At 57.4% G+C, this 55932-nt stretch carries 60 protein-coding genes, 1 other RNA gene and 1 pseudogene (2 of these 62 cut by a window edge); 23 read left to right on the top strand and 39 right to left on the bottom strand.

The features are described from left to right. From M5D89_RS08855 to M5D89_RS08875, 5 genes are all read left to right on the top strand, one after another. Positions 1-300, top strand: partial view of a hypothetical protein gene (locus tag M5D89_RS08855; protein WP_248885456.1) — the 3' portion only. It extends 228 nt beyond the left edge of the window; 300 of the gene's 528 nt are visible here — the last part of the coding sequence; its start codon lies beyond the left edge, outside the window; the stop codon is at positions 298-300. Next, positions 297-1652 (top strand): sigma-54 interaction domain-containing protein, encoded by a 1356-nt coding sequence (locus M5D89_RS08860; RefSeq protein ID WP_248885457.1) that lies wholly within the window; start codon positions 297-299, stop codon positions 1650-1652. Before M5D89_RS08855 ends, M5D89_RS08860 begins: the two co-directional genes overlap by 4 nt. 77 nt (positions 1653-1729) lie before the next feature. Beyond that, on the top strand, positions 1730-2071 hold the full coding sequence (locus M5D89_RS08865; protein WP_248885458.1) for a hypothetical protein: 342 nt from the start codon (positions 1730-1732) through the stop codon (positions 2069-2071). An 8-nt stretch (positions 2072-2079) separates the two neighbouring features. Beyond that, complete coding sequence (locus M5D89_RS08870; RefSeq protein WP_248885459.1) at positions 2080-2889, top strand: MbnB/TglH/ChrH family RiPP precursor modification enzyme; 810 nt, start codon at positions 2080-2082, stop codon at positions 2887-2889. Next, the gene (locus tag M5D89_RS08875; protein WP_248885460.1) at positions 2873-3631 is read left to right on the top strand and encodes an HvfC/BufC family peptide modification chaperone; all 759 of its coding nucleotides are present in this window, start codon (positions 2873-2875) and stop codon (positions 3629-3631) included. The genes M5D89_RS08870 and M5D89_RS08875 overlap by 17 nt, the downstream gene beginning before the upstream one ends. On the opposite strand, the gene M5D89_RS08880 is transcribed toward M5D89_RS08875, so the two are convergent. From M5D89_RS08880 to M5D89_RS08895, 4 genes are read right to left on the bottom strand one after another with little or no spacing between them, the layout of a single operon-like run. Beyond that, positions 3588-4307 carry a PspA/IM30 family protein gene (locus tag M5D89_RS08880; protein WP_248885461.1) on the bottom strand — a complete coding sequence of 240 codons (720 nt, stop codon included), beginning with the start codon at positions 4305-4307 and terminating at the stop codon, positions 3588-3590. The genes M5D89_RS08875 and M5D89_RS08880 overlap by 44 nt on opposite strands. Before the next feature lie 18 nt (positions 4308-4325). After that, entirely contained in the window at positions 4326-5144 is an 819-nt protein-coding gene (locus M5D89_RS08885) for a heavy metal-binding domain-containing protein (protein WP_248885462.1), read from the bottom strand. After that, positions 5141-6109: a heavy metal-binding domain-containing protein gene (locus tag M5D89_RS08890; RefSeq protein ID WP_248885463.1), complete on the bottom strand. Its 969-nt coding sequence runs from the start codon at positions 6107-6109 to the stop codon at positions 5141-5143. Before M5D89_RS08890 ends, M5D89_RS08885 begins: the two co-directional genes overlap by 4 nt. 14 nt (positions 6110-6123) lie before the next feature. Beyond that, positions 6124-6504: a hypothetical protein gene (locus tag M5D89_RS08895; RefSeq protein WP_248885464.1), complete on the bottom strand. Its 381-nt coding sequence runs from the start codon at positions 6502-6504 to the stop codon at positions 6124-6126. A 137-nt stretch (positions 6505-6641) separates the two neighbouring features. On the opposite strand from M5D89_RS08895, the gene gad reads away from it, so the two are divergent. After that, positions 6642-8015, top strand: a complete 1374-nt coding sequence (gad, locus tag M5D89_RS08900; RefSeq protein ID WP_248885465.1) for a glutamate decarboxylase — start codon at positions 6642-6644, stop codon at positions 8013-8015. 32 nt (positions 8016-8047) lie between these two features. On the opposite strand, the gene M5D89_RS08905 is transcribed toward gad, so the two are convergent. The 3 genes from M5D89_RS08905 to M5D89_RS08915 all read right to left on the bottom strand — a co-directional run bounded on the left by M5D89_RS08905 (position 8048) and on the right by M5D89_RS08915 (position 10786). Next, positions 8048-9031: a lysylphosphatidylglycerol synthase transmembrane domain-containing protein gene (locus M5D89_RS08905; RefSeq protein WP_248885466.1), complete on the bottom strand. Its 984-nt coding sequence runs from the start codon at positions 9029-9031 to the stop codon at positions 8048-8050. 18 nt (positions 9032-9049) lie between these two features. Then, positions 9050-10417, bottom strand: a complete 1368-nt coding sequence (gene pabB / locus M5D89_RS08910; protein ID WP_248885467.1) for an aminodeoxychorismate synthase component I — start codon at positions 10415-10417, stop codon at positions 9050-9052. 84 nt (positions 10418-10501) lie between these two features. After that, on the bottom strand, positions 10502-10786 hold the full coding sequence (locus M5D89_RS08915) for a YrhK family protein (RefSeq protein ID WP_248885468.1): 285 nt from the start codon (positions 10784-10786) through the stop codon (positions 10502-10504). A gap of 254 nt (positions 10787-11040) precedes the next feature. On the opposite strand from M5D89_RS08915, the gene M5D89_RS08920 reads away from it, so the two are divergent. The 3 genes from M5D89_RS08920 to M5D89_RS08930 all read left to right on the top strand — a co-directional run bounded on the left by M5D89_RS08920 (position 11041) and on the right by M5D89_RS08930 (position 13651). Beyond that, positions 11041-11484 carry a GNAT family N-acetyltransferase gene (locus tag M5D89_RS08920; protein ID WP_248885469.1) on the top strand — a complete coding sequence of 148 codons (444 nt, stop codon included), beginning with the start codon at positions 11041-11043 and terminating at the stop codon, positions 11482-11484. Positions 11485-11532: 48 nt separating this feature from the next. Continuing rightward, entirely contained in the window at positions 11533-12846 is a 1314-nt protein-coding gene (locus tag M5D89_RS08925; RefSeq protein WP_248885470.1) for a TolC family outer membrane protein, read from the top strand. A 70-nt stretch (positions 12847-12916) separates the two neighbouring features. Then, a complete protein-coding gene (locus tag M5D89_RS08930) occupies positions 12917-13651 on the top strand; it encodes a DUF2249 domain-containing protein (protein ID WP_248885471.1) in 735 nt (244 codons plus the stop codon). Between the two features lie 11 nt (positions 13652-13662). Here M5D89_RS08930 and hslO read toward each other — a convergent pair whose 3' ends face one another. The 21 genes from hslO to M5D89_RS09035 all read right to left on the bottom strand — a co-directional run bounded on the left by hslO (position 13663) and on the right by M5D89_RS09035 (position 32025). Beyond that, complete coding sequence (gene hslO, locus M5D89_RS08935; protein WP_248885472.1) at positions 13663-14520, bottom strand: Hsp33 family molecular chaperone HslO; 858 nt, start codon at positions 14518-14520, stop codon at positions 13663-13665. Continuing rightward, complete coding sequence (locus tag M5D89_RS08940; RefSeq protein WP_248885473.1) at positions 14517-15290, bottom strand: tRNA 2-thiocytidine biosynthesis TtcA family protein; 774 nt, start codon at positions 15288-15290, stop codon at positions 14517-14519. Before M5D89_RS08940 ends, hslO begins: the two co-directional genes overlap by 4 nt. Further along, complete coding sequence (gene rfaE1 / locus M5D89_RS08945; protein ID WP_248885474.1) at positions 15280-16245, bottom strand: D-glycero-beta-D-manno-heptose-7-phosphate kinase; 966 nt, start codon at positions 16243-16245, stop codon at positions 15280-15282. The genes M5D89_RS08940 and rfaE1 overlap by 11 nt, the downstream gene beginning before the upstream one ends. After that, positions 16226-17548, bottom strand: a complete 1323-nt coding sequence (locus M5D89_RS08950; RefSeq protein ID WP_248885475.1) for a UDP-glucose dehydrogenase family protein — start codon at positions 17546-17548, stop codon at positions 16226-16228. Before M5D89_RS08950 ends, rfaE1 begins: the two co-directional genes overlap by 20 nt. Before the next feature lie 2 nt (positions 17549-17550). Further along, positions 17551-17952: a holo-ACP synthase gene (acpS, locus tag M5D89_RS08955; RefSeq protein WP_248885476.1), complete on the bottom strand. Its 402-nt coding sequence runs from the start codon at positions 17950-17952 to the stop codon at positions 17551-17553. Beyond that, a complete protein-coding gene (gene pdxJ, locus M5D89_RS08960; protein WP_248885477.1) occupies positions 17949-18674 on the bottom strand; it encodes a pyridoxine 5'-phosphate synthase in 726 nt (241 codons plus the stop codon). Before pdxJ ends, acpS begins: the two co-directional genes overlap by 4 nt. Next, on the bottom strand, positions 18671-19402 hold the full coding sequence (gene recO / locus M5D89_RS08965; protein ID WP_248885478.1) for a DNA repair protein RecO: 732 nt from the start codon (positions 19400-19402) through the stop codon (positions 18671-18673). Before recO ends, pdxJ begins: the two co-directional genes overlap by 4 nt. After that, on the bottom strand, positions 19392-20321 hold the full coding sequence (gene era, locus M5D89_RS08970) for a GTPase Era (RefSeq protein WP_248885479.1): 930 nt from the start codon (positions 20319-20321) through the stop codon (positions 19392-19394). The genes recO and era overlap by 11 nt, the downstream gene beginning before the upstream one ends. Beyond that, on the bottom strand, positions 20287-20982 hold the full coding sequence (gene rnc / locus M5D89_RS08975; RefSeq protein ID WP_248885480.1) for a ribonuclease III: 696 nt from the start codon (positions 20980-20982) through the stop codon (positions 20287-20289). Before rnc ends, era begins: the two co-directional genes overlap by 35 nt. A 52-nt stretch (positions 20983-21034) precedes the next feature. Beyond that, positions 21035-21973, bottom strand: a complete 939-nt coding sequence (gene miaA / locus M5D89_RS08980) for a tRNA (adenosine(37)-N6)-dimethylallyltransferase MiaA (protein ID WP_248885481.1) — start codon at positions 21971-21973, stop codon at positions 21035-21037. Between the two features lie 14 nt (positions 21974-21987). Next, positions 21988-23802, bottom strand: coding sequence for a DNA mismatch repair endonuclease MutL (mutL, locus tag M5D89_RS08985; RefSeq protein WP_248885482.1), 1815 nt, complete (start codon positions 23800-23802; stop codon positions 21988-21990). After that, a complete protein-coding gene (tsaE, locus tag M5D89_RS08990) occupies positions 23795-24277 on the bottom strand; it encodes a tRNA (adenosine(37)-N6)-threonylcarbamoyltransferase complex ATPase subunit type 1 TsaE (RefSeq protein WP_248885483.1) in 483 nt (160 codons plus the stop codon). The genes mutL and tsaE overlap by 8 nt, the downstream gene beginning before the upstream one ends. Then, complete coding sequence (locus M5D89_RS08995) at positions 24274-24735, bottom strand: CBS domain-containing protein (protein ID WP_248885484.1); 462 nt, start codon at positions 24733-24735, stop codon at positions 24274-24276. The genes tsaE and M5D89_RS08995 overlap by 4 nt, the downstream gene beginning before the upstream one ends. Beyond that, positions 24732-26081 carry an adenosylmethionine--8-amino-7-oxononanoate transaminase gene (gene bioA / locus M5D89_RS09000; RefSeq protein WP_248885485.1) on the bottom strand — a complete coding sequence of 450 codons (1350 nt, stop codon included), beginning with the start codon at positions 26079-26081 and terminating at the stop codon, positions 24732-24734. Before bioA ends, M5D89_RS08995 begins: the two co-directional genes overlap by 4 nt. After that, entirely contained in the window at positions 26078-26917 is an 840-nt protein-coding gene (locus M5D89_RS09005) for an NAD(P)H-hydrate dehydratase (RefSeq protein WP_248885486.1), read from the bottom strand. The genes bioA and M5D89_RS09005 overlap by 4 nt, the downstream gene beginning before the upstream one ends. 5 nt (positions 26918-26922) lie before the next feature. Beyond that, positions 26923-28140: an ammonium transporter gene (locus M5D89_RS09010; RefSeq protein ID WP_248885487.1), complete on the bottom strand. Its 1218-nt coding sequence runs from the start codon at positions 28138-28140 to the stop codon at positions 26923-26925. A 44-nt stretch (positions 28141-28184) separates the two neighbouring features. Continuing rightward, a complete protein-coding gene (gene recR, locus M5D89_RS09015; RefSeq protein ID WP_248885488.1) occupies positions 28185-28787 on the bottom strand; it encodes a recombination mediator RecR in 603 nt (200 codons plus the stop codon). Between the two features lie 3 nt (positions 28788-28790). Then, positions 28791-29117 (bottom strand): YbaB/EbfC family nucleoid-associated protein, encoded by a 327-nt coding sequence (locus tag M5D89_RS09020; RefSeq protein WP_248885489.1) that lies wholly within the window; start codon positions 29115-29117, stop codon positions 28791-28793. Positions 29118-29131: 14 nt separating this feature from the next. Next, complete coding sequence (dnaX, locus tag M5D89_RS09025) at positions 29132-30742, bottom strand: DNA polymerase III subunit gamma/tau (protein ID WP_248885490.1); 1611 nt, start codon at positions 30740-30742, stop codon at positions 29132-29134. 23 nt (positions 30743-30765) lie between these two features. Then, positions 30766-30862: signal recognition particle sRNA small type (gene ffs / locus M5D89_RS09030), an RNA gene on the bottom strand. A 479-nt stretch (positions 30863-31341) separates the two neighbouring features. After that, entirely contained in the window at positions 31342-32025 is a 684-nt protein-coding gene (locus tag M5D89_RS09035) for a Crp/Fnr family transcriptional regulator (RefSeq protein WP_248885491.1), read from the bottom strand. A gap of 158 nt (positions 32026-32183) precedes the next feature. Here M5D89_RS09035 and M5D89_RS09040 point away from each other — a divergent pair, with 158 nt between their 5' ends. Both M5D89_RS09040 and M5D89_RS09045 read left to right on the top strand, forming a co-directional pair. Then, the gene (locus tag M5D89_RS09040) at positions 32184-32648 is read left to right on the top strand and encodes a globin domain-containing protein (protein WP_248885492.1); all 465 of its coding nucleotides are present in this window, start codon (positions 32184-32186) and stop codon (positions 32646-32648) included. A gap of 64 nt (positions 32649-32712) precedes the next feature. Then, positions 32713-33699 carry a 2Fe-2S iron-sulfur cluster-binding protein gene (locus M5D89_RS09045; RefSeq protein WP_248885493.1) on the top strand — a complete coding sequence of 329 codons (987 nt, stop codon included), beginning with the start codon at positions 32713-32715 and terminating at the stop codon, positions 33697-33699. Between the two features lie 31 nt (positions 33700-33730). Here the strand turns inward: M5D89_RS09045 and M5D89_RS09050 are convergent, their stop codons facing one another. Beyond that, complete coding sequence (locus tag M5D89_RS09050; RefSeq protein ID WP_248885494.1) at positions 33731-33973, bottom strand: thioredoxin family protein; 243 nt, start codon at positions 33971-33973, stop codon at positions 33731-33733. A gap of 94 nt (positions 33974-34067) precedes the next feature. Here M5D89_RS09050 and M5D89_RS09055 point away from each other — a divergent pair, with 94 nt between their 5' ends. From M5D89_RS09055 to M5D89_RS09075, 5 genes and pseudogenes are all read left to right on the top strand, one after another. Continuing rightward, positions 34068-34517, top strand: coding sequence for a hemerythrin domain-containing protein (locus M5D89_RS09055; protein ID WP_248885495.1), 450 nt, complete (start codon positions 34068-34070; stop codon positions 34515-34517). Positions 34518-34522: 5 nt separating this feature from the next. Further along, on the top strand, positions 34523-34969 hold the full coding sequence (locus tag M5D89_RS09060; protein WP_248885496.1) for a biotin/lipoyl attachment domain-containing protein: 447 nt from the start codon (positions 34523-34525) through the stop codon (positions 34967-34969). Between the two features lie 2 nt (positions 34970-34971). Further along, the gene (locus tag M5D89_RS09065; RefSeq protein WP_248885497.1) at positions 34972-35889 is read left to right on the top strand and encodes a DNA-3-methyladenine glycosylase 2; all 918 of its coding nucleotides are present in this window, start codon (positions 34972-34974) and stop codon (positions 35887-35889) included. A gap of 85 nt (positions 35890-35974) precedes the next feature. After that, the gene (locus M5D89_RS09070) at positions 35975-36217 is read left to right on the top strand and encodes a hypervirulence associated TUDOR domain-containing protein (RefSeq protein WP_255789893.1); all 243 of its coding nucleotides are present in this window, start codon (positions 35975-35977) and stop codon (positions 36215-36217) included. Positions 36218-36282: 65 nt separating this feature from the next. Beyond that, positions 36283-37262, top strand: a pseudogene (locus M5D89_RS09075) (tellurite resistance/C4-dicarboxylate transporter family protein). A gap of 93 nt (positions 37263-37355) precedes the next feature. Here the strand turns inward: M5D89_RS09075 and M5D89_RS09080 are convergent. The 4 genes from M5D89_RS09080 to M5D89_RS09100 form a co-directional block, all read right to left on the bottom strand. Next, entirely contained in the window at positions 37356-38006 is a 651-nt protein-coding gene (locus M5D89_RS09080; RefSeq protein ID WP_248885498.1) for a glutathione S-transferase family protein, read from the bottom strand. A gap of 38 nt (positions 38007-38044) precedes the next feature. Continuing rightward, positions 38045-38665, bottom strand: coding sequence for a ferredoxin FdxA (gene fdxA / locus M5D89_RS14440; protein ID WP_431307153.1), 621 nt, complete (start codon positions 38663-38665; stop codon positions 38045-38047). A 333-nt stretch (positions 38666-38998) separates the two neighbouring features. Next, the gene (locus tag M5D89_RS09095; RefSeq protein ID WP_248885499.1) at positions 38999-39175 is read right to left on the bottom strand and encodes a hypothetical protein; all 177 of its coding nucleotides are present in this window, start codon (positions 39173-39175) and stop codon (positions 38999-39001) included. After that, entirely contained in the window at positions 39172-39702 is a 531-nt protein-coding gene (locus M5D89_RS09100; RefSeq protein WP_248885500.1) for a hemerythrin domain-containing protein, read from the bottom strand. Before M5D89_RS09100 ends, M5D89_RS09095 begins: the two co-directional genes overlap by 4 nt. A gap of 316 nt (positions 39703-40018) precedes the next feature. Between M5D89_RS09100 and M5D89_RS09105 the strand changes: the two genes are divergently transcribed. From M5D89_RS09105 to M5D89_RS09130, 6 genes are read left to right on the top strand one after another with little or no spacing between them, the layout of a single operon-like run. Further along, entirely contained in the window at positions 40019-43801 is a 3783-nt protein-coding gene (locus tag M5D89_RS09105) for a nitrate reductase subunit alpha (RefSeq protein WP_248885501.1), read from the top strand. Then, complete coding sequence (narH, locus tag M5D89_RS09110; RefSeq protein ID WP_248885502.1) at positions 43798-45351, top strand: nitrate reductase subunit beta; 1554 nt, start codon at positions 43798-43800, stop codon at positions 45349-45351. Before M5D89_RS09105 ends, narH begins: the two co-directional genes overlap by 4 nt. Positions 45352-45359: 8 nt before the next feature. After that, a complete protein-coding gene (narJ, locus tag M5D89_RS09115) occupies positions 45360-45905 on the top strand; it encodes a nitrate reductase molybdenum cofactor assembly chaperone (protein ID WP_248885503.1) in 546 nt (181 codons plus the stop codon). Further along, a complete protein-coding gene (gene narI / locus M5D89_RS09120) occupies positions 45902-46600 on the top strand; it encodes a respiratory nitrate reductase subunit gamma (protein ID WP_248885504.1) in 699 nt (232 codons plus the stop codon). Before narJ ends, narI begins: the two co-directional genes overlap by 4 nt. 9 nt (positions 46601-46609) lie before the next feature. Beyond that, positions 46610-47029, top strand: coding sequence for a DUF302 domain-containing protein (locus M5D89_RS09125; protein ID WP_248885505.1), 420 nt, complete (start codon positions 46610-46612; stop codon positions 47027-47029). A gap of 59 nt (positions 47030-47088) precedes the next feature. Next, positions 47089-48387 (top strand): MFS transporter, encoded by a 1299-nt coding sequence (locus M5D89_RS09130; protein WP_248886458.1) that lies wholly within the window; start codon positions 47089-47091, stop codon positions 48385-48387. A 2-nt stretch (positions 48388-48389) separates the two neighbouring features. Here M5D89_RS09130 and M5D89_RS09135 read toward each other — a convergent pair whose 3' ends face one another. The 5 genes from M5D89_RS09135 to M5D89_RS09155 form a co-directional block, all read right to left on the bottom strand. Further along, entirely contained in the window at positions 48390-48833 is a 444-nt protein-coding gene (locus M5D89_RS09135) for a DUF488 domain-containing protein (protein ID WP_248885506.1), read from the bottom strand. Between the two features lie 87 nt (positions 48834-48920). After that, positions 48921-50138, bottom strand: a complete 1218-nt coding sequence (locus M5D89_RS09140; protein WP_248885507.1) for an NAD(P)/FAD-dependent oxidoreductase — start codon at positions 50136-50138, stop codon at positions 48921-48923. Positions 50139-50277: 139 nt separating this feature from the next. Further along, complete coding sequence (locus M5D89_RS09145; protein ID WP_431307154.1) at positions 50278-51432, bottom strand: efflux RND transporter periplasmic adaptor subunit; 1155 nt, start codon at positions 51430-51432, stop codon at positions 50278-50280. A 1-nt stretch (position 51433) separates the two neighbouring features. Continuing rightward, positions 51434-52858, bottom strand: a complete 1425-nt coding sequence (locus M5D89_RS09150; RefSeq protein WP_248885509.1) for an efflux transporter outer membrane subunit — start codon at positions 52856-52858, stop codon at positions 51434-51436. Beyond that, on the bottom strand, positions 52855-54420 hold the full coding sequence (locus M5D89_RS09155) for an MFS transporter (protein WP_248885510.1): 1566 nt from the start codon (positions 54418-54420) through the stop codon (positions 52855-52857). Before M5D89_RS09155 ends, M5D89_RS09150 begins: the two co-directional genes overlap by 4 nt. Positions 54421-54504: 84 nt before the next feature. On the opposite strand from M5D89_RS09155, the gene M5D89_RS09160 reads away from it, so the two are divergent. Beyond that, on the top strand, positions 54505-55401 hold the full coding sequence (locus M5D89_RS09160) for a LysR family transcriptional regulator (RefSeq protein WP_248885511.1): 897 nt from the start codon (positions 54505-54507) through the stop codon (positions 55399-55401). Positions 55402-55609: 208 nt separating this feature from the next. Here M5D89_RS09160 and M5D89_RS09165 read toward each other — a convergent pair whose 3' ends face one another. Continuing rightward, on the bottom strand, positions 55610-55932 hold the 3' end of the coding sequence (locus M5D89_RS09165) for a hypothetical protein (protein WP_248885512.1). 709 nt of this gene lie beyond the right edge of the window; only the last 323 of its 1032 coding nucleotides appear in the window; the start codon falls outside the window, past its right edge; its stop codon occupies positions 55610-55612.

Genomic DNA, 55932 nt, shown 5'->3' on the forward strand with positions numbered 1-55932 from the left:
ATGCAGCAAATGACGGCTTCGACCAACTATATGGCACAGGCTACCGGGCAAATGCAGGCGGATTTCTGGAGCCTGAACAAGAATGTTTCTCCGCCCTTCTCCTTTTTCGCAGGCATGGTGCCGTGGGCAAATCAGCACAGCCCCTATTCCGGACCTGATCGTCCTTTGCCATTACCAGCACCATCGGGCTATTCTCAACCATATGTGCCGCCACAAGGCTACACTCCTCCCCAGGCGTATGGTGGTCCCTATGACCCTTACGCAATGGACCGTCCGGCACCCATGCAGGAGGACAGATGACCAACCTAGACAGCAAGGCGCTGGAAGTAATCTGCGCCGTCATGCCGCAGATCATGGAGACCATGACGTTTGGCATGATGGTTGCCGATTCACAAGGCAAGCTTTTGTACCATAATCCCGTCGCCGATCGTTTCTTGGGTATCCGCGCCGCAGAGCAGTTGCGTGACATACCAAACCTACAGCTGCAGAAAGAACTGGTGCGTGCCGCCATCTCTGCCGGTCATGACGATGCCGTCAGTCGGCCAGCCGAATCGTGCATTTCTTGGGATCGCGTCGTCACGGTCAACAACGAAACCCGCATTCTGGCCCTGCGTACGCGCATGATCCGGCAGCGTGACCAAAAGTATCGCGTCTTTTTCATCGAGGACGTGACCACCTTGCGTCAAGCAGAGCGTAGTCTCTCAGGGGAGGCACGTGCGGGTATTCACACCCGGGATCCGCAGATGCTGCGGGCCATCGAATTGATCGAGCAGGTAGCCAAGAGTGATGCGAGCGTCCTGATCCAGGGCGAGTCGGGCACGGGTAAAGGGATGCTGGCTCGCCTTCTACATGACAGTAGCCCCCGCTCGCATAAGCCGTTAGTGGAGGTAAATTGTGCTGCGATTCCCGAAAATTTATGGGAGGCCGAGTTTTTTGGCGCCGTAAAGGGCGCGTATACCGGCGCCTTCGGTGATCGTATTGGCCGCTTCGCCGCAGCAGATGGGGGCACGCTCTTCCTCGATGAAATCAGCGAATTATCGAAACTACATCAGGCGAAACTGCTCAAGGTCCTGGAAGAGCAGGCCTTTGAACCCATTGGTTCGATGAAGACCCGCAAGGTAGATGTGCGGGTCGTGGCCGCGACCAATCAGGGGCTGAAAGAGGCAGTAGAGCGCGGAGATTTTCGAGCGGACCTGTTCTATCGGCTCAACGTCATTCCAGTCACCGTGCCCCCCTTGCGGGAACGTCGTTCGGACATTGTGCATCTTGCGGATTACTTCCTCGCCAAATTCGGTGGTCGGGCGGCGCGCAAACTGGGTTCCCCGGTAAAGCATTTACTGCTCGATTATGCCTGGCCCGGCAACGTGCGCGAGCTGCGCAACATCATGGAATATGCCAGCATTTGCGCCAGCGAAAACGAAATTGAATTGACCGACCTACCACAAGATTTTGTCGAACGGGTGCAGAATAGAGGCGAGTCTCCGCCCAGAAACGGGGCTGAATCTGGTGAGCAGGAGCGGGATCTACTCGTCAACCTGTTGCAGAAACATGGCAATAATCGCAGTGCTGTCGCGCGTGAGCTGGGGATTGACCGGGTAACCTTGTGGCGGCGCATGACGCGCTTGGGCCTGAGTAACGTGAGCGAGGTGTGAGCCAAGCGCGCAGTCTTCTTGGTTTATGCTGATCATTGTATTACGCTGTAACTGTAGACGATATGGAGGACTACCCTATGCATACCTCGACCAAACTGGGACTCGCGTCGCTCTTCGCGCTGAGTCTCGGCAGCTTACCTTTGGCTGCTGATGCCAGCACCACCGCCGCGCCCATGAACGGGCAGCAGCAGATGTCGACAAACGGCATGCACAAGAGTGAGGGCAATTGTTCACGAACGATGGGGGAAGGCAACTGTTCCCGACGTATGGGAGAAGGAAATTGTTCTCGTCGCATGGGAGAAGGTAATTGTTCCCGCAGCAAAGGGAAGATGGCAGAATCTCATTGTACCAGCAAGGCGCAAATCCGCGCCCACGATGGTAAATGTGGCAAGAATTACATGAATCATAAAGGCATGTAACCACCAAAGTGGGCTCCTGGGGGCTTGGCCTGCGGCGCGAATTTCTAGCGGAATTCGCGGCGCGATCGACGGACATTCAACTGGATTTTGTGGAAATTGCGCCGGAAAACTGGTTCGGTTTCGCCGGTCCGGCAGCGCAAGAACTAGAGCGAGTTCTTGCCAATAAGACGCTGTTCTGTCACGGGTTATCACTATCGATTGCCGGTCCACAACCCCTCAACTGGGACTTCCTGGGACAATTACGGCGATTTTTGTGTGATCATAATGCGGTGGCCTACAGCGAACATCTGTCGCATTGTCAGGATTCCCAGGGCTACCTGCATGATCTCCTACCCATTCCTTTTCATGAAGAAAGTCTGCGCTGGACCGTGGCACGGATTCAGCAAGTGCAGGATTTCCTCGGCCAGCCGTTGATACTGGAAAATACGGCCTATTACGGCAGCTTTCCCGAGTCCTCCATGAGCGAACTCGAGTTTCTGTTAGCCGTTCTGGACGAAAGCGGTTGCGAATTACTACTGGACCTGAATAATCTCTTCGTCAATGGTCACAACCACGATTATTCCAGCGAAGCGTTTCTTGCCGCCCTCCCCGCCGAACGAATTCGCTACTTTCATGTTGCGGGCCATTTTCAACACCCGGCAGGCTGGCTGATCGATACCCACGACAGTGGCGTCGCGCCTGCCGTCCGTGCGCTGCTGCGGCAGGCCTGGCATCGATTTGGACCACGCCCCACCCTGCTGGAATGGGATAACGACATACCGCCCCTCGCTACGTTGCTCAAAGAATTGGAAGCCCTGCGCCGTGGATGCGACGACTGAGTACTTGCACCGCTTGGATGATCTCGCTGGCCGCCTGCGACAGCCGGCCGCGGCACCGCCCACTGGGATGGCACCAGAGATATTTGCCTTATATCAGGGGATGTTTCGCGCCAATTTCTTTGCCAGTTTGGCAGATGCCTTTCCCGAAAGCCGACGTCATGTCGCGCCAGCACTCTGGGAGCAATGGGTCGATGACTTTCTTGCTGGGGGCACTTGCCCAAGTCCCAGCTTTCACGCCGTGCCGGATGCGTTTTTCGCCTTCCTTACGGGTAACCCGGCGCAATTCGAGAAAGTGCCTGCCTATCTTCCCGCCCTGCTGCATTGGGAATGGCTGACCCTCACCCTCGCCATCAGCACAACTCCCGAGCCCGTGGCTGCCTGCGGAGATCTCTGGGAGCAGTCGTTTCAGCTCGCGGACAGTGCGCGCGTGCAACACTATCCGTTTGCCGTCCATCTCCCCTTGGCGCCAGGACAGGAAGCAACGCAACGCGATTGTTATCTCTTGGTCTATCAGAATTGCCAGGGAGCGGTCATAAGTCGCGAATTGCCCCTTGCGCAGGCACGCCTCGCCACGGCCTTGGCAGAAGAGCCAAGGATCGCCCGGGAAGCGCATACCCTCGCCTTCCCGCAGGGCGAATATTCGAGCGAGTGGACGCTGGCCATCCTAGGAGAATGGTGGGAAGACGGTATTCTCCAGGCTACGAGCCAGAGCTCTTCTCGGGTTTCGCCATCTCGGCCTTGAGGCGAGCAAGATCATCATCGACGCCACTTTGCTCGCGCAATTGCGCCATTTCCTTATCGGTATGACTGCGGTGATCGAGGGGGTCATCTATGGCGCCCGAATCCATGAGCGACTCCATAGCCTCGGCCTTGCTCTGCGATTGCGACACGCGATCCTGCACCCGTTGCATCGCTTCGCCAGCGTCATTCATACCCTTGCCCAAACCAGAGAGGGAATTCTCTGCCTGAATTTCGGCTTGCGAAGCGGCTAGTTCGCCTTTCATGACCTCTTTCTGGGTGCGGAAGGATTCAATCTTGTCCTGCAGTTTGCTCTCAAAATCGCTGAGCTTGGCCACCTGAGCCGCGATCTTGTCATGAGCATCCTGCAATGACTGCAGTTTACTCAGGGCGGCCTGTTTCTGTGCCAATTCCGCCTTAGCGAGGTCCTCACGGTTAGCCTGCAGTGCCGTACGGGCATCCGCCTCGGCCTGATCGGCGACCTTCTGCGTATCGGCAATCTGATGCTCCAAACTCAATTTTTCGGTAGCAACGTCCGCCAAATGACGTTTGGTGTCTTGCAGGTTGCTCATCATCTTTTCGTAAGATAGGTCGAGGGTTTCCGCGGGATCCTCGGCGTTATCGAGAAAATGATTGATGCGCGCCTGCATGATTTCCGAGGCATGTTTGAATAGGGACATGATCACACTCCTGGTCTATTAATCATTGACTGGCAAAACAAGTTGCGGCCGCAAGGCATCGACGCGTGCGTCGGCATCATCCATGGCCTTCACCGCTGTCCCCACAGCAAAAAACTCAATCACATGCGGCTGCCAGTTGTGACTGCCCTCATGCAATTGAACGCCCGTGATTCCGTCTGCCTGCGCATCGGCCGCCTCCCGTTGCATACGTTCCATGGCCAACTCGCGGGCGTCATACATGGCCTGGGTAAATTGTTCCAACTCAGTATTACGGCCGATATTGCCCATACTGCGCAGCAAACCCTGATGCGCTACGTGATAGACGCAGGAACCCATTACCATCTCCATCGGTCGATAGCCAGCCTCCAGCAGCATCCAGAAATCCTGGCCAGAGAGATCGCTGGTAAAAGGCTTTCCGCCTACCCCCTTGAAACCCGCAGCGCCGGAGCGATGCGCAATCGCCGTGCCGATCGCCATGAACTCCAGAATATCCTGATCCCACTCCATGCGCTTTACCTCGAGGCGGACGCCCACCACACCATCGGCCTGCAGGATGATAGCCTCCTGCTCCATGCGACTCATGGCCAGCTCCCGTGCCTGATACATGGCTTGAGAAAGTACGTCCATCTCCATGTTTTGATTCCAGCTTCCGTACTGGATACCCATATGATAGATGCACGAGCCAACCACCATGCCGAGGGGTTCGAATTCGGCTTTGCGTACCATGACAAATTCATTGACCGATAAGTCGGAGGTAAAAATACCTTCATGGCTACCTTGGGACCGCAACCCTTTCAGGCGTTCAACGGCGTGGGGGGAGAGGGTTTCTTCAGTCATAGCAGATCCTTGCGATGTGGGCGATAGGAACGTAATGGGCGACCCAGAGAAACTGTAGGCAGCAGTTCGTGTTGCGGGGCAACGGCCGGTTCGTAACTGACGGCGGTGCCAATCGCGATATGCCGGCAGAGAAAGCTCTCTCCCTGATCGGCTTTGACGCTAAACAGTTGGGAATATTGGGTATGAGCAAGGACGCCAGCACCTAATTTGCGCCCGTCCTGCTGCAGGTTGTAGAGCGCGCGGCGACGCACATTTTCCTGAAAACTCGAGAGGTCCGGAATTTCCATGTTCCAATAGCGGGCAGAAAAGGGTGCTGCCTGGTTGGCCTGGTCCAGCATGGTTCCGCCCCAGAGTTGATACCAGTCATACTCGGTACCAATCGCAATCCCCACTGGTACTACCCCCTCTTCCAGCAGGCGCACGAACTCCAGGGAGGAGACGGTGGCGACGGCCGGCTCGCGAGAGGGAGGCAGATCCTGAATCCGCACAGCCGTGCCCATCAGAGAGTAGTCCATATCATCGCTTTCGCCGTGTCGAACCCGCATGTCGACGTTGACCACCGCATTTGCGCCCAGGGCCACCGCCTCCAGGCGCAGGCGATCAATGGCCTGGTGCCAACCTTCATAGTGGCCTTGGGTCCAGGAGAAACCGAAGTGGTACCAGCAATTCCCCCCGACCATTCCCAGCGGATGAATCCCATGGCTGCGTTCCATCAGCAAAGCGGCAACGGGGCCACTCTGAATCCAGGGCCGCTGTCCGCTCGCCGTGTTGCGCAAGCGCTCCTGCACAAAACTCGGCAGGCGGCGCTGTTGTAACGCCATCTGCCATTCACTGGCGCGCTGCTGCGCCTCGGCGCTGGGGGTGACCGCCACCGAGCCGACTTGGCTGGCAACATTGACCACGGTCTTTTCCAGCTCTTCGCCAACCTCGTGCAAGCCTTTTTGAATCTTGTTCCACAGTGACATCAGTGAACCCCTCTCTACTGCAGCAAAAATTCATGCAAGGTCTGGCTAGCAGCCTGCATCTCTGTGGAGATTCCTGCGGTATCGCGCAGTAGCGACTGCAACCACTCCGCCAGGGGAAGAACCTCCCGTTTCAGCACCACACCGCGCACTACCCGCGCGCGCAGCGTCTCCACATGGGTACCGTCAAAATTCAGGTGGTAATCAAATTCTCCGGCATGGACCAGCAAATGCACTAAATGTTGGTGATGGGAAAATAGCCCATCTTTTTTTCTTTCGGCCTCGACAAAGCCGGGCATTCCCTGTTCCAAGCGCTCCGCAAGAGCCTCCAAAAACGCTTTCATGTCGGTCTGGGAGCGTCGAATCCAAGCCGCACTTTCGTCAAAGCTGATGTCCACACGTTCTCCTCGCGTTGATGCGTTGTAATTACAGACCACACGAATGCATTGTAGTTCGCTTTAGGTGGGATTTCCGGCATCCAACCGACAGAAATTTCTACTAGTCTTATAGAAGAAGCCCTAGACAGGAGTAGCCGATGCCGAAAATGAGCAAGCCCGATTCTTTCCTCACTCCCACCTATGGCGCCCGCCGCATGCGCGATCCCATCCCCAAGGATCATCTGCCGGAGGGCGACCTTGACCCACAGGTGGCGTATCAGCTGATTCACGACGAGCTCATGATGGATGGCAATGCACGCCTCAATTTGGCGACCTTCGTTACCACCTGGATGGACTCCGAAGCACGTGCCTTGATGGCCGAGACCTTCGATAAGAACATGATCGATAAGGATGAATATCCGCAGACGGCAGAAATCGAACGTCGCTGTGTGCAGATCATTGCCCATCTGTTTCACGCCCAGGATCAGGAAAAACCCATTGGTGTATCAGCGATCGGCTCGAGTGAGGCGGTCATGCTGGCCGGTATGGCCATGAAATGGCGCTGGCGTGCCTGGCGGAAAAGCCAAGGAAAGGCCAGTGACCGCCCCAATTTGATCCTCGGTAGTAATGTCCAGGTAGTCTGGGAGAAATTTTGTCGCTACTGGGATGTGGAGCCACGCTACATCCGGATTCAGGAAGATCGCTATGTGATCAGCCCCGAGGAAGTTACCGCACGCATGGACGAAAATAGTATTGGCGCCGTGGCGATCCTGGGCACGACCTTTACCGGAGAGTTTGAGCCCGTGCGCGCCATTCACGATGCCATGGTCGCAGAAAATGAAAAACGGGGCTTACAGGTACCTCTGCATGTAGATGCGGCGAGCGGCGGTTTTGTTGCTCCCTTTCTTCACCCCGATCTGGAGTGGGACTTCCGTCTGCCGAATGTCGTTTCCATCAATGTCTCGGGACACAAATACGGATTGGTCTATCCTGGTATTGGTTGGGCTGTTTGGCGTGGCCAGGCGTATTTGCCCGAGGACCTGATTTTTCACGTCAATTACTTGGGCGGTGATATGCCCACCTTTACCTTGAATTTCTCACGTCCAGGTAATCAGGTCGTCGGCCAATATTATAATTTTTTGCGTCTTGGACGAGCCGGATACACGCGGATCATGCAAAATCTGCAGCAAATTGCGTTATGGCTAAGCGATAATATCGCAAAAATGGGGCCGTTTACCTTATTGAGTGACGGCAAGAGCATTCCCGTATTCGCCTTCCGTTTGCGTGACGCCACGCACTTCTCCGTGTATGACATCTCGGAGCGCTTGAAGATGCGCGGCTGGCAGGTGCCCGCCTATACCCTGCCACAGGCGGCGGAAAATCTTGCGGTATTGCGTATCGTGCTGCGCGAGGGTTTTTCTCGTGACATGGGAGAAATTCTGCTGCGTGACTTACGCAATGTGCTTGAGGAGTTGAAAAATGATCCACCTCGTCATCCCAAGGAGCCTGCCGGCGTTCCATTCCATCACTGAGCCAGGGCGATCCCGGCGGCTCGCGCTGTCTATCAGCGTTGCGCGAGGGGATGCCGATGGATGCCCAGCCACAGCAGTGCGCCAGGCAGGCTGGTCAGCAATACCGTCGCCCCGAGAAGCAGCGAGAGGGCCAAGGCTTGGTCATGACTCATCTGCAAGGCTCCCATGTAGAGGACCAGGAGCCCTTCGCGCAGCCCCCAACCGGCCAGGGAAATGGGCAATGCCAGGAAAAGGCTGACTACCGGCCACACCACCCACAATGCAACGGCATGAGGGGGTTCTCCCAGGGCATGTGCCAAGGCCCAGAACATCAAGATGGAGCACAATTGCACAAAAATCGACACCAGGATCGTTATCAAAAGCGCCGGCGGGTTGCGTAGCAACATGCCCATTCCCGCGCGGATGTCATGCAACTTATGCCCCACCTTACCGAGACGATGCTCGAGAAACTCCAGGCCAGGACTGAGGATCAGGAGAATGATCACTGTATACCCCACACTCATCACCGCGATCGTTTCCCCCATCCCTGGTAGGAGACTCAGTCCCCGTCCGCCAATCAGGTAAGCGACCAAGGCAATGCCAACCAACGCGCCCATGCCAATGAAGCGATCGGCAAACACAGCCGCCAGGGCCAGGGTCGCGGATCCAGTCTGGGGGCGCGTGTACCAAGCTCTTACGACATCTCCAGACACCGAACCAGGCAATACCTGGTTGAAATAAGCGCCCACCCAATTCAGGCGCAATAGCCAGGCCGCCGGCGCATGCTTCTGTGCGGCACGCAGAATCACCCCCCAACGCAAAGAAGAAACAGAAAGATTCATGGCGTACGCGAAGATCGCCAGCAGGAACCAAGGTATCTGCATCTGCAGAAATCGCTGCGCCAGAGACGCCCAATCGGTTTTATGAAAAAGCCACGCAAATATAGAGAGGGTGACAACGATTTGCAGCAACAGGCTCCACGGGATCTTTTTGCGACGCTTTTCGGCGCTTAGGGCAGAGCTGGGTTCGACAGGCATGGATGAGGGACTCCGAAATCAGGGCGCTACTCTAGCGCAGCCCACTGTCTGCGGCAAAAATTCCTCCACAGTACTGCGGAGGATCGCTACCTTGCTCAAACACTCGGCATACTCTGCTGCACAATCAGAGTCCGCCACCACCGCACCACCGCCCTGAAAGATCAAACTGCCGTCGTCGCGCAGTTCGAGGCTACGAATCAAAATATTCCAATCCATGGCACCGTCCACCGTAACATAGCCGAAACTGCCGCAGTACAGCCCCCGCGCGCCATGCTCCAGTTCCTCGATGATCTCCATGGCCCGCCGCTTTGGGGCGCCGGTGATGGAACCTCCAGGAAAGGCCGCGGCAAGGGCATCCCATGCGTCCCAAGCTGGTGCCAAATCTGCTTCGATGCTGCTCACCAAGTGATGAACCTGATCATAAGATTCCAGACCGAAGAGTTCTGGTACACATACGGACCCAGGACGCGCGACCTTGCCCAGGTCGTTGCGCAACAAATCGACAATCATGAGATTTTCAGCGCGGTCTTTCTCACTGCGCAGTAGCTCTTCCGTCAATGCGCGATCCTCCTGCGGATTGCTCCCGCGCCGGCGCGTGCCCTTGATGGGGCGCGCCTCCAAACGGCCGTCCTGCAGACGGAGTAGCCGCTCTGGGGAAACGCTGAGCAAAGCACCCCAGGGATGCCGGAAGAATACGGAGAATGGCGCACGGCTCTTGCCCCGCAGTTGGGCGTATAAGGTCCAGGGATCCCCGTCCCAGGTACCGGTGAAGTCCTGCGCAAGATTGATCTGATAGCAATCTCCGGCGCGAATATAGCCCTGCACTCGCGCAAAGGCAGTTGCATAATCGGCGTAAGACCAGCGCGGAGTAATCCCCGGTTCGCGCAGGGTAAAGATGCCATGCGCAGGTCGGTGCGCCAGCGCCGCAAGCCAGTCCTCCTGCGCAGCGTCATCGCCATGGATCCAGGCGCGTTGCTGGTCATGATCCTGCAATAAACCGTGATCATAGAGCGCGAACACCGCCAAAGGACGTTCCGCCGCCATCCCTCGTCCCAGTTCCTGCCGCACACCCCAGTCATAGGACAGAAAACCACTCAGCAGGGGGAATACCTCGTTTTGCCCGCCCGACTGCGCCTGCTTCAGCGCAGCACGCAAACAATCGAACAAAGATCCACTGCTCTGCCGAGCCGTTGCACCGGGCCGTTGGGTCCAGATCCCTGCGGCATCCTCCCAAATCCACATGCGCGGCTGGCGGAGCAACAGATCGATCTGCCGCCGAGGACTGGGGGCGAGGCCACTGTCGAGGAAGATCGTCCACGTTTCTGCAGCGAAGCGCGCAACCAACGTCGCGCTATCTGCCACATACCCAATTTCTCGGCGCTGCACGCCCCTTCTCCCTCAGAAACACGCCTCATCCGGGAGAGTCTCGCCTGACTACTCTGGTTCTGTCCAGTTCTGCGCTGCTCGATCTCACATATTCCAGCGATCTCCACCAATTTTTTGCAAATGAACGTTATGCGCCAAGCGAATGGTCGGCCGAATCAGCAGCTGCGCGCTCCCGATCACGAACAGCCAAACCCCCGCATTTTCGGTAGAGGCGTAAAAAAAGAAAACGCTGCCAATCAGAAAAAGGACACCAATGAGAAAATCATTTACAATGCTGAGAGTCTCATATCTTTTTTTGATGACCAATACATCTGCTCCACTCAAACGAATATCAAGCGAACGACTGTCATCTGACTGCGATTCTGCCATTTTTATCCTCACACAAAACTTGTCTTGGAAATTAACCAACATTCAGGCTAACACAGACATAATACGGATGGACAATAGTGCATTGTGAGCCAGCCGGAATAGAACCCACGAATGATGCATAGATAAATGGCGAATTCGGGAAGGATATATTTATGAATATTGAGATTTTTGCGGTTTAAACGTACAAATCGGCAGAATGATTTGGTTCTTTCGGCGCAGGAGTGGGGTAAGATATTGGCATGGAGAAGCAGGATATGCAGATTCGGATAGCGCAGAACACAGATCTTGCTGGCATTCTGCAACTCTACGCCCAGCCGGAGATGGACGATGGACTTGTATTATCATTGCCAGAGGCAGAAGCCATTCTCGCGCGGATGCAGCGTTATCCGAACTACCACGTCTTTGTCGCCCAGGACGGGGGAGCCATCGTCGGAAGTTTTGCTTTGCTAATCATGGACAATCTCGCTCATCGCGGAACCCCATCTGCCATAGTGGAAGACGTTGTGGTCGCGTCGGACCGCCAAGGTCAAGGGATCGGCAAGAAGATGATGGTATATGCCATTGCGCGGGCGAAGGCGGCCGGCTGCTACAAGCTCATGTTGTCTTCCAACGCGAAGCGAGAGGCAGCACATCACTTCTATGAGTCTCTGGGCTTCGTGCGCCACGGCTATAGTTTTCGCATGGATCTTGTCAACTGACCGGACGGTCAGTACACTGCGAAGAAATTTCGACGGAGCACCTTGCCCATGTCTGCCTTGCGTCGTGCCATTCTTCCCAGCCTCGCGTTATTTTTATTGAGTCCCTGCGCAGTTGCCGAAGATTTACTCTCGGTTTACCAACAAGCCGTGCAGAGCGACCCGCGTCTAGCCGAGGCACGCGCGACCCTGCAGGCGGCAGAGCAAGACAAGCCCCTCGCACGCTCTGCGTACTTACCCCATCTGGGCTTGGGAGCAAGCGTTGGCTTCAATACCGGCAGTTTTTCCGGTTTCGCCGGATTGAACATCAACAAGGCCTACCTTTCCAATAATTACAGCGTGAGCCTGAGCCAGGCAGTATTCAACGGATCGGCGCTGGCCGCCATGAAAGAGGCGGGCAGCAAGATTCAAGCATCTGCTGCCAGCCTCGCGTACACCGAACAGGACCTCGCGCTGCGCGTTGCCAAGGCCTACTTTGCAGTGTTAGAAGCGCAGGCACAGGAGGCGATCGCAAATAAGCAGCGCAAGCTGCTCGACAGCATCTATCAACAGACCGAAGCGACCTTACGGATTGGCACCGGCGATATCATTGCCGTGCGCGAGGCTCGCGCACGCTTGGATGCTGCTCAGGCGGATGAAATACAGGCGCGAAATGCGACGGAAATTGCCCGCCAACGTCTGCAGCGATTGACCCACCAACCCGTAGGGGAATTGACCCCGTTGGCGCACTATCGGGCCCTTGGGCCGCAGCCGGATAACATGCAAGACTGGGTCGCCACCACCATGAAATCGTCACCGCAAATCCTGCAGGCGGAGGCAGAGACCCAGACCGCGCAGACCGAAGTGGAAGTGCAGCAGCGTCAGCGCTGGCCAAAACTGGAATTACAGGGTATCGCACAGCATACCCACGGCAATCCCTTTCCAGGGTTCACAGAAAACCAAGCTGGAGTGAGCCTGAATCTCTCTATGCCCCTCTTCGAAGGTGGACAGATTTCCAGTCAGGTACAGAAGGCACAAGCACAAAGCATGGCATCGAGCGATCATCTGGGCAGTGTGCGCGATGCCGTCCGGCTGAATGTCGAGAGCGCATTCCTTGATCTCAAAAACAGTGTCGCGCAATTGCAAGCGGCCCGCGAATCCCGCGCATCTGCCAAGGTCTCCTTGGAGGGTACACGCAAAGGCTACGAGGTGGGTACGCGCTCCATCATCGATCTGTTGCAGACCGCCACCGACTACATCCGCGCCGAGCAGCAATACAATGTGGCGTTCTATCGGCAAATCACCGCACGCGTGGCCCTGAAGGCCGCCTCGGGACAACTGAATATGGCGGATTTGCAATCAATCAACGCGCTGCTGCAGAAATAGGATCGGGCTGCGCCGCGAGCCTCTTCAGCGTATAGTGTCGCTATTCGTTGCGGACATGCGGAGAGAGGGTATGGTAGAACTGGTAGAAGCAAGCACCTTGTCCTTGGACCTACGCGGAATCCCCGATGCGAAGGCAGGACCGCTGCTCTTTTCCGCATCGCAACGCCTGGGAATTGGGCAACAGATTGACTTGCTGATCGATCGCGATCCACACACGCTGCTGCGTGCCACGGCCTTCCAACTCCGTGACGCGATTTCCTGGGCCGTGCATGAGGCAGATGGACAGTGGCGGGCGACGGTACGACCACGCAAGGAAGCCGAAGCCAAAGATGTGGTGGATCTGCTGACCTGGGACCATTATCGCTTGGATCGTCAATTTGCCGATGTGTTGGCGGCAGCCAACGCTAACCGCGTACAGGAAGCAGAGGCGATATTTCAGGATTACTGGATCGGCCTACGCCGCCATGTGCATATGGAAAACTACATTCTGGGACCGGTGCTGGGCGGCGGCGAGAAGAAAGGCCCGTTGGCAGATATGCTGTTCGAGCACGACAGCCTCATTCAGCAGTCACGCATCGTGGATGAGACCTTCCAGGAGAAAGACTACGACATGCTCCCTGCCATTTGCGCAATGCTGTCCGGTTCCTTGGCAAAACACGAGAACCGGGAAGAAAATACCCTCTTTCCGATTTGGCAAGCGGCGAACAATCAGGACAAGTTACGGGCCGAGGAATTTTTGTCGCAGACTCGAGCGCTACTGGCAGGCGCCGATGATGCGACGGTAAAGGAACGCTTCCCCGACTGAGTCAAACAGCCTTAATGCAGGGATTTGCCAGGGGCGAAGAGAGTAGCTACGGCAGCGGCGTCCAGACGGTAAATTTTTTGGCAATATTCGCAGGTCACCTGAATCACCCCCTCCGCTGCCAAGGTCTCCTCCACCTCGCTTTCGCCTAAGGCAACGAGCATCCTTTCCACGCGTTCTAGCGAGCAACTGCACTGAAATTGCAGTGGAGCCGGTTCGCGCAGACGAACCCCCACGCTAGGAAAGATTTCTGGCAAGAATTGCTCCGGACGCGCCAGCAATAAGGAGTGGTCGGAACCGATATCCAGAAAGCCCGTTGCCGTTTGCCATTCCTCTTCGCTCAGAATTCCCGGCAGGCGCTGCAAAAAATAGCCACCGGCAATGCCCTGCTGCACATCGACCACCAGGCGAAAATAGGCCGGTGCTTGCACCGATTCGAGAAAATAGGCTGCGAGAGATTCGGTAAGGGTATCGCGAAGCTGGATCACGCCCTGATAGCGATCTCGATCGAGACCCATATCGACGGTCAGCGCCAGGAGCGCCTCCGGTAAGGCAGCCAGATCGAGGCTCTCCTCTTCTCCCTGCCATCGGACATAGGCCCGCATCCCGCCCCCACTCATCATTTCTGCCACCAGCAAGCGTAAACTTCCCTGGCTTTGCGCTTGTAAGATTAAACGCTCGAAATGTTTTTGCGTACTGGAAATCAATGCCAACCCTACCAGGATCTCTCCCAATAGCTGTCGCAACTCGACCGGTCCGGACAATTCCTGAATGACCCGCTGAAAAATATGATCGACCCGACAACGAGCACCCCGCAACGGTAGGCTTTCCCAATAAAAACTTTGCAGAAAATCTATCGCTTTCTCGCTCATGCCGGTATTTCTCTCGCCATCAGCGGCTGCATGGCCCGCAGCAATTGCTTGAACAAACGTGGGTCCCGCTCTTCTTGCTGGGCCAGCAATTCTTTCATCCGCTGTCGTTCCGTCGGATGCTGGAAACAGGCGGGGCAATTTTCGACAATGATTGGCAACCCCTCTTCCTGCGCATAGGCGCGGGTCTGACGTTCGCGGCAATAGACGAGGGGGCGAATTACCCGCAGGTCTCCCTCCCGCACCGCATAGTGGGCCTTCATGGTACGCAATTCACCATTATAAAAGAGAGACATGAAAAAACTTTCCGCAAAATCATCCAAGTGTTGCCCTAGGGCGAGCACATTAAAGCCTTCACGTCGGGCACAGGCATAGAGCACGCCACGCCGCATCCGAGCGCAGAAACTGCAGTAGGAAGGCCTGCCCAGATGTTTTTGGGCACGGCCAAAAATATCCTGCCGCTCCCAGAACCAGGGCAAGTCGAGGGCGCGCACATGCGCCCCCAGGGGCTCGGGATCGAAGTCTGGGCTGTTGGGATCGACGGTAGCCACGCCCAGGGAGAAGGGAACCGGGCTATGGCGCTGCAGGTCATGCAGCAAGGCCAACAAGCTCAGAGAATCCTTGCCACCGGAAAGTGCGACCAGAATCCGATCGCCAGGGCGGATCATGCCGTATTCGTGCAGCGCCTTGCCCATGCGCCGGGCCAGGAGACGCGGGACCGGCAATCGATGCCCCGCGCTGTTCCCTGCCTCCTCAAGGACTCTATCCGGCATTCGTACCCCGCAGGGCGAGCGCGAGCTCATCGCGGGAAACCGTTGCCGCCCCCAGTTTGCCGACCACGATACCCGCAGCTCGGTTGCCCAACTCCACTGCCTGATCCAGTGGCCAACCCGCAGCCACGGCTGTCGCGATGGTGGCAATGACCGTATCGCCAGCGCCGGTCACATCAAAGACTTCGCGCGCCTGCGCCGGATGGTGATGAATCCCGTCAGCCAAGAAGAGGGTCATGCCTTCTTCTCCTCGGGTTACCAATAAGCCCTCCAGCTCCCATTCGCGGCGCCAGTGTTGCGCCAGTTCTTGAAGCTCTGCGTCACTGCGCCAAGGCCCGGCTACGGCCTGAAATTCTGCCTTGTTTGGCGTGATCAGGGTCGCACCACGATAGCGTTCGTAGTTCCGGCCCTTGGGATCCACCAGCACGGGTAGCCGACGCTCTCTACCTGCCGCAATCCATGCCGGGGCATCCCGTACCGCACCTTTGCCATAATCCGACAAGACCAAGGCAGAACAGGGGGCACGCAATAACATATCGGGAGAAAACAGTTCCGCCAAGGCCGCATCCTGCGGATATTCCTCAAAATCGAGACGGAGGAGCTGTTGTTGCTGACCAATCACCCGAAGTTTGACCGTGGTCGGAATCTCTGCCACGGGCAGAAAACTGCTTTCCACGCCAGCCGTAGCGAGAAGTTCTGCCAAGCGTCCCGCCGCCGCGTCCTTCCCGACCGGTGCGCGCAAACGGCAGCGCGCACCCAGGGCGGCAATATTCAAGGCCACGTTCGCTGCCCCGCCAGGGCGTTCTTCTTCTTTTTGCACCTGCACCACTGGTACTGGGGCCTCGGGCGAGATGCGTTCGACCCGCCCAAACCAATAGCGATCGAGCATTACGTCGCCAAGAACGGCGACCTGCGCCTGAGCCAGGCGTTCGAGCAAGTTATGAGCGTCCGATGGCACGATATTGCAGTCCAGCAGCTTTGGGTAAACGCGGATCGTAGAGGTTGCGCCCGTCGATGATCAAGGCGTGGCGCAAACGCCGCCGCAGCTCGGCAAAATCCGGGCTGCGGAAGATCTGCCATTCGGTACAGATGACCAGGGCGTCGGCACCTTCGCAGGCGGCATAGGGATCATCACACAACAGCAAGTCCGCCATATCGCCATAAATCCGTCGCGCTTCCGCCATGGCGACGGGATCATAGGCTTGCATGATGGCGCCACGGCGACGCAAGGCATCGATCAGGGTGCGACTCGGCGCCTCCCGCATGTCGTCGGTGTTGGGTTTGAAGGCCAGTCCCCAGATGGCAATCCGTTTCTGCCGTAGGTCTTCGCCCAATTCCGCCACCAGCTTGCGTTCCAGCACCTGCTTCTGAGTATTGTTCACCGCCTCCACCGCACGAATCAGGGGCGCATCAAAACCCAATTCCTTTGCGGTATGCTCAAGGGCGCGCACATCCTTGGGAAAACAGGAACCCCCGTAGCCACAGCCTGGATAGATGAAATCAAAGCCAATACGCGGGTCGGAGCCAATCCCCACCCGCACCTGCTCGATGTCGGCACCCAAGCGCTCTGCCAGGCCAGCAAGCTCATTCATGAAGGAGATCTTGGTGGCAAGGAGCACATTGGCGGCATATTTGGTGAGTTCTGCCGATGACAGATCCATGACCAGCACGCGATCGTGATTCCGGTTGAAGGGGGCATAGAGATCGCGCATGCGCTGTGCTACCTGCTCGTCATCGGTGCCGACAATGATCCGATCCGGCTTCATGAAATCGCCGACCGCAGCGCCCTCCTTGAGAAATTCGGGATTGGAAACCACCGAAAAAGGGATCTGCACAGCGCGCCTATCCAGCTCGCTTTGTATGGCTTTGCGCACCTTTTGTGCTGTACCAACAGGTACCGTCGATTTATTCACGATAATCCGCGGCTGGACCAGATGTTTGCCAATATCCGCTGCAACGCCAAGCACATAGCGCAGGTCTGCAGAACCGTCCTCATCTGGCGGTGTTCCCACCGCGATGAAGAGAAATTCGCCGTGCTCAACCCCAGCGGCAATATCCGTACTGAAGCGCAAGCGTCCACCGGCAATGCCACTGCTTACGATTTCTGGAAGATCCGGTTCATGGATGGGGATTTCCCCCTGCTGTAGGCGCGCCACTTTTTCCGCATCGATATCGATGCAGAGCACTTGATTGCCCACTTGCGCCAGGCAGGCCCCGGTTACCAAGCCCACATAGCCCGTACCCACTACCGTGATCCGCATTTCTATTCCCCCGTCACTTCTGCGGCCAAGTCTTCGATCAAGACCGTCGCCGTGGCATAGCGATGCTCATCGCTCAAGCTCAACCAGAGCCTGGCACGCCGAGCGCAGCGCCTGAGCTGCAGCTGCGCTGCCCCCGTCAGGAGCAATTCCGGTCGTCCCAGGGCATCGTGACCCACCTGGATCTCTCCCCAGGATATACCGTTGCGCAACCCCGTTCCGAGGGCCTTGAGGGTCGCCTCCTTGGCGGCAAAACGCCGCGCCAGGAAGGCTGCACCCTGAGCAACAGGGAATTCATGGCGTTCCTGCTCGCCAAGGACGCGCTGCAGCAGCTTCTCGTCCCAACGTGCCAACAGCCCCGCCATCCGCTCGACCGAAACCAGATCCGTGCCCAGACCAACAATCAACTGCGCGCCTGCCGCATCAGGCGTTTCATTTCGCGTACGGCATCATCCAGGCCGCGGAAGATGGCGTGGGCAATAATAGCGTGGCCAATATTGAGTTCCGCAATTTCTGGGATGGCAGCAATGGGCTCGACATTGCTGTAATCCAGTCCATGTCCCGCATTTACCTGCAGGCCAAGCCCATGCGCCAGGCGCGCGGCGCTGCGTAATTGTTCGAGCTGTGCTGCGACTTCGCCAGGATTGCCGGCATTGGCGTAGCTGCCAGTATGCAACTCGATCACCGGTGCACCCGTGGCAACAGCGGCGTGGATTTGCTGCGGATCAGGATCAATGAAAAGAGAGACCCGCACCCCCGCAGCAGTCAGGCGCGCCGTCGCCGCCGCCACACGATCCTGCTGTCCGGCGACATCCAGCCCGCCCTCGGTGGTGAGTTCTGCACGGCGCTCGGGAACGAGGCAACAGTCACTGGGCCGCAGGCGCTCGGCAATGCTCAGGACATCTTCGTTCAGCGCCATCTCGAGATTGAGTCGCGTGCGCAAAGTCTGCTGTAACAGCACAATATCGCGCTCCTGGATATGGCGACGATCTTCACGCAGATGAGCGGTAATGGCATCGGCACCCGCCCGCTCCGCCAGAAAGGCTGCCTCCAGTGGATCGGGATAGCGGGTGCCGCGCGCCTGCCGCAGTGTTGCGACATGATCGATGTTTACGCCCAAGGCTATCATTCGTTGTGGTCTCCCCTCTGCTTCCCGCGCTGGCGCTGCAAGTATGCCGCAAGTAGGCGGCGACTCTCCAGGGGCCGGCCCGCGAGAACTGCGTCCAACTCCGCGGCGAGAACCTTGCGCAGTTCCCCCCACAGGGGGCGAGCCGGGGGAGAGGCCATGGTGCCGGCTAACCATTGTCGCGCTTCCGCCGAGAGCAGCGCGGCAAGCACGGGTCGATGCACAGCGCAGAACATCCCTGCCCCCGCCTTGGCATAGGCCTGTTGGCCGAGTGTCGCACCACAGCTTGCACAACACTGCAGATCGGCGGCCCAGCCCAGGATCTCCAGGAGGCGCCGTTCAAGACGACGCAAACGCCAATACGCTTCGGGTTCCTCGGCTAACGCCTGCAGGGTCTGTTCATATTCGCAGAACAATTCGGGTTGTGGATCTCCCCGCTCGGTCAGGCGCAAGAGCAATTCGTTGAGATAAAACAGCAGCAGCGCCGGTGCTGGGCGCTGGAGCAAGGGGCTCGGGATCTCTTCGCCACTCTGCAGGGCTGGTAGCGCTCCGCCGCCTGCCCAACGCGCCCAATACGGCCGACCTGCCTCCATGCGCCCGCGGCGCCGCCGACCCCGCGCCAGAACCCCCAGGCGGCCGTGCTCGGCGGTGAACAACTCCAGCACCAGGCTACCGTCACCGAAAGGGTGGTGATGCAAGACCCAGACGCGCTCGCCGCTGTTACGCTCCATACCCCATTTCGCGCAGCAGCCCTGGGTGGCGATCCCAATCCTCGCGCTCTTTTACCCAGAGTCCAAGCCAGACTCGTGCCCCGGTCTGCTGCGCAATGCTCTCCCGCGCCCGCGTCCCGATGCGCTTCAAACGCTGCCCCTTTTCACCCAGCAAAATGGCCTTCTGTCCCGCCTTGCGACAGTAGATCGTCGCTTCGATCTCGTGACTGCCATCGGCTGCCACCCGATATTTTTCGATCGCAACCGCTGTTTCATAGGGCAGTTCGGCGCTGAGCTGGCGAAAAATCTGTTCCCGAACCGCTTCGGCTGCAAGAAAACGCATCTGCCGATCCGTCACCTCTTCCGCCGAGTACTGCGCAGGACCCTCCGGCAAGAGGGGAAGCAGGACGTCTGCCAAGTGCTCGACATCATCTCGGCGCCGCGCGCAGAGGGGGACGATTGCAACGAAGTCGGCATGCTTGGCCACCTCCTGCAGGTAAGGCAGCAGGCGCTCTTTCTGCTGGACCCGATCAATCTTATTGACCACCAGGATCAACGGTAGATCGCGTTGCTGCAGCCAGCGCAGGGCCTCGGCATCCCCCGCGTTCCACAGCGGCGCCTCGACCACCAATACGCCGAGATCCGCGGCATCGAGGGCCGAGCGGGTGGCGCGCAGGATGTGGCGATTCAGCCGGCGATGGCCTTGATGTACACCGGGGGTGTCGAGAAAGAGAATCTGCCCCTCTGGGCGGGTATAAATACCCAAGATCTGATCGCGGGTAGTTTGCGGGCGCGGCGCCGTAATACTGATCTTTTGCCCAATCAGGTGATTCAGCAAGGTAGACTTGCCCACATTGGGACGCCCGATCAGGGCAACACTGCCACAGCGATGGGACGCCAACTGCTCAGCCGGCATGACGTTGTTTTCCAGACTGCCCATGCAACTGCTCGAGCATGCGTTGCGCCGCCTGCTGTTCCGCACGGCGGCGGCTGCTATCCTCGGCCTCGGTCGGCACCATCCCCTCGACACTGCAGCGTGCAACGAAGCGCCGTTCGTGGGCTTGGCCTTTTTCCTCGATCAGTTCATAGCAGGGCAAGGCCTTCCCTTTCCCCTGCAGCAACTCCTGCAAACGAGTTTTCGGATCGCGCAGTTCTTCTGCCCCGAGCGCGTCGGTAATGAGCGGCGTCATGAGATGGTCGACGATACGTCCCGCTGCAGAAAAACCACCATCGAGATAGGCCGCGCCGATAACGGCTTCCACTGCATCAGCACGAATGGACGCACGCCGTGCCCCGCCGGAGCGAATCTCTCCCGCGCCGAGAATCAGGTTGTCTGCGAGATCGATGGTTTCTGCCACCTGCGCCAAGGTCTCCTCGCGCACCAGCCGTGCCCGCATCCGCGACAGGTCACCTTCACTGACCTTGGCAAATCGATCATATAAACGCGCAGCAACGATAAAATTCAGCGCGGCATCGCCCAGAAACTCTAGACGCTCATTGTGTTGTGCGCCGGCACTACGATGGGTGAGGGCCTGCCGCAACAGCGCAGGGTCCTGAAATTGGTATGCGATACGGTCTTGTAAGCGTTCAAGTTTATTCATAGAGCATAGTATACGCACGCTATGCCATCAGCGGGAGAGTCTCGCCGAACTTTTATCTGCTCCACCCCATCGGCTCTGCAGTCAGGCTTTGCAGACGCCTCTGCAAAGCCGCAATCAGCTGATCTACCTGTGCTTTATCCTCGGGATACAAGACCCAATCCGGAGTCTCGGCGCGGAACCAGGTTTCTTGTCGCTTGGCGAGCTGGCGGGTGGCATAAAGCGCGGCGCGCTCTGCTTCTGTGCTGGAACTTTCTCCCCGCAACCAGGCGAAGAGCTGACGGTAGCCAACGGAGCGACAGGCCGGAAGATCGAACGCGCCATAGCGGGCAAACAGCATTTGTGCTTCCTCCCGGAAACCTGCGGCGAACATGCTTTGCAGGCGCAGCTCAATGCGTTGATGTAATTCCGTGCGTGGGATTTGCACAGTGATTTTCCAGACTGGACCGGGCAATTGCTGTTCCCAGCGCTCCGGTGCCGCTAGACCGAGATCTAGGAGCTCCAGCGCGCGCTGAATCCGCTGCGCATCGTGCGGATGAATGGCGGAAGCACGCCGTGGATCACGAGCCGCCAAGCGCTGATGCAAGGCCGGCCAACCGATCTGCTCTGCCTCCTCCTGCAATTTTTCCCGCCCTGCCGGATCGGCGCTGGGTAACTCACCGATACCACGTTCCAGAGCCCGGAAATACAGTCCCGTGCCACCGACCAGCAAAGGAATCTGTCCAGCCGCATGGGCCGTCTGGATTTCCTGCGCCGCGTCGCGGGCAAAATCACCCGCCGAATAGGGCGCCTCCGGCTCGCGGATGTCGATGAGGGCATGGGGATAACGCTGCCGAATCGCTGCTTCCGGCTTGGCACTACCCAGATCGAAATAGCGGTACACCGCGAGGGAATCGACACTGATCAAACGCAGCGGCAAAGCGTCTGCCAGCCGTAGCGCCAACGCCGTCTTGCCGCTTGCGGTAGGTCCCTGGAGGAAGATTGTTGGTAACATGGCTGGAGGGTGACTCAACGTCCACGCAGAAACAGGCGATCTAGCTCGCCGAGATTCCACTGTACGATGGTGGGACGTCCATGATTGCACTGGGTATAGCGCGGTGTAGCCTCGAGTTGCCGCAGCAGGGCATTCATTTCTGCCAGGCTCAGGGAATGATGGTCCTTGATGGCGGCATGGCAAGCGAGCTCCGCGAGATGCTCATCTCCCCCTCCCGCTTGCCAGGCAGGCTCCGGAGCCAAGCAAGCGGCGATCAGGTCGACCAGGGCTGTACTCGGAAAACCCGGGGCACAGGCATGGATGCGGATACTCATTGGGCCGCTACGCGACCATTCCAGACCCGCCTCCCGCAGCAGTTCAGCCCTTTCCTCCAAACGCTCTGCCTGGGCGGGACTGAGTTCCACGCCAAAAGGCAGAAGCAGATTCTGCCGCTGCCCCATGGCGCGTTGCGCCTTGAAGCGTTCGTAGAGGATACGCTCATGGGCGGCGTGCTGATCAATCAAGAGCATACCCTCGACGTTTTCTGCGACAATGAAACGCTGATGAATCTGTCCGATCGCGCGGCCCAGAGGGTAGCCCTGCCACTCCGGTTCTGCTATCGGAAGCGAAGGCCTATCTAGCTGTTCCGGGGCAGCGTCCAGACGCTGTGCCAGGCTCGGCGCGACAAGCCCTTCCCAATAGGCAGTACCGCCTGCATCGCGCACTTGCCCGGGTTGAAAAGACGGTAGCCCAAGCTGGGCACCAGAAGGATGCGCAGCGCTCTGGCCCGAGCTCTGGCTTCTTCCTGCATCTGCCGGAAGAAAGCCCGGCGCGCGCGGACGCGATTGGTCCGCAAGGATACCCGCCAGGGTCTGGCGAACAAAATCGTGTACCTGCCGCGATTCCTGGAAACGCACTTCCGTCTTCGCCGGATGCACATTCACATCCAGCAGATCCGCAGGCAATTCCAGATAGCAAATGGCCACCGGCTGACGATCCTGAAACAAGACGTCGGCGTAGGCCGAACGCAGGGCATGACGCAAACTGTTGTCCTGTACGGCGCGACCATTGACAAAAAAGACCTGTTCGTCGGCGCGTGGACGGTTAAAACTCGGCAATCCGAGCCATCCCCAGAGCCGCCAGTCACCGAGATCCTGAGAAAAGCGCAGGGCATTGCGCAGAAAATCTTCCCCAAAGATGGCCGCCACCCGCGCATCCTGATCGCGTTCTGTCAGTGCCGCAGGATATTGCGCCAGTTGCCGCTTTCCCTGCTGCAGGCGGAGATCCACAGCGAAGGCAGCGAGGGCAAGCTGGCGCCATAGCTTCTGGATGCGCCCCAGCTCAGTGCTCGGCGACTTGAGAAATTTCCGCCGCGCCGGGACGTTGTAGAACAGATCTTCGACCCGCACCGTCGTACCCGGGGCCCGCGCTGCCGGGGCATCCTCTTCGAGGATACCTGCCGCGAGGCGCAGGCGCCGCGCCGCATTTGCGCCTGCAGAGCGACTGATAATCTCCAGACGCGCAACGGAAGCGATGGCAGGGAGTGCCTCTCCCCGAAAGCCGAAGCTCTGGATCTGCCCCAATTCGCGATCATCGTAGAGTTTACTGGTGGCGTGACGCGACAGGGCCAAGGGAAGATCCTCTGGCAGGATGCCACTGCCATCGTCCTGCACCTCGAGAACGTCGACCCCCGCCCCTTCCAGGAATACGTCGATGCGCTTGGCTCCCGCATCCAGACTGTTCTCGACCAGCTCTTTGAGCACCGAAGCAGGGCGCTCGACGACCTCGCCAGCGGCGATGCGATCAGCGAGCTGCGGGCTCATTACGCGGACCCGACGCGACTCAGTCATTGCCTACCTGCTTCTGCGGAACATTGGTCAAAGCCCGCAACCACGACTCTGCGCGTACACTCTGGGCCACGGCCTCCAGGCGGTGGGCACCGCTGGGCAATATCGACAGGCACAGCCGCAGGTCTGCGGCAGGTAGATAGTCGCCAGCGCGCTCCGGCCACTCTACCAGCCACAACGCCGGACGTTCCAGATAATCCCGGATGCCGATGTATTCCAGTTCCTCAGATTCCGCCAGACGATACAGATCGAAATGCAGTACGGTACCGGAGGGGGTCGCATATTCTTCCACCAAGGTGTAGGTTGGGCTGCGAACCACAGCCGGATACCCAAGAGCATGGATGAGGGCGCGCGCCACGGCGGTCTTGCCGGCACCCAGCTCTCCTTGGAGATAGATCACCCCTGGCAGGGGGGTACACTGCGCCAATTCCTGCGCCCAGCCCTCCGTCGTAGCAAGGTCGGGCAGCTGCCAAATCATGATGTGCTCAACAAGCCCCGCAGGATGTCCGAGCGGCTGATGATCCCCTGTAATCTGCCCTCGCCATCCACCACCGGTAGCGCATGCAAACGGTGCTCGAACATGCGATCCGCCACCTCATCCAGGCCTTCATCCGGATGCGCCAATTGTAGATGTCGTCGGGTAGCCAACCCTTTTGCATCCACCGCCGTCACCTTGCGCAGTTCTTCGGAGTATTCGTGCATTCCGGAGATGGGAATAACGCTATCCAAGATCGAGATCACCGTCGGTAAGTGAACCTGACGATGGGCATCGATGAGATCCCGTTCGGTAATGATGCCGCTGACCCGGCCCTCGGCGTCGAGCACGGGCAAGCTGTGATGCCCGGATGCAAGCATTTTGTTGCCCACTTCCTCGACACCATCGTTCTCTTGCACTGCCACTACAGAGGTGCTCATTAGCTCTCGGACCGTTTTCATACGCCAGTTTCCTTTGCCATGCTGTCGCGCAATACCCGCAGAATAAGGGCTATTTCCGCTGCTGTCACCGAGAGCGGGGGAACGATGACGATACTGTCACCCAACGGGCGCAAATAGACGCCTGCCTCCCGTGCCCGTCTACAGACCGCATATTCCCGTCGGGCGCCATAGGGATACGCCTTTTTCGTGCTGGGATCGCGCAGAGGAACAGCGGCCATCAAGCCAAACTGGCGGGGCATTGCAGAGAAAGACAAATCAGCGAAGTCCTGCAAGCCTTGGCGCAGCTTGGCGATGCGCTCGCTTGCCTGCGCCAGCAGGTCAGTCTCTTGGAAAAGAGCAAGATTTTCCAGCGCCACTGCGCAGGCCAGCGGGTTCGCGGTATAGGTGTGGCCGTAGTAAAACTGCTTCGCCTCGCCAAAGGGTGCGAGGAAGGCCTGGTAGATGTGCTCCTGCGCAAGGGTGGCAGCCAGGGGGAGGTAACCGCCGCTGATGCCTTTGCCCAGGGCGAGGAGATCCGGCTGGACAGCTTCCTGCTCACAGTAGAACAGGGTACCGCTACGGCCAAAGCCGCTCGCCACCTCGTCTACAATCAACAAGACCTCATAGCGCCGGCAGAGTGCTGCTGCGCCGGCCAACAGGCCGCGTGGGTACGGAAGAATTCCCGCCGCCCCCTGCACTCCACCCTCCAGGATCAAAGCGATGAACTGCGCAGAACGCGTGCGCAGGATGTCCTCCAGAGCCTGCAACCAGTTTGCGGTAGCGGCCTCGCTGTCGCCCTGCAATTGTTCTTGCAGCAGCCAGGGGCTGGGCAAGCGCTGCACGGGGAAATGCAGATGCCCATAGACCCCATGGAACAAAGGAAACCCCCCCAGGGAGCTCGCGCCCACGGTATCGCCGTGATAGGCATCGTCTACCGAAAGAAAGACGCGCTTTTCCGTCCTGCCCAGGTTCTGCCAATACTGGGACGCCATTTTGACGGCCACCTCGACGGCCTCGGCACCATCCTCGGAAAAAAACACTCGCTCCAAACCCGGTGGAGCGATCTCCGTCAACGCCTTCGCCAGCCGAATCGCCCCCGGATGACTGGCACCCAGCACCGTGCTGTGGGCTACGCGCTCCAACTGGGCACAGAGAGCTGCATCGAGACGGGGATGGCGATGCCCATGCACGTTGCACCACAGGCTGGCAATCGCATCCAAGGCCTTACGACCACGAATGTCATAAAGGTAGTTCCCTGCGGCTCGCTCGATGATCCAGGGATCGTCATCCCCCCAACACGACATCTGCGTAAAGGGATGCCAAAAATGCCGTTGATCCCACTCTCGCAGTTGCTCTTCTTCCGTCAATGTGTTCTCCACTGTTGTAAAACTTGCGGGATTTGGGCGATCAAGTCACGCGCCAGCAGACTCGCCTGGCCCAGCTCGGCCGCCGCCAGATCCCCCGCGCGGGCGTGAATACAAACGCCCAGACTGGCGGCTGCCAAAGCGGGCAAACCCTGCGCCCAAAGCCCTGCGATGAGGCCAGTAAGCACATCACCACTCCCCCCCGTGGCCATACCAGGGTTTCCCCAGGGGCAACGGCCAAGAAAGCTGCCATCGCTGAGCAGGGTGCCCTCCCCCTTCAAAATCCAGATACCAGAATAGCTTTGCACCAGCTGCGCAATGGCGGCACTGCGATCCGCCTGCACCTGTGCCGTAGACCAGTGCAGCAGACGGGCTGCCTCTCCCGGATGCGGGGTAAAGATGCGCTCTGTTGTGGCGCTTAAAATCCCCGGACCAAAGCGCGCCAAGATGTTGAGGGCGTCGGCATCCCAGACCTGGCGTTGGGACAATGTTGCTGCCTCGCGCACCAGATCGTGGGCGGCCAAGCCTTGCCCGAGGCCCGGACCAAGGGCCAGTATCGCTGGTTCGGGCACACGATTGATGAGCCGAGGCGGCCAATCCATCCAGGTGGCTTCCGGTACCAACGCCGCCAGATGGATCTGCGCGTCCGGATGGCCAATACCCGTCACCAATCCTGCACCGGCGCGATAGGCCGCCAGGGCGGCAAGACTCAGGGCACCCCCCATCTCAGGACTGCCCCCCAGCACATAGACATGGCCGAAACTGCCTTTGTGCCCTGCAGGTGGCCGGGGGGGAAGTGCGGGAAGGTTCTCCGGCAGAAGATCACAAGGCTTGGGCATGGTCCTCAGGCTTTTTGAATATCTTCCTCAGGATAGGCGCTGACATGATGAATTGCCAAATCGGGGCCGAGATATTCGTCCTCTTCATCCAAACGGATACCCACTATGCTGCGCAACAACCCATAGACCACGAGGCTACCGAGCATAGCGATGATCAGGCCCAGCGCCGTACCCAGGAGTTGCGAAACGATGCTGACGCCGCCTGCCCCACCCAAGGCGCGGAGGCCAAAAATGCCAACCGCTATTCCGCCCCAGGCACCACAGACGCCATGCAGGGGCCAGACACCCAGTACATCATCCAGACGCAGGCGATGCTGCACGAAAGTGAACAGGTAGACGAAGATCGCGCCGGCAATGGCACCAATCGCCAGCGCGCCGATGGGTTGCACGACATCGGAGCCGGCACAGATGGCCACCAAACCGGCCAGCGCACCGTTGTGCACGAAGCCCGGGTCTCCTTTTCCCAACGCCAGGGCAGCAAGCATTCCGCCCACCAGCGCCATCAGGGAGTTCAGCGCCACTAGCCCCTGCACCGCCTGAAGCTGCTGCGCACTCATCACATTAAAGCCAAACCAGCCGATAATCAGGATCCAGGAACCGAGGGCCAGAAACGGGATATTGGAGGGAGGCATCGGATGGATGCTACCGTCCCGGCCATAACGCCCGCGACGCGGTCCAAGCAGCCACACCGCCATCAGCGCCATCCAACCACCAACGGCATGGACAACGACGGAGCCGGCAAAATCATGGAAAGGAGCACCGAACTGCGTGGTGAACCAAGCCTGGATCCCATAATTTCCGTTCCAGACGATGCCTTCATAAAAGGGGTAGACCAAGCCTACCAGAAAGGCGGTCGCCACCAGTTGCGGCACGAATCGGGCGCGCTCGGCGATACCCCCGGAAATAATGGCAGGTACTGCTGCCGCGAAGGTCAGCAGAAAAAAGAAACGCACCATGGCAAAGCCCTGGTCGGTGCCCGTGAGCTGGTGCACGTTACCAAAAAAGCTGATGCCATAGGCAATGTGATAGCCAATAAAGAAGTACACAATGGTGGAAATGCCAAAGTCACTGATAATCTTGACCAATGCATTGACTTGGCTGCGGCGACGCACTGTTCCCAACTCCAGAAAGGCGAAGCCGCCGTGCATGGCGAAGACCAGAATGGCCCCCATCAGCAAAAAAAAGACATTATCCCCAGGCAGGGGCGCAGCTACCGTGTTCATGATCCAGTCTTCCTCGTTTCGTTCTTTTACACTGCGTTCTTGCTTTACGGGTCGAGGGCGCCGCGCCCCTGCACCGCGCGGCCCAGCGTGCTCCGATCCAGATATTCCAGCTCCCCACCCATGGGGATACCGCGGGCGATACGGGTTACCCGAATCCCTTCTGGCACCATAGCGGCGACGAATTGCGCTGTCGCCTCTCCTTCCAGGGTTGAGTTGGTGGCAAAGATCACCTCCGCCAAGGCAGGCTCGGCCAGGCGTCTTTCCAACAGGTCGAGATGCAAGGCATCGGGACCAATGCCATCCAGGGGCGACAGATGACCCATGAGCACGAAGTATTCTCCGCCATAGGCGCCGGAGTCTTCAATGGCGAGAAGATCCGCCGGCGACTCGACGACGCACAGCGTTCCACGATCTCGGCGCGCACTGCGGCACAGGCTGCACAGTTCTTCTTCGCAGAGATTGTTGCAGCGCGCACAGTGGCGCACGTTGCGATACGCCTGCTCCAGCGCCTGCCCCAATTGCGGCATTAATTCTCGCTTGCGCAAGAGTAGATCTAGGGCAATGCGCTGTGCCGAGCGCGGCCCAATGCCGGGCAGTCGGCGCAATAGCGCGACCACCTTGTCCAAGGATGGGGTGCTATCCGGCATGACTCAGAACGGCAAATTCAGCCCCGGAATATTCATGCCCCCGGTCACGGTAGCCAGGCGCTCCGAACTGGTCTTTTCCGCATTGCGCAGGGCATCATTGACCGCCGCCGCGACCAGATCCTCCAGCATTTCTTGGTCTCCATCGGCAAGCAGCGACGGATCGATGCGCACCCGACGCACGTCATTACGGCAGGTCATGGTCACCTCTACCAGATTCCCGCCCGCGTGACCCTGCACTTCCACATGCGCCAATTCTTCTTGCACCTGCTGCAAACGCTCCTGCATTTGCTGCGCCTGTTTCATGATGTTCCCCAAGCCACCTTTCATCATCGTCACATCCTCCGCTACGAATTACTGGCCAGCTGCGTAATCTCCAAGCGCAGCAACCGCGCCTGCAGGACCTCCTGAAACTCCTGTAAACGCGGGTCGGCGCGTGCCGCGATCTCAATCGCCGCCTGCCGCTCCTGCTCGCGCACGCTCGCCTCCTGGGCCAAGGTACCAGCAGCGCCGGCTGCAAGCACTGTCATCTTCAGCGCTGTCCTCTGTCCCCAAAATTGTTCCAGCGCCACCTTCAGGGCACTTTCCTCCTTGCGCAGGAGCGACTCGTAAGCAGCATCCAACGCCAGCTGCAAAAGCTTCTCATCACAATGCAGCGCACGGCTGTGGCGCAAAAACTCCTGCAAAGACGGACTCAAGTGTAGTTGAGGCAAGAGCTTTTCCCAGGCGTCCTGGGCTGTCTGCTCCGAGGTCTGTTGGGCTTGGGATGGTTTCTCTGGCGTTTCTCCGGTATCCGCAGCCTTCTGCGCTGGCGCAACCTTCTTTCCTGCCGAAGCCGTTGGGCTGCCCTCTTCTACCCCAGGATGCGTCGGGCCTTCCGGCAACAGGAACGAGAGAAGACGCAACAGAGCCATTTCGATGGCCATGCGTGGATTCGGATAGAGAGAAAAATCGCGTCGTGCAGACAGCAACAAATGATACCAGGATTGGAGAAGAATCGGCGGCTCTTTCTCGAGCTGTTGCTGTAGCTGCGCGCTGAGTTTTGCAGAGTGCTGCGGCAACCACTGCGCCAAGCTCAGTCGGTGCAATTCCTCGATAAGCGCATCCAGCAATGCTGCCGCATCTTGCCCCAGAGCTAACTGCTCCTCCAACAAGGCAAAGACCCGGGCGCTGTCTCGTACCAGCAAAGCCAGCAATAGATTCGCCGCCACATCCTCGGGACAGAGGCCGAGCATATTCGTAACGCCATCGAGATCTACCCGCCCGCCGCCCTGCGCGATCGCTTGGTCGGTCAAACTCAAGGCATCACGTAGACTCCCATCTGCCGCCTGCGCCAAGGCCTCCAGCGCCGCATCATCAAAAGCTACTTGCTCCGCAGAAAGAATCTGTTGCAGACGTTTGACGATCAAGGGAACGTCAAGGCGGCGCAAATGAAACTGCAGGCAGCGCGAGAGGATGGTGGCGGGGATTTTTTGCGGATCGGTTGTCGCCAGCAGAAACTTTACATGTTCCGGCGGCTCTTCCAGAGTTTTCAACAAGGCATTGAAACTGTGACTGGAAAGCATGTGCACTTCGTCAATCAGATACACCTTGTAGCGCCCAGAACTGGCCGCATAGGGAACATTGTCGAGGAGCTCGCGCGTCTCATCCACCCGGGTTCGGCTTGCGGCATCCACTTCCAAGAGATCGACAAATGTCCCCGCCGCAATGCTGCGACAGGCGCTGCATTCCCCGCAGGGGTGACTACTGACGCCTTGCTCACAATTCAGGCACTTCGCCAAGAGGCGCGCAAGTGTAGTCTTGCCGACGCCACGCGTCCCGGTAAACAGGAAGGCGTGGTGCAGGCGCCCCGAGTCCAAGGCATGGCACAGGGATTTGACGACCGTCTCCTGACCAACGAAATCCGCAAAAGACTGCGGACGCCAGCGCCTTGCCAAGGCTTGATAGGGGGTAGCCATCAGTTATGGAATAGGGAGGCGACGCCAACCAGCCACACCCCGGCACCTGGATCAGTAACTGCCGCTGCTCCCTTCCGGGCCTGACGGGGTTCATTACCTACCACTGCGAGGGGACCGATCTTTGTCGCCATAGTGAAAATAGAACTGCTAGAGCTGGCGGAGAGGGTGGGACACTCCGTTTTCAAAAGTATTTCCTTAATATTCAGCGTATTACATCAAACCACTGCTCGCTTTTTGTACCACATTTTTGTACTGGTCATCCACACCGAAGTTTGGAGCATAGGGCCTTTGCGAGAATGATTCAACCTCAGAGCATGCGCCCACCACCTTTGACCCCCACCCAATCCATCAATCACAGTTGATCCAAAGGGGAAGGCCAGACTCAGACGATGACTCCTGGGCAGCGTTAGCGGTCGTTCGGGCCGCCTTCTCCTTGTGAATTTATAGTGCGTAATTTAAGAACGACACAGATTGGTTTATTCAGGGAGGAGATTGATGTCTAGGACTCCGAATTCACATTTTTATGTTTTTTCCATGTGATTCATCTCACCGTGATCATGCCATTGCCTTGACCACGAAATGGTTCCGTTGCGACGGCATCAACTACAAGTCCAGCGCTGTAAGGAACTAGGATCGAGAATATGCAAGTTTCGCCCCTCGATAGTGATGATCCTTGCCTCCCGCAGTCGTCGCAGCACTCGGGACAAAGTTTCCGGTGTGATTCCAATGCGAGCGGCAACGGCAGCCTTTTTGGCCGGTAAGGAAACGCATCCCTGCCCGGTCTTCGCAGATTGGCCCAGCTCGAGCAAATACGAGGCCACCCTGGCATCTGCCGACTGCACACTACGTTGACGCAGTTCTTTCACCAAAAAATGTAAACGCATACTGAGTTGGGCGAGGATGCGACGCATGAGTTGGGGGTTGGCATCCAAGGTGGTAATTACCGGCGCAAAAGGAATCCGTAGTACGCGCACCGCCCCGCTGCAACGCGCCGAGACCGGGTAACGGCCACCCATGAAGGCCACACCCTCGGCAAAAAGGTCCCCAGCCTGCATGATTTCGACAATCTTTTCCTTGCCCTCGGCGCTACTGCTGACCAGTTCTACCACTCCCGATTCTAAAAAGAAGAAATCCGCCGCGGGACTTTGCTCGAGGAAAATAATCTCGCCCTCTTTCCATTCTTCCAGTTGGGTAGATGGCAGAAGCGCGCTGAGCAAAGCTGGCGGCCACGCACTAAAAATAGGCTGCTGGCGCAATAGATCATTAATATCAGGAAGTTTCATATCAACCCCAGCTAGATGGTGATTTCGAATCGCTCTATGGTACATCGTCTACCCTTCATCTGAAATTCTTGACGCAGATCAAGGACGGTCTGGCGCAGGCGGTGCAGACTCTTCCTTGCCGTTTAGGGCAAGACCATGCAGCATTTCAGGAGAGACTCATGACTATCGATATAGAATTGATCAAAAGCAGCGGTAAAGCCGTACAGGATTTAGGAGTGCAGGTCGCGCAGCATTTTTATGACACGATGTTCAGCCACTATCCCGAGGTTCGGAAGATGTTCCCCGGGGACATGACTGAACAGCGGGTGCGCCTCTTCAATTCCGTCATCCTCATCGCCAGTAACATCGACAACACCGACATGCTCGTACCCTACCTCAAAGATTTGGGGGTGGGACACATTCGCTACGATACCCGTCCCGAGCACTATCCCATCGTCGGCAAAAGTCTACTCCTGACCCTCAAGCACTTCTTGGGACCGGCTTGGACGACGGCCATGGCCGAATCCTGGATCGAAGCCTATAACCTTGCCTCAACTATCTGCATTCAGGCAGCCGCCGAGGCCATGGCCCCAGAGCGCTACGTGCCCTTGGTCCTGGACGACGTTCCTCCCATTACGCAGTAACTGATCTTCGCGCAACACGCAGCGTGCCGGGCCTTCGTCCGGCACGCTGCGACAGGAGTTTTCCATGGAACATGAGGTCATTCTGGAGCCCTCCGGGCACTGCTTGCAGGTACGGGAAGACCAATGCATTGTCGAGGCCGCCTTGGAACAGGGGGTGGCCATTCACTATGGCTGCGGTAATGGTTCCTGCGGCGACTGTAAGGGGCGGATCGTGGACGGCGAGGGTGTGCAACTCCCGTTCATGCCCCTGCTGCTCACGCCTGGGGAGCGGGCAGACAACCGAGCCATTCTCTGCAAATTACAACCACGTAGCGCCATGCGCATCGAGGCGCAGGTGGATGGCGCTGCCGAGCTGTGGACGGGGACGGTGACGACTCTCCAGCAGCTTGCCAGCACGGTGATGGAATTGCGGCTGCGCTGTGACCGCCCTTACCCTTTCCGCGCCGGCCAGTATGCCCGGATTGCCGTTCCCGACCAGCCGGGGCAGTGGCGTTCCTATTCCATGGCCAGCCACCCCTCTGCAGCCGAGCTGGTTTTTCACATTCGCGCCGTAGCCGGCGGTGCTTTTTCCCATTGGCTCTTCGCGCAAGCGAGAGTGGGAGACACGCTCCAGTTGGGCCCTGCCCAGGGGGAATTCACTCTGCAGCAGAACGAGGAGCGGCCTCTACTGCTCGTGGCTGCTGGTACCGGCCTCGCCCCTATCGAGGCGATCGTCCAAGAGCGGATGCGGTTACCTTGGACGACCCCGGTCGCCCTCTTTTTTGGCGTCCGGCGTGCGGCTGATCTCTATCATCTCGATGTTCTTCAGAACTTGGCAGACTCCTGGCCCAATTTACGTTTAGAGATCTGCTGCTCCGACCCCCATTTCACAGGTCCCGACGGACCCCGGCGACTCCTGCCCAGCGTGTCGGAGAATGGTCCGTGGTCCCAACACGAGGTCTATCTCTGCGGTAGCCCTGGCATGATCGAGGCGGCTGTGGATCTCCTGCTCTCGCACGGTATTGTCCATGAGCGCATCCACTTCGACAGTTTTGCGCCCAGCGCCGGCTGATCCTTGCAGTGCGGCGCCAGTACGCCCCAGCTCAACTATCCAGCAGTTGCAGGACTTGAGAGAGAGGTTGAACGCCCACGGTTTTCAGGGCCCCGTCGATGACGACAGCGGGCACCGTCTTGATTCGCAAACGGCTGACCACTTCGCGCCCGGTCTTGTCGGCCACGTCAAGAATTTCCAGATCCATGGCTCGTTTTTCGGCAGCTTCCTGCCAGATGGTTTCCGCCTGAGGGCAGACCGGACACCATTTGGACACCAGCAGTTGCACTTTCATTTCTTTCTCCCTCGAAAAGATCTTGGAAAGTAGTTTAAACTCCTCGGATATATTCATCCACTGATAATAGGCAGATTGCAAAGGAGTACCCGCCATGGCGCACGATATCGCTAAAATTTTGCAGCAAGACCACGAACGTCTCGATCGTCTCCTGGAGGACGCCGCCCAAGCGGTCAAAGACGAGCGTTGGGCGGACGCCGCCAAGACCTTGGAAACGTTCCGCCGGGGTATCGTCGACGGACACATGGCGGTGGAAGAGAGCCTGCTTTTCCCGGCCTTCGAGACTTGGGAAGGAGACCAGGACCATGCCCTCACGGCCTTACTACGAAAGGGGCATCGGGACCTGCAGGTATTTTTCAGCGAGATGGCCGACGCCATTGCTGCTCAAGACGCGGAGGAGTTTGACGATCTCTTGAGCACGGTGCAGACCATCCTCAAACAACACGACGCCAAGGAAGAGAGTGAGGTCTATCCCCACTTGGCCGCGGCGGTGGCAGATGGTGGAGAAGCTGCGGCCAAACGTCTAGTTGCCGGGCAGGAGTAAGAATCATGAGCGAATTCCGTGGCTGCGAATTACCGGAGGAACTCTTCTACGATCTCGATTATGTCTGGGTTCGTCCCGAAGGCGAGGGTATCTTCACCATCGGCGTGACTGATCCGGCCCAGACCATGTCTGGACGCCTGCAAAAAGCCCGCATCAAAAAGCTGGGCACCAAAATCGACGCAGGCCGCCATGTCGCCACCCTGGAGAGCGGCAAATGGGCGGGCGGCGTGCCCGTTCCCTTCGCGGGAGAGGTGGTGGACCGCAACGATGCCCTCATCACCGATCCTCACCTCATCAACATCGACCCCTACGGCGATGCCTGGATCGCCCGTATCCGCGCCGATGATCCAGAACATGCCCTGGATACGCTCCACACCGGCACCGAGGCCATCGAGGCCCTGCAGGCCTGGATTCAACGCTACGACGTCCAGTGCATGCGTTGTTCCGATTAATCATGGCCTATTTTACCCTCCATCCCAGCGCACCCTTTCGCCTCGACCTCACGGTCTGGGTGCTGCGCCGTCAGGCCCACAATGCCATAGACGTTTGGGATCAGGGTACCTACCGCCGCAGCTGGATCTATGGCGAGGAGCGCTTGGCGCTGCGGTTGTGGCAGACCCGTGGGCCGATGGATCCGGTTCTGGAAGCGGAAATCTACGCAGGTCCCGATGACGACCGTGCCATTGCCTGGGTCCGCGAGCGCCTCCAGTGGATTCTCGGGATCAATCGCGATCTGGCGCCCTTTTATGCCTTCGCAGCCAAAGATCCTCGCCTTGGGGCGCTCGTGGAGCACTACCGGGGATTTCGCCCGCCTCGTTTCGATTCCCTCTATGAGGGGCTGATCAATGCTATAGCCTGTCAGCAGCTGAGTCTGCAGGTGGGTATCCATTTGCTCAATCGTTTATGCAGGATCTGCGAAGGAGATAGCGGCGGCCTAGATCGAGCCCTTCCTTTCCCACCCCCGCAGCAGATCCTGAACTTGGCGCCGGAATTATTGCGTGACATCGGCTTCAGCCAGCAAAAAATACGGAGTGTACGCGCCGTAGCGGAAGCCGCCAGCGCCGGTGATTGGGACGAGCGGGCGTGGCCAGGCATGCCGGTAGAACAGATTAGGGAACGCTTACTATGGATTCGGGGAATCGGGCGCTGGTCCGTAGAATATGTGCTCCTGCGAGCTTTGGGTCAGCTCGAGATCTTCCCCGGCGACGACGTGGGGGGACGAAAAAGTCTCCTGCGCTGGCTCGGTGGCGACGCCACGGTCGTCGGTTATGAAGAGACGATTGCGCATCTCAAACCCTGGGCGCCTTTCGCTGGCATGGTGTATTTTTTTATGCTCCTGCGTCGCCTGGAAGAAGCAGGCCACATCACCTAGAATCCGAAATGCGCCAAAATCAGCGTGGAGTAGAACTTGAGAGGAAATATACCAAACAAAAATCGAGAAAGCCGCTGAGGAATTCATGGTGAAAAGTAGCCCACAATTCAATATTGGTGACCACGTGACCTGGAACTCGGAGGCTGGCTGGATGACTGGGAAAATCATCGCCATTCACGAAAGTGACTTCTCTGTACACGGGTATATCCACCACGCCACTCTCGACGCACCGCAATATGCCATACGTAGCGACAAAACCGCACACATCGCATATCACAAAGGGAGCGCGCTGCGTCTCTTGGAACCTGGCGGATGCCAGCCTACTTGAGAGCTTTTTCCCGACGGCTCGACCTTGCCGCCCAGGGTCTGGCGCCCGCGTACTTTGCCCTGGTCATGGCCACCGGTGTGTTGTCCTTGTCCAGCGATACCTTCGGTTTGCCGCTGTTGGCGCGATATCTTTTCGGACTCAATATTGTTTTTTATGCCGTCTTGTGGGTCCTTACCCTGTGGAGAAGTCTGTATTTCCCTCAGCGATTGTGGAATGATCTTCTGAACTATCAACGCGGCCCTGGCTTTTTCTCTATAGTGGCCGCATCTAGTGTGCTTGGTAGTCAGTGTATATTGTTGGTGCAGTATCGTGATATTGCTCTGGTGCTTTGGATTTTGGGTGCCGTGCTGTGGTTTCTCCTGAATTACGGTATTTTCACACTTTACACCATTCGGCTCGACAAACCTCGGCTAGAAAACGGCATCAGCGGAATTTGGTTGCTTGCGGTGGTGGCGGCACAGTCTCTGGCAGTACTGGCGTTGCAGTTGGATGGTTCGTGGAGTGCACTACATCGTCTGGAATATAATTTTGTTGCCTTATCCCTATGGCTTTGGGGAGGTATGTTATATATTTGGATTATGGTTCTTATTTTTTACAGATACATTTTTTTCGCTTTCATGCAGAAGATCTCGCTCCGCCGTATTGGATCAACATGGGTGCCATGGCTATTTCTACTTTGGCTGGATCATTGCTCATAGAGCAAGGGACGAGCGCCCCTTATCTTCATTCTCTACTTCCTTTCCTCAGGGGATTTACCATTTTTTATTGGGCTGCTGGAAGCTGGTGGATTCCCTTACTCATTGCTCTGGAGATCTGGCGCTACGGCCATCAAGGTCTCCATTTCCGTTACGATCCCCAATATTGGGGTATGGTGTTCCCCCTCGGTATGTACAGTCTTGCAACCTATAACATGGCAAAGAGTATGGTGCTGCCGTTCTTGCTGCCGATTGCCGACATCTTTTTCGCTTTGGCGCTGGCTGCTTGGATATTCATCTTTGTCAGTATGCTACGAAGTTCCACTTCGTCAACTATATTTGCTAACTAAGTTCCATGGAAAAAGATCCATAATCAGCATGATAGACCACGTTATTGAGTCCGTGCTAAAATAGTGTATAGTTACCTATATGGCACACACACTCTAGTAGCGCATACCAGTCTCACTGGATCGCGGATGCAAGCTCGTCTTGGCCGAAGGGCGCCATGAAATTTCTGTCCGCCAATTTCGAAGCGTATTCAGGTCCTCTGGAATACCGAGGCCGACGCCATCCCCAAAATCTACTGCGGTATACAGCACGATATCCGCTACGGTAAATCGTTGCGGTACGATCGTGCTGCGTTCAGTCATTACCGAATCCAACCAACGCATACCGTCGTGCATCAGTTTCACGAGACTAGGCACACATTCAGGAAGAACAACCATACGTTCTTGGTACATGGACAAGCCCTTGCCATAATGAAAGGCGGCATAGAGAGGCTCGGTAATGCGCCGTTCCACCCGCCGTTGCCACATTCGTGTTTCGGCCCGCTCTTGCGCTGTGCTACCAATGAGCGCTGGCTCCGGATGAATTTCTTCCAGGTACTGAAAAATCGCACCGCTTTCTGCCAGCCAGAAGCCGTCATCCAATTCGAGCACCGGAACCTGGCCAGAAGGATTGCGAGCTACAAACTCAGGCTCGCGATTTTCGCCCTTATCGATATCCAGATCACGCATAGGAATACTCATCCCTTTTTCTAGCATAAACATGCGTACTGCGCGCGGGTTGGGGCGTGCACCGTGATATAAGAGCATAGTTAACCTCCGATGTCTTGCAGATAGTAACAAAAACCTCAGTGCCAGAAGCTCAGATAGAAGCGTGTTGGCCCCAGAATCTCCACGCGGTGGGGCACATCGGGCGGGATCCAGACCGATTCATCGGCGCAGAGCACCCAATGACGCCCGCTTCCATCTTCAAGGCAATAGCGCAACTTTCCGTCGACGACGGTGAGTCGTCCCCAGACCCCGGCTTTGACGCGGTGGTTGTGTTGCAGCCCCTTGGGTGCAGTAGACTCCGTGAACTCGGGTGTACGCTCGTGTTCTTGCATGGGAGCTTCAGGTTCCGGCAGCGAATCTTTCTTGTCGGCACCGCCCAAATCCAGATAGGCTCTTTTTTGCGTAATATGTCGCCAGCGTTCCGCCTCCAGTAGAGCGGCCCTTTTTTGGATGATCACCGGCCACACTGCGGCGAGTTCGGCATTGAGTTCCAAGTATGCTTCACTCCCTTCAGGCAAATCTACATCACGAAAGATGGCATCAACTGGGCACTCTGCTACACAAAGGGTGCAATCGATGCATTCGCGAGGGTCGATCACCAAAAAATTAGGCCCCTCATGAAAGCAATCGACCGGACAAACCGTAACGCAATCGGTATATTTGCATTGAATGCAAGACTCGGTAACAACGTGGGTCATATGTTCCCCCCTGTGCCACGTAAATCAAGCGGCCAATGATCCCAGAGACTGAATACAAAATTGGTAATCCAGGGCGCGGCTATGATCCAGGCAAGTAGCAGATGACCCATGAGGCATGCACCGCAACCGCGCCAAGGGGCAATGCCAAGAACGACCGTAGCGCTCGCCGCCAACAGGAAGTCGCCATCGAATAAAGCATTGAGTCCATCGTGCAAACGCGATTCAGACCGGCCACGTAGTGGGTGGCGAAAAGTGCGACGATATTCTTCCGTGAACAGAAAAATACACCGCAGATGTACCCGCCCACGTTTTGCGCCCAACAGCCACAACTACTCACCCAGCAAAAGCAGGCTGCAGCCAAACCATCCGCCGTATGCCAAGATAAAGCACCCCGCCACCCATGGCAAAAGCGAACCCAGAGAGTAGCTGAAAAGTAACGGTAAAACGACGCCCAGCAAGGAAAAACCATACCCATAGAGGACGTCGATTCGCCTCCATACAGGCCTTCATGAACTGCCATCCTCTTCACGCCGTCGCAGTATCATGGTCCTACCCAAGGCGTTGGCAGAATCTGGATCCAAGATTTGCCTGGCCAGGGGAAAAATTTCTCCGTCCTCCAAGGCGATATGGGCGCGGTTCATGATGACGAAGGGCTCGAGACGTAACGCTCGGGGCTTTTCCGTAACGATGAGATCATTCAGATCCTCTGAAAGATTCTGCCAGGCGGTTTCCAGTTGGCGGTGCTGATCCACAAGATTGCGCAAGGGGGCACGTAAGGCTCCTGGAAAATCCGGCCGTGCCAAAAGCCAGGGGAAAAGTCCCAGTTCCTCATCGGCGTGGTGGGCTGGGCCGGCCAAGCTAAAATAGCGCAGGATGCGTGTGATGGCTGTTTGCAGATCGCTGTCCACCCCATGCTTTTCGAGATGCTTAGGCATCCGCTGCAGGGTATCGCAGTGCTTCTCTATGCGCCGGTGACAGGCCAACAAGAGTCCTACCGGATCATCAAAGGATGGTGCGGGCGTATCCAGCAAATCCATGGTCTGACTCCTTCAAGCACATTGATATCTTGGCTGCAGCTGCCATTGATGGTGTTTTTCGACATCGACACGCCCTGGTGACTCCTAAGTGTTCATCCGCTTCCACTTTTCGCCAGGATAGCGCGTCGCACGGATGGTTGCCTTGATTTCCGTCAAGAAACCTCCGTTCACCAAGGACGCATTGGTGCAGTATCACCACACGGCGATTAGCATAGTCTATACTGAGCACAGTAGTGAGGATCAAGAAGCGGATGGCGCGGGTCGGGCCCAGCCTGTCCTGCGTGCTTTAGTGATGCCGTAAAATCGGAGGTAGTCGATGAGTCACCTATTGGATCGCTTGAAGTTCTTGGTGCGGGACAAAGAAGGCTTTGCCGACGGCCACGGTATAAAACTGCGCGACGACCGCCAATGGGAGGATGCTTATCGTCATCGTTGGCGCTATGACAAGATCGTGCGCACCACCCACGGGGTCAACTGCACCGGTGGGTGCAGCTGGAATGTTCACGTCAAAAATGGCCTGGTGGTGTTTGAGATGCAGGCCCACGACTATCCCGAAACGCGCCCAGACCTTCCCAATCACGAGCCTCGTGGGTGTCAAAGAGGTGCCAGCTTTTCTTGGTACCTCTACAGTCCGCACCGCATCAAATATCCCATGGTGCGCGGGCGGTTGCTTGAGCTTTATCGTGCCGAGAAAGCGCTGGGTAAAGATCCGGTAGAGGCCTGGCGGGCGATTCAAGAGGATCCACGCAAGCGGAGTAGCTATGTTGCCGTACGCGGTCTGGGGGGGTTCGTTCGCAGCTCCTGGGACGAAGTCAATGAGATTATTGCTGCCGCCAACATTTATACCATCCTGCAGTACGGTCCGGATCGCATTGCCGGATTTTCCGTTATTCCTGCCATGTCCATGATCAGTTATGCCTCGGGCGCCCGTTACCTTTCCCTCATCGGTGGCGTGCCGTTGAGCTTCTACGACTGGTATTGCGACCTGCCGCCCTCCTCGCCCCAGGTCTGGGGAGAGCAGACGGATGTGCCGGAATCGGCCGACTGGTTCAACTCCACCTATATCATCGTGGCCGGCACCAATATCCCGGCCACGCGCACCCCAGATGCGCACTTTTATTCTGAAGTTCGCTACAAGGGGACCAAGGTGGTTGCCATGGCCCCCGATTATGCTGAATACGTCAAGTTTGCCGATGAATGGTTGCCCGTCCGGGCCGGTACCGATGCGGCATTCTTTTTGGCTATGGGGCATGTCGTTTTGCAGGAGTTCTATATCCAAAAAGATGTACCCTACTTCATGGACTACGCTCGCCGTTTCACGGATCTACCCATGCAGGTAATGCTTCGGGCTCTGCCGGACGGACGCCATGCGAGTGACCGGTTTCTGCGTGCGAGCGATTTTACGGACCAGCTGGGACAAGACTCCAATCCAGACTGGAAAACCGTCATTTTCGACGAGCTAAGCCATAATTACCGTTGTCCAAATGGATCGATAGGATTCCGTTGGGATGAGGCTGAAGGCAACTGGAACCTGCTGCAAGAGGATGCCAGCAGCCATACGCCTATTGTCGCCGAACTCTCGGCTCTAGGGAAACCCGACGCTGAACTTGTAACTATGGTTTTCCCGCACTATGGCAAACGCGGCGAGGACACTCCTATCTTGATGGAACGCAAAGTTTGTGCGCGGCGCCTGCAGACAACCCAGGGCGAATCTCTCGTCTGCTCTGTTTTTGATTTGTTACTGGCTCAGTATGGTGTGCGCCGACCTGGCGTAGAAATAGTGCAGGAGGATGATCGGGTTGCGGACTATACGGACCCTGACCATTGCTTTACCCCGGCTTGGCAAGAGACCATCACAGGAATATCCCCGGACGTGTGCGTGCGTATTGCCCGAGAGTTCGCGCAAAATGCTGTAGCCACGCAAGGTCGTTCCATGGTGATAGTGGGAGCGGGTACCAATCATTGGTATCACAACGACATGAACTATCGCTCTATCATCAACTTGGTACATCTTTGCGGTTGCGTTGGGCAAAGTGGTGGCGGGTGGGCACATTATGTCGGACAAGAGGCTCTCCGGCCCCAAGCAGGGTGGCTTTCCCTGGCTTTTGCCAGCGACTGGCACCCCCACGCGCGTCAAGCCGCCGGAACGAGCTATTGGTATCTTCACACGGATCAATGGCGCTACGAGCGTGTCCATCCAGAACAGCTCCTGCAGCCGGCTGCCAAGGCCAGCTATCGAGGCCGCACGCTCGCGGACTACAATGTCGTCGCCGAGCGAATGGGTTGGTTGCCTGCGGCACCGCACTTTGATCGTAATCCCCTGGAGATTCTGGCGGACCTGGAACGGGAGGGACATTCTACGAACGCGGAAGCCACCGAGGCCGTTGTCACGGCCTTGCAAAGCGGTGAGCTACGATTCGCGAGCGAGGATATCGACCACCCCAATAATTGGCCACGCAATCTTTTCGTGTGGCGCAACAACCTGATTGGCACCAATGCCAAGGGACACGAGTATTTCCTCAAACACTTGCTAGGTGCGGAGAATGCCGTGTTGGGACAGGACGATGCAGGCTCTGCCAGTCAAGAGATCCGATGGCGTGAGCGCGCGCCCATAGGCAAGCTGGACCTCATGGTCGACATCAACTTTCGCCTGAACAGCACTGGCGCTTACTCTGACATCATCTTGCCTACGGCTACTTGGTACGAGAAGAACGATCTCAACACCACCGACATGCATCCCTTCATCCACCCCTTGGGGGCAGCGGTGGACCCGGGGTGGGAAAGTCGCAGCGATTGGCAGATTTTTCGGCATATTGCGCAGCAGTTCTCCCAACTTGCCCAAAAGCACCTGGGTACCCGGAAAGATCTTTTGGCGCTAGCTCTACTGCACGATAGCCCCGACGAGCTAGGCCAGGCCATAGGCGTGGACGACTGGAAAAAGAATGGCTCTCGCCCAGTTCCGGGGCGGAATTGCCCGCGCTTGGAGATCGTCACCCGAGATTACCCCCAAATCTATCAGCAATACTGCAGTATAGGGCCGCGTCTGCAAAGCTCGGGCAACGGTGCCAAAGGCGAGCATTGGGAAGCGGGACAGGAAATAGAGGAGTTGCTGCACATCAACGGTGCCTTTCCAAACGAGTCTAATGAAGGCGCGCAACGTCCCTCTCTCAGCGCCGATATCCACGCCTGCGATATGGTGTTACATCTCTCTCCCGAAACCAACGGCGAGGTTGCCCATAAAGCCTGGTGTTCGCTGGAGAAGAAAACGGGCCTCAAGCTCGCGCAGCTGGCTGCTGACCGGCGTGGCGAGAAATTTCACTTCCACGATCTTCAGGTACAGCCTCGGAAAGTCATTTCCTCGCCCACGTGGAGCGGACTAATGTCTGAGGAAGTCAGTTACAGTGCAGGATACATCAACGTGCATAATGCCGTTCCCTACCGAACTTTGACAGGGCGCGGCCAATTTTACCTGGACCATGAATGGTTTCTGGATTTTGGTGAGGGACTGTGTACTTACCGCCCACCGCTACCCACTCTAGCGGTTCACGGTTTACCTGAACGCTTCGATACCACGAATGGCCTCGTGTTGCGGTTCCTCACCCCTCACGACAAATGGGGCATTCACAGTACCTATCATGATGATCTACGCATGCTTCACCTCTCCCGAGGTGGCCCACATATCTGGATTAGCGAAAGAGACGCGGAAAGCCTGGGGATTGCCGATAACGACTGGCTCGAAGGGATCAACGAAAATGGTGCGTTGATGGCCCGCGCGGTGGTCAGCCAAAGGATTCCCGAAGGTGTGGCCATCATGTACCACCAGCAGGAAAACACCATCAACGTCCCGGGCTCTCCGAGCACGGGCAAACGTGGTGGTATCAACAACAGCGCCACTCGCGTCATCGTCAAACCTACCCATATGGTTGGGGGCTATGCCCAGCTGGCCTGGACATTGAACTATTACGGCCCCGTAGGTAGTCAGCGCGATTCGGAAATCCTCATCCGCAAGGTGAGTGACGCACAAATTCACTGGCTGGAAGCGCCCCTATCGGCACGGGACGAGGCCAATCTTAGACAGGCCGTGGAGGATTCTCAGTGAAAGTTCGCGCGCAATTTGCTCTGGTTTTTAATCTCGACAAGTGTATCGGCTGTCATACCTGTTCCGTAACCTGCAAGAATACCTGGACCAACCGTCGCGGCACTGAATACATCTGGTTCAATAATGTCGAAACCAAACCCGGCATAGGCTACCCCAAAAACTGGGAACATCAGGATCACTGGCACGGCGGCTGGGTACGCAAGAACGGCAGGTTGCAGTTGAAACAGGGCGGACGCCTCTGGGAGTTGATGACCATATTCGCTAATCCGCACCTTCCCGAAATTCTCGACTACTACGAGCCGTTTTCTTTCAATTATAGCCATCTAGTCGACAGCCCACTTGTGGAAACGGCCCCTGTGGCCCGACCCGTATCCCTGGTGAGTGGACGCACACTAGACAAGATCGACTGGAGCGCCAACTGGGAAGACCAACTGGGCGGAACGTATAAAACCCGCTCAGTAGATTACAACCTGCGGGATGTGCCCGATAGCGAACTGCTTGGCGAATTCGAAAAAACCTTTTTTTTCTATCTCCCGCGCATGTGCAACCATTGCCTTAATCCGGCTTGCGTAGCCGCATGCCCGTCTGGAGCGATCTATAAGCGAGAAGAAGACGGCATTGTGCTTATTGATCAGGATCGTTGTCGGGGATGGCGTATGTGCATTTCCGCCTGCCCCTACAAGAAAGTGTATTTTAATTGGGAGTCTGGTAAGTCGGAAAAGTGTATTGCGTGTTACCCTCGAGTAGAGTCTGGCCTACCGACTATCTGTTCCGACACATGCGTCGGCCGTATCCGCTATAACGGCATCATGCTGTACGATGCGGACCGTATTGCCGAGTACGCCAACACCGAAAACCTCGAAGACCTTTATGAAGCACAGATCCAGATCTTCCTGGATCCACACGATCCAGAAGTTATAGCCCAGGCTCGCTTGGATGGCGTTCCCGATTCATGGATCGACGCAGCTCAACGATCGCCAATTTATAAAATGGCCGTGGACTGGAAAATAGCACTTCCCCTGCACCCAGAATTTCGCACCTTGCCCATGGTTTGGTACGTTCCGCCACTGTCGCCCATGGGCCGCGAGATTCATCCCAAGCGCATACCGCAAAGCGCGGAGGAGGTGCTTCCTCGATTGGAATCGTTACGGATTCCCATCGACTATCTGGCCAGCCTCTTCACCGCAGGCAAGCGTGAGCCAGTACTCGCGGCGTTGACCAAACTGATCGCGATGCGTGCTTATCAACGCGGTCTGCATGTGGACAAGCGCGCTAATCTAGACGTGTTAGCCGGCGCGGGTCTCGATGCTGCTACGGCGCAGGATATGTATCGCTACCTAGCCCTTGCCCATTACCAAGATCGTTTTGTCATTCCCACGAGCCATCAGGAAACCATGATGGACGATCCCTACGATTTCCAGGGGCAGAATGGTTTTGTCTTCGGTAACGATAGCAGCACCGGTATCAGTGGGGCTGAGATTTTCCCCAAGCGCCGCAAGGAGAGCCCCGGCGCAAACGTGCAACCTCTACACTTCCGTCCTTATCGATAGAAACCAACATGATTCGCCAACCTCTGTTTCACATCCTCGCCCTGCTGTTGGACTATCCGGACGACGCGCTACGCGCCGCCCTTCCGGAACTCCACACGGACCTGCTTGCAGAAGTCCGTCTGCACTCATCTGAGAGAAGCACGGTACTACAGCATCTCGACTGGATGGAGATGCAAGAGCCGCTTGCACTGGAGGCGAAATATGTCGAGACCTTCGATTGGACTCCAAGCTGCGACTTGCATTTGAGCACGCATCTTCTACCAGAAGACGACCGCGGTCGAGGATCTGTGCTATTACGCTTACTGGAGCACTATTCGGCGCACGGTTGGATCCCCAGTAATCACTGTCTGCCAGATTACCTGCCAGTGATTCTGGACTTTGCCGCCACACTCACCACGGAGGAGAGTCGCGTCTTTCTGGCGGGCGCGCAGGAGTCGATCTCCATTCTTGAGCAAAATCTGCGCAGCGTTCACAGTCCATATGCAGAGCTGGTGGCGACAATCCTTCCGTATGCGCAACTCGTTGACAAGCTTCGAGCAGGAGTGGAGACATGATCTGGTCTTGGAATTATTTTTTCTTTGGCGTCTACCCTTTCATTGCCGGGACGACATTCCTTGTCGGATCGGCAATCCGTTATGAGCGAGAGCAGTACGGTTGGTCAAGTTTCTCCAGCCAGATCCTTGCATCAAAACGCTACATGATGTGGGCAAGCAATCTCTGGCATGTCGGTATTCTCACCCTCTTTCTTGGCCATTTTACAGGGTTTCTCACTAACATTCTCGAGTGGTTAGGGGCTGATCCCGTCGAACACCAGTGGATTGCCGCTAGTGCTGGAATCACCGCAGGTGTGCTTGCCATGATCGGGGGGCTCATGCTCCTGCTTCGGCGGCTTCTCGATCCCAAAGTCCGGTATGCTAGCCGCTTTATGGATATTTTTATTCTCGTGTGGTTGTTGATTACCCTGAGCTTTGGGCTGGGTACCCAGTTTGTCAGCGTCCCGGACGCGGTATCGGGACATGTTCAGAACATGCAGATCCTGATCCAGTATGTGCGGAGCATAGCGACATTCCAGCCAGATCCCGCTCTCATTCGCACTATTCCCATTATTTATAAGATCCATATGTTTTGTGGAATGACCGTTTTTTTGCTTTTTCCTTTTAGTAGACTGGTACATATCTGGACTGTACCGCTAAATTATGCCATCCGCCCTTATCAGCTGGTACGGGCTAAGATTCGGTCAGTGATATAGGGGGTGGATATGCACGTCAGCGATATACCTGGATTGCGCCAATGGCAACGTGCGATCGCGCCGGCTACAGTTTTGAGCCGTGCGGAAGCTCAGCTAGTGGAAGCAGGTTTTACCCTCTTCGATCGCATTGATCACGCGCAGGCGGCGAAATCTGCCGGCCTGTTTCTGCCCTTTTGCGTAGTGTTGATTTTTGGTCGGCCCAGCGGCGGTACCGAACTCATGCGCGTTGCTCCTACGCTCGCCATCGATTTGCCAAGCAAAATGCTCATCTACGAATGTGAGTCCAATATATCGTTGGTAGCGGTGACGGAACTGGCATACACCGCCCAACGCCACGGTCTCCGGAGCGACCGGTACCTAGCCGAGGTCCGTGCTTTTGATCATGAAGTCAGCACCATCGTTACCAATATCCTGATGGATACAAACTGATCCAATAGACGTGATAGTCAAAAAATCCCGGAGGACGATTTATGGCGCAGAATGGTATCATGATCCAGGGTTCACCCCGTAGCGTTCTGGCTGGGTCAACCATTGGCTTCTTCATTGGCGCGGGGTCGGTCTCACTCTACGGGCCAACTGCGCACATTTTTGTGCAAGCCATGCACCTATCTCCCACGCAAATTGGTTGGCTGGTCGGGATGCCCATGCTGACTGGCGCATTGCTTCGCATACCCTTTGGTGCCTCAGTCGATCACAACGGCGGGCGAACACCGTTCTTGATTCTGTTGATCGCATCTCTGGTTGGCATAGCAGGACTTTACTGGATGCTGTTGACCTTGTATCCGAACCATTTGGATGCACGCTACTATCCCTATTTGCTATTGCTTGGCGCTCTCGCAGGCAGCGGTATTGCGACATTTTCTGTGGGAATTGGCCAGGTATCGTATTGGTACCCTAAAAAACGGCAAGGGGCAGCGCTAGCCGTTTTTGGTGGGCTGGGAGATTCCTCGCCGGGTTTTGTTGCCCTTATTCTTCCAAGCGTGATATTACTAACCGGATTGTGGTCTGGCTATCTTTTTTCCTTGGCCATGATTATTCTCGGCATACTTCTGTACTTCCTCTGGGGGCATAATGCCCCGTTTTTTCAGTATGCGCATCGTATGGAAAAACGCGAAGCGATGGTACGTGCAAAAGCAGATGGAGAAGAATTGTTTCCTACGGGCGGCGTTTGGCATTCACTCAGATTGTCCGCACGCCATTGGCGAACCTGGCCTTTAGTGGGGCTATACTTTACGAATTTTGGGGGATTTCTTGCGCTCACGGTCTGGCTTCCCACCTTCTGGGAAAGCTATTACCATACCAGCACCATGACGGCCGTCATTCTGACCGCGACCTTCTCTTTGCTCGCTGCCTTCATTCGCGTTTGGGGTGGAGTGCTTTCGGATCGCAAGGGTGGTGAGAAGGTAGCCATAATTTCATTGATCATCCTGCTCATTGGCGCGGTCATCATGACCCTCTCACAGACGCTCTGGTTGACGGTAATAGGAGAAATTTTGGTCGGTGCCGGAATGGGCATTAACAATGCAGCGGTTTTCAAGTTAGTACCCCACTATGTGCCGGATGCCGTGGGTGGTGCGTCGGGATGGGTTGGGGGATTGGGTTGTCTGGGCGGGTTTGCTGTGCCGCCGCTACTGGGTGGATTTGTAGATCGCTTTGGCGTGCAGGGATACTCCCTGGGTTATAGCGTATATATCGGACTGGCAATCGTGAGCTTGCTGTTGGTTTGGATTCTAATCAAGACCCAAGAGCAGATCGGCGAAGGACACTCCTTCTCGTCGAAGCGTTGATCCTACGGCGCATCCGATTCCCCGGACTCCCTCGTAGGGTCCGGTCGCTGCGCGGTTTTTGGCAAGTGACTACATACAAAATCCCTGAGGACCAAGGCACCATTGTGCTCCCGATCCTGGGCGGCATACAGCAGTATGAGGTCTTTTCCCCTCGCCGCGGCCAGCAAGCTGCGGGCTTCAGCTTCGTGATCTTGCAGCTCGACGAGATAACGTTGGCGAAACTCCGGCCACAACGACGGATCGTGATGAAACCATTGGCGTAGTGCTGTGCTGGGAGCAAGGTTTTTGGTCCAGTCATCCAGGGGGAGATCCGTTTTACGCTGTCCCCGTGGCCATAGGCGCTCCACGAGCACACGGTATCCTGGCGGAATGGGTTTGTCATAGACGCGCCAGACGTGGATGGTGCAGAGTCCATCTAATTCTTGGGCTTGCGGAGCAGGAGACATTTTCCCGATACTTCTTTCGTGGTTACGCAAGGCTGTATCCCAGTAGTCGACACGTGGCGCGTGACTTCGCTTCTGGTCCGGCGATCATCACCGCTCCAGTGTTTCCGTCCAGTATGGATCCTTTAGGGATCGGCGAGCCGCGATTCCTGCGCGTACAGCATCGGCTTTTTCCCAGACATTCCAGAGCAGTACACCCTCCACCCGGTCATCAGATCCATAATAGATGACGGCCTTTCCCTCCTCGGGACTCGCTACACGCAGCACCCGCCGGGAATCGCAGCGTCCCACGGCCTCGAAGCCGAGGTCAAAGATATCACTGAAGAAAAGCGACTGATGCCGGAAAGGCTCCTCTCTCCCAGCCATCGCACGCCCTGCCGCCTTTCCCGTCGCTTCAGCATTATCCCAGTGCTCCAGCCGACAGGGTGTTTGCCATACGGGGTCTGGGTAAGTCGCAACGTCTCCCGCAGCCCAGATGTGCGCGTCGCTGCTGCGCAGCTCGGCATTGACCGCGATCCCGCCTTTGTCCAGTGCTAGACCTGCCTGCTGGGCGAGTTCAAGCTGGCCCTCCATGCCCAGTGCGTAAACCAAAAGATCACCAGCGATAGGCGCGTGCTCACGGAAGTCCGCGCGCACATGGCCTTCCTTCCAGCTCAGCGTTTCCAAGCGGTGGCGTGGATACAGCAGGACTCTGGCTTGGTGGTAGCGGGAGAGGACGGCTTTTTGCAAGACTGGTGGGAAGATATGGGCCAAAGGCGCGTCGCCGGCAAAAGCGTAGTGGACTTTTAAACCCTCTTGCTGGGAGAGCGCGGCCGCAATCTCTGCGCCAAGGAAACCACCTCCCACCACCAGTAAGCGAGAAACTGACTGTGCCGCAGTCCGAAGCCGACGATAGTCCGAGAGGCTGCGCAAGACATGGACGCGCTCCCGCAGTTCGGTGTTGGTAAGTTCGGGCTGCCGTGCACGGCCCCCCGTAGCTAGAAGGAGACGCTCGTAGCGATAAATTTTCCCGGCGGCGCTGGTGAGAGTCTTGGCCGCAGCGTCTAGTTTCACTACCACGTCCCCGAGCCGTGTCTGCACACCCAAATGTTCCCAATCGGCGGCGGAACGCAGGGGTAAGTCATCCAGCGCTACCTTATTCGTCCAGAGACCCTTTGATAAAGGTGGACGTTGATAAGGCAATTCTGTCTCTGCTCCCAGCATCAGCAGCCTGCCACCATCGTCCGACTCGCGGATAGCCATCGCTGCGGCTGCTGCCGCTGGACCCGCGCCAACGATGACGTAATCCCAAGGGGATATGTCGTTCATTACTTACCTCCAGCATCCCGCAATGTCATGGATCTTTCCTAACCCTCCGCACCATCGCGAAGCGGCGCACCTACTTAATCACTATAGACCAGGCGGGATCCTCATGCCGCTGAAGACACTCCCCCGGCAAAGGGTGAGATCAAGAGTTCTTGGCGATGATTTTCTGTGCCAATTGTTGCGCCTGCAGCAATTCGCCGGTATAGATTTTGGTATGGTATCCCCGGTTTGGGGTCGTCGTGATCGGTTGTAAAACGGTCTTGGCTTCCTTGTTGTCGTCGATAGCGATTCGCGCAATCATCGATAGACCCGGGCGCAAGGGGTGGCGGCGGAGCTCTGCCGGCCGCAAGCTTATCCGGATCGGTACCCGCTCCACGATATGGATGTAATTACCCGTCGCGTTTTCTGGAGGCAGAACGGCAAAGGCACTGCCAGCGCCGGGCAGGAGCCCCTGAACGGTGCCGTGAAAGATGACACGGTCGCCATAGTAATAACTCTCCAGTCGCACCGGTTGCCCTGGCCGCAGTTGATCCATCTCGGTTTCTTTGACGTTGGCTACTACCCAGAGATCATCCAAGGGTACGATGGTGAAGAGCCGCTCTCCCGGGTGAATCATCAGACCGGGGTAGGCGCTGCGTTGGGCTACGAAACCGCTGATGGGGGCACGCAGATCCCGCCTGGCCCAGTCGATATAGCGGCGCTCCAGCTCGGCCACCACCGCCCGCACCTGGGGGTTGTTTTGCAAGGTGGTGCCTCCCACCAGTGCTTGTGCTGCCTGGAGTTTGGCCGCCGTTGCGGCGATCTCTGCCTGTAGCGCGTTTACGTCTTGCACAGTATTGGCAATCTGAATGGTGGCTACGGCGCCGCTCGCCTGCGCGCCACGATACCGCTGGAGATCATCGCGAAGCTTCGTCAATTGTGCCTGTTGGGCGCGGAGTTTTGCTTGGGTTTCCTGTACCGCGGCAAATTCCTGACGCAGTTGTCGCACCGTGCGTCCCAAGGCGGCCTCGCTGGCTTGCAGAGCCAGCAGACTGCGGTCTCCCTGGAGACTCGCAAGGATGGTGCCGGCGCGCACGTATTCGGTGTTTTCCACATATACCCGCCGGATCGTACCCGCGCTTTGCGCCTGGACGGGCGTGACATTTCCCTCCACGTAGGCATCGTTGGTAGCAATACGCTGACTGCCCACCAGCACCCACCACGCCGCCCACCCCATCAGCAGCAAGGCGAGGATGAGGCCAAATACGAGGTAATTGCGACGGGAACGAATAGGTGTTTGGGAAAGGTCTTCTGGCACCTCAGTCATCCTTTGTTGCTTGTCGATATCCTCCGCCCAAGGCGGATTCCAGTAGAGCCCAGTTTTGCCAACGTGCGGTGGCGATGGCAGTTTGCTGTTGGCGAACCTGAACACAGGTGATTTCTGCCGCGATACTGGGCAGAGCGTCACTCAGACCCTGGCGCCAAGCTTGCTGGCGCAACTCCCACTGTGCCTGCGCCGCTGCCGCGGCGCGGTGTTCGGCCTGTTCTTGGCGTTCTAGCTTCTGCGCCGTGCTCAGGCGATCGGCAATTTCGCGTAAAGCTGCCAGGAGGGTGCGCCGATAGCGATCCTGGGCGGCGAGAAACACCGCATTCTGGGCCCGCAGGTGGGCACGTAGGGCACCTCCCTCGAAAATCGGCAACGTAATGACCGGGCCGACGGCATGAGCGAAATTCCCCGGGTCAAACAGATCGCCCAGGTGGATACTGTTCCAACCGGCGAGCAGACGAAGATTGATGTCTGGGTAGAAGGCAGCCCGTGCCGCCCCAACCTCCGCCGCTGCCGCTTGCACTGCCCAGCAGGTGGCGACGATGTCGGGGCGCCGAGCGAGCAGTCGCAATGGGAGATCCTTCGGCAACCCCAGTGCTGGGGTGAGCGCCTGCGTTGTTATGGTAGCGGACCCTATCGTCATGGAGGGTCCTTCGCCGCAGAGTGCGGCCAGGGCATGCTCCTCGGTAGCGATGGCCGCTCGCAGCTTGGCGATGCGCTGGGCGGACTCGGCTAGGGCTAAATCTTCGGCATGGATCTGGCTGGCGTTGAACAAGCCTTGCTGAAAACCGCCCACAGCCACGGCCTTGGCCTGCTCTTGCAGGGAGTGCAGATGTTCTGTCTGCTGGAGCAAGCGTCGGTCACCTTCGAAAGCGAAATACTGGACGACGACCGCAGTACTGACCAAGAGCCGTGCCTGAGCTGCCTCCGCCTGGTTCATGGCCAGGCGTCCGCGAGCTGCCTGCACCAGATCGCGATCTTGTCCCCAGAGATCGACGTGATAGCGGATGTCGATGGGATTGAGTGCGCCAAAGGTATTGCTCGTGCCATTGGCGTTGAGATGCAGACCTTGGGCCGAGAAATATTGCTGCGTGAACGCGAAATTGGCATCGAAATGGGGTAAGAGCCGTGATCGCGCAGCGCCGACATCGGCTTGCGCCAGCAGCACCTTTGCAGCTGCGGCTCGTAAATCCGGATTCCGCTCGAAAGCGATCTGTACCAGACGGTCAAGCCCCGGGTCTTTCGCACTCCGCCACCACTCTTGGGCGGGCCAGGGTGCCGTTGCTATCCCGATGGGTCTGGGAATGTGCAAATCCACCTTGTCTTTCGGATTGTCGGGTAGCTGCTCAGGCAAGCGCGCGCAGCCGCTCACCACGAGCGAGAAGCACAGCATCGTCGATGCAAAACGTATCTTCATGGTTCCACCAGCTCGGCAATGGCCGTTTGCTCCGCAACACTCTCGGGACTCTTTTCCTTTGGCGCTCGTGACAGCAGGCTCCACAGGGCCAGCCCGCCAAAAATCCCGGCAGCCAGGTAAAAAATCTCGTTGAAGGCGAGCATGGCGGCGTGTTGTCGTACCGACGCCGCGAGCAGGCCGGGGACATTGGCAAAATGGCGCTCGGCGGCATGCCAAAAGAGCAGATTGCTGCCCTGCACCTCTACCAGAAAATGGCGATGGAGATCCAAACGCCGTTCCCACAGGGCTGCTACGAGGGGAATTCCCATGGCCTGACCGGTGCTGCGGAGAAGATTCAACGCGACGGCAGCACGCTGCTCCGATGGGCCAGAAAGCCCCCAAAGCCCGATCCGTGCCCAGGCAGCAAAGGCCCCACCAAGACCCAAACCCACTAGCATGGGCGCCTCGACCAGGCTGCTAGGCGAGACCGGAAGGTCGTAGCTGGAAAGCCACCAAGCCGCCCCACTGAGCAAGAGCAGGGAAACGAGCGCCAGTGGGCGCGGATCGTGGCGGCCCAGATACCAGTGAGAGAAGGTGGCGCTTGCGGGTGCAAAAATGGCCATACTGAGAAGAAGCTCGCCAATGGCACGAGCACTGAAGCCAAAACTGAGCTGATACTGAACGATAAGTAACGCCAGCGTACCCTGAAATGCCAGCGCGGTGAGAAAAACGCCAAGGGCCGCAACGCGAAAATTGACATAGCGAAAACTGTGCAAATCCAACGCTGGCAGGGTCTGTCGCCGCAACCACCAGACGGTCGCCCCCCCCAACACCAGAGTCAGCATCGTCAGCAGGCGAATCTCCGACGAGCGCCACCAGTCGTCTTTACTCCCCAGATTGCAAAGCATTTGCAGGCTTACTAGGCTCGCCACCAAAAGGGCATAGCCCAACCAATCCATCGATGGCCGTTCCCCTTGGCGCTCCGGCGGCTCCCACAGCCATATTCCCAGAAAACTCATCAGCAGAATGGGCAGATTGAGGAGGAACAAGCACCGCCAGCCCCACGCATCGTCAATCCAGCCCCCAAGAAAAGGCCCAATGGCAAAGGGCGTGATGGCGGCTATGCCCCAAAGAAATAAGCCATGGTCGCGCCGGTCACTGTGGTAGTGGCGCAAGAGCAGGTTGAGGGAAAGGGGGATACTCAGCCCCCCAGCGAGGCCGGCGACAATGCGAGCGGCCAAAAACGGCACATATTCGCGCGTTGTAGCATTGATCAGCGACGCAAAAAAAATGGCTGCTAAACAAAAGAGTAGGCCATTGCGATTGCCAAAACGTTGGCTGGCCCAATGCCCCAGAGGCAGGCCTAAGCCCAAAGCCAGGAAGTACAGGTCTTGGGTCCAGTCACCATAGATCATATTGCGCCCCAAGGAGCCAATGACCCGGGGGATCATTGGCAGGTAGGCACCACCATTGAAGAGGACCAGGAAATGCTCCAGGCCAATGGCTAGGTTTACCGCCAGAAATCGGTTGGAAGCCGAATACGCGCTGGCACTTTGTAACTGGCGATGAAGGATGTGAAACATGGCAGCTCTGCAAAAATCCAGAGCGGAGCCTAGCAATGGCAAAGCTATCGGACCAATAGGAAGTTATGATAGAAACTATCGGCTATGGCGATATCTACTCCTTCCTTGGAACTCCTCGAGACCTTTCTCGCTCTGGCAGAGAGCGGCAGCGTGAGCAAAGCCGCGCAAATCCTGCACCGGAGTCAGCCAGCCATCAGTGAACGACTGCAGCGACTGACGGAACTGGCCGGGGAGCCCCTCTATTACGGGATGGGTCGCGGTGTTCGCCTAACGGCAGCGGGGGAAGCCTACCTCGCTCCTGCACGCCGCCTTCGGGATCTCAAGCGGGAATGGTCAGACATGGTGCAGCGCCGGCGGCAGTTGCAGGAAGGCGTTCTCAAGATCGCCGCCACCAATACCGTAGCCAATTACTTTCTGCCCCAGTATCTCGTGCGGTTTCGGCAGGACTACCCCGAGGTGGAACTGCAATTGCGCGGAGGAATCACGGATTGGTCTCAGTATTCTCTGCTGGATTGGGATCTCTTCTTTCTCGAAGAGGGCACACCAATGACGGGGCTGCCGCCCCACTATGAGGCTAGCCCTTGGCTCGAGGACGAGATTCTTGCCATTTTCCCCAGGGGGCACGCCTTTGCGGAAAAGCCTAAGCTGGATTTAGCGGATTTGGCGAGCGAACCACTGGTCTGGCGGGAAGAGCAATCGGGCATTCGCCAGCGTATCCTGCAAGAGTTCCGCAAAATTGGTATCGAACCCAGCATTCGTATCGAAGTCAACGGTGTCGAAGCCATGGGAACGGCCGTGGCGGCCGGGCTGGGTATCGGCTTTATCACCAGCACCGCCTTGTGCCATCGCCCAGATTGGGCAATCGAGAGTCGCCGGGTTGGCGACCCGATCCACTGGACCCTATATCTGGTCGCCCCCAAAATCCCCTATCGCTCTCATACCATCGCACGTTTTTTAGAGTACCTGAACCCAGCCAAATAAAAAAACCAAGGCGATGGGAAGGAAGCATTTTGGGCCCACTAGGCGCGTTCCTAGAAAGATCGAAATGACCGCTTTCAGTCTGTTACCGCCGTCCACCTCTGCTCAGCCTACAGCTTTCCATCGCCCATCGGCAAGTGCGAGCTCGCTGCTCCGTCCCAATGGCCGCTAGGTCTCCCCACTTAACCCGCCCTCATTCGGTCCCATGCGCCTAGGTCCTTTGTACTCGCAACTCTGCACTCAGGCGACGAACTCGCTCCGTCAAAGCGGATTCCAGCGCCGAAAGCCGCTTTTCCTGCCAATGCTCCGGCGGGTAGAGCAACGTCCCCACCTGTTGCAGTCCATCCCAGCGGCCCCGGGCGGTTTGATGCGCTAGGTATAACTCAATCGAGGCCAGCAAGGTATCTGGCCATTGCTCTTGTTCAGCAACAGCCAACAGGCGATAAGCTAACAGCGTGCCGAGCCGCTCCTCGGCAAAAACGAGGTGCAAGTCCGTCAGGTACACCCCCTCGATCAGTTGGTAGGGCGCTCGAC

Source organism: Acidithiobacillus acidisediminis (assembly GCF_023277115.1).
Taxonomy (GTDB): domain Bacteria; phylum Pseudomonadota; class Gammaproteobacteria; order Acidithiobacillales; family Acidithiobacillaceae; genus Igneacidithiobacillus; species Igneacidithiobacillus acidisediminis.

What these genes read in the sequence shown, in the direction of transcription:
- recR (WP_248885488.1), bottom strand. Translation starts at nt 28,787, where the DNA reads ATGCCGGATAGCACCCCATCCTTGGACAAGGTGGTCGCGCTATTGCGC.
- M5D89_RS09160 (WP_248885511.1), top strand. Translation starts at nt 54,505, where the DNA reads ATGGCGATATCTACTCCTTCCTTGGAACTCCTCGAGACCTTTCTCGCT.
- M5D89_RS09035 (WP_248885491.1), bottom strand. Translation starts at nt 32,025, where the DNA reads ATGAAACTTCCTGATATTAATGATCTATTGCGCCAGCAGCCTATTTTT.
- M5D89_RS08890 (WP_248885463.1), bottom strand. Translation starts at nt 6,109, where the DNA reads ATGTCACTGTGGAACAAGATTCAAAAAGGCTTGCACGAGGTTGGCGAA.
- M5D89_RS09060 (WP_248885496.1), top strand. Translation starts at nt 34,523, where the DNA reads ATGAGCGAATTCCGTGGCTGCGAATTACCGGAGGAACTCTTCTACGAT.
- M5D89_RS09045 (WP_248885493.1), top strand. Translation starts at nt 32,713, where the DNA reads ATGGAACATGAGGTCATTCTGGAGCCCTCCGGGCACTGCTTGCAGGTA.
- M5D89_RS09055 (WP_248885495.1), top strand. Translation starts at nt 34,068, where the DNA reads ATGGCGCACGATATCGCTAAAATTTTGCAGCAAGACCACGAACGTCTC.
- M5D89_RS09040 (WP_248885492.1), top strand. Translation starts at nt 32,184, where the DNA reads ATGACTATCGATATAGAATTGATCAAAAGCAGCGGTAAAGCCGTACAG.
- M5D89_RS09105 (WP_248885501.1), top strand. Translation starts at nt 40,019, where the DNA reads ATGAGTCACCTATTGGATCGCTTGAAGTTCTTGGTGCGGGACAAAGAA.
- hslO (WP_248885472.1), bottom strand. Translation starts at nt 14,520, where the DNA reads ATGAGCGAGAAAGCGATAGATTTTCTGCAAAGTTTTTATTGGGAAAGC.
- M5D89_RS09095 (WP_248885499.1), bottom strand. Translation starts at nt 39,175, where the DNA reads ATGAAGGCCTGTATGGAGGCGAATCGACGTCCTCTATGGGTATGGTTT.
- pdxJ (WP_248885477.1), bottom strand. Translation starts at nt 18,674, where the DNA reads ATGATAGCCTTGGGCGTAAACATCGATCATGTCGCAACACTGCGGCAG.
- dnaX (WP_248885490.1), bottom strand. Translation starts at nt 30,742, where the DNA reads ATGGCTACCCCCTATCAAGCCTTGGCAAGGCGCTGGCGTCCGCAGTCT.
- M5D89_RS08925 (WP_248885470.1), top strand. Translation starts at nt 11,533, where the DNA reads ATGTCTGCCTTGCGTCGTGCCATTCTTCCCAGCCTCGCGTTATTTTTA.
- M5D89_RS08880 (WP_248885461.1), bottom strand. Translation starts at nt 4,307, where the DNA reads ATGTCCCTATTCAAACATGCCTCGGAAATCATGCAGGCGCGCATCAAT.
- M5D89_RS09125 (WP_248885505.1), top strand. Translation starts at nt 46,610, where the DNA reads ATGCACGTCAGCGATATACCTGGATTGCGCCAATGGCAACGTGCGATC.
- M5D89_RS09065 (WP_248885497.1), top strand. Translation starts at nt 34,972, where the DNA reads ATGGCCTATTTTACCCTCCATCCCAGCGCACCCTTTCGCCTCGACCTC.
- narJ (WP_248885503.1), top strand. Translation starts at nt 45,360, where the DNA reads ATGATTCGCCAACCTCTGTTTCACATCCTCGCCCTGCTGTTGGACTAT.
- miaA (WP_248885481.1), bottom strand. Translation starts at nt 21,973, where the DNA reads ATGTTACCAACAATCTTCCTCCAGGGACCTACCGCAAGCGGCAAGACG.
- M5D89_RS09155 (WP_248885510.1), bottom strand. Translation starts at nt 54,420, where the DNA reads ATGTTTCACATCCTTCATCGCCAGTTACAAAGTGCCAGCGCGTATTCG.
- fdxA (WP_431307153.1), bottom strand. Translation starts at nt 38,665, where the DNA reads ATGACCCACGTTGTTACCGAGTCTTGCATTCAATGCAAATATACCGAT.
- M5D89_RS08905 (WP_248885466.1), bottom strand. Translation starts at nt 9,031, where the DNA reads ATGCCTGTCGAACCCAGCTCTGCCCTAAGCGCCGAAAAGCGTCGCAAA.
- M5D89_RS09005 (WP_248885486.1), bottom strand. Translation starts at nt 26,917, where the DNA reads ATGCCCAAGCCTTGTGATCTTCTGCCGGAGAACCTTCCCGCACTTCCC.
- era (WP_248885479.1), bottom strand. Translation starts at nt 20,321, where the DNA reads ATGGGCAGTCTGGAAAACAACGTCATGCCGGCTGAGCAGTTGGCGTCC.
- narI (WP_248885504.1), top strand. Translation starts at nt 45,902, where the DNA reads ATGATCTGGTCTTGGAATTATTTTTTCTTTGGCGTCTACCCTTTCATT.
- M5D89_RS08930 (WP_248885471.1), top strand. Translation starts at nt 12,917, where the DNA reads ATGGTAGAACTGGTAGAAGCAAGCACCTTGTCCTTGGACCTACGCGGA.
- M5D89_RS08940 (WP_248885473.1), bottom strand. Translation starts at nt 15,290, where the DNA reads ATGCCGGATAGAGTCCTTGAGGAGGCAGGGAACAGCGCGGGGCATCGA.
- mutL (WP_248885482.1), bottom strand. Translation starts at nt 23,802, where the DNA reads ATGACTGAGTCGCGTCGGGTCCGCGTAATGAGCCCGCAGCTCGCTGAT.
- M5D89_RS08885 (WP_248885462.1), bottom strand. Translation starts at nt 5,144, where the DNA reads ATGACTGAAGAAACCCTCTCCCCCCACGCCGTTGAACGCCTGAAAGGG.
- M5D89_RS09140 (WP_248885507.1), bottom strand. Translation starts at nt 50,138, where the DNA reads ATGAACGACATATCCCCTTGGGATTACGTCATCGTTGGCGCGGGTCCA.
- M5D89_RS09070 (WP_255789893.1), top strand. Translation starts at nt 35,975, where the DNA reads ATGGTGAAAAGTAGCCCACAATTCAATATTGGTGACCACGTGACCTGG.
- M5D89_RS09130 (WP_248886458.1), top strand. Translation starts at nt 47,089, where the DNA reads ATGATCCAGGGTTCACCCCGTAGCGTTCTGGCTGGGTCAACCATTGGC.
- M5D89_RS09150 (WP_248885509.1), bottom strand. Translation starts at nt 52,858, where the DNA reads ATGAAGATACGTTTTGCATCGACGATGCTGTGCTTCTCGCTCGTGGTG.
- M5D89_RS08865 (WP_248885458.1), top strand. Translation starts at nt 1,730, where the DNA reads ATGCATACCTCGACCAAACTGGGACTCGCGTCGCTCTTCGCGCTGAGT.
- tsaE (WP_248885483.1), bottom strand. Translation starts at nt 24,277, where the DNA reads ATGATTTGGCAGCTGCCCGACCTTGCTACGACGGAGGGCTGGGCGCAG.
- recO (WP_248885478.1), bottom strand. Translation starts at nt 19,402, where the DNA reads ATGGAGCGTAACAGCGGCGAGCGCGTCTGGGTCTTGCATCACCACCCT.
- M5D89_RS09010 (WP_248885487.1), bottom strand. Translation starts at nt 28,140, where the DNA reads ATGAACACGGTAGCTGCGCCCCTGCCTGGGGATAATGTCTTTTTTTTG.
- M5D89_RS08950 (WP_248885475.1), bottom strand. Translation starts at nt 17,548, where the DNA reads ATGCGGATCACGGTAGTGGGTACGGGCTATGTGGGCTTGGTAACCGGG.
- M5D89_RS08860 (WP_248885457.1), top strand. Translation starts at nt 297, where the DNA reads ATGACCAACCTAGACAGCAAGGCGCTGGAAGTAATCTGCGCCGTCATG.
- M5D89_RS09135 (WP_248885506.1), bottom strand. Translation starts at nt 48,833, where the DNA reads ATGTCTCCTGCTCCGCAAGCCCAAGAATTAGATGGACTCTGCACCATC.
- M5D89_RS09020 (WP_248885489.1), bottom strand. Translation starts at nt 29,117, where the DNA reads ATGATGAAAGGTGGCTTGGGGAACATCATGAAACAGGCGCAGCAAATG.
- M5D89_RS08915 (WP_248885468.1), bottom strand. Translation starts at nt 10,786, where the DNA reads ATGGCAGAATCGCAGTCAGATGACAGTCGTTCGCTTGATATTCGTTTG.
- M5D89_RS09050 (WP_248885494.1), bottom strand. Translation starts at nt 33,973, where the DNA reads ATGAAAGTGCAACTGCTGGTGTCCAAATGGTGTCCGGTCTGCCCTCAG.
- gad (WP_248885465.1), top strand. Translation starts at nt 6,642, where the DNA reads ATGCCGAAAATGAGCAAGCCCGATTCTTTCCTCACTCCCACCTATGGC.
- M5D89_RS09100 (WP_248885500.1), bottom strand. Translation starts at nt 39,702, where the DNA reads ATGGATTTGCTGGATACGCCCGCACCATCCTTTGATGATCCGGTAGGA.
- M5D89_RS09080 (WP_248885498.1), bottom strand. Translation starts at nt 38,006, where the DNA reads ATGCTCTTATATCACGGTGCACGCCCCAACCCGCGCGCAGTACGCATG.
- M5D89_RS08920 (WP_248885469.1), top strand. Translation starts at nt 11,041, where the DNA reads ATGCAGATTCGGATAGCGCAGAACACAGATCTTGCTGGCATTCTGCAA.
- rnc (WP_248885480.1), bottom strand. Translation starts at nt 20,982, where the DNA reads ATGAATAAACTTGAACGCTTACAAGACCGTATCGCATACCAATTTCAG.
- M5D89_RS08995 (WP_248885484.1), bottom strand. Translation starts at nt 24,735, where the DNA reads ATGAAAACGGTCCGAGAGCTAATGAGCACCTCTGTAGTGGCAGTGCAA.